Annotated in this window: 50 protein-coding genes (2 of these 50 cut by a window edge); 32 read left to right on the forward strand and 18 right to left on the reverse strand. The window is 70.8% G+C overall.

Features of this window, described 5'->3' with window-relative positions; translation table 11 throughout:
- Positions 1-1,187, reverse strand: partial view of a heparan-alpha-glucosaminide N-acetyltransferase domain-containing protein gene (locus ACFYXF_RS36045; protein WP_389356158.1) — the 5' portion only. 61 nt of this gene lie to the left of the window's left edge; 1,187 of the gene's 1,248 nt are visible here — the first part of the coding sequence; the start codon lies at positions 1,185-1,187; the stop codon falls past the left edge of the window.
- A gap of 156 nt (positions 1,188-1,343) precedes the next feature.
- Between ACFYXF_RS36045 and ACFYXF_RS36050 the strand changes: the two genes are divergently transcribed.
- Both ACFYXF_RS36050 and ACFYXF_RS36055 read left to right on the forward strand, forming a co-directional pair.
- The gene (locus ACFYXF_RS36050; protein ID WP_389356159.1) at positions 1,344-1,997 is read left to right on the forward strand and encodes a hypothetical protein; all 654 of its coding nucleotides are present in this window, start codon (positions 1,344-1,346) and stop codon (positions 1,995-1,997) included.
- A 348-nt stretch (positions 1,998-2,345) separates the two neighbouring features.
- A complete protein-coding gene (locus ACFYXF_RS36055; protein ID WP_389356160.1) occupies positions 2,346-3,026 on the forward strand; it encodes a sigma-70 family RNA polymerase sigma factor in 681 nt (226 codons plus the stop codon).
- 23 nt (positions 3,027-3,049) lie between these two features.
- Here ACFYXF_RS36055 and ACFYXF_RS36060 read toward each other — a convergent pair whose 3' ends face one another.
- Positions 3,050-3,547 (reverse strand): MarR family winged helix-turn-helix transcriptional regulator, encoded by a 498-nt coding sequence (locus ACFYXF_RS36060; protein WP_389356161.1) that lies wholly within the window; start codon positions 3,545-3,547, stop codon positions 3,050-3,052.
- A gap of 164 nt (positions 3,548-3,711) precedes the next feature.
- On the opposite strand from ACFYXF_RS36060, the gene ACFYXF_RS36065 reads away from it, so the two are divergent.
- Positions 3,712-4,230, forward strand: coding sequence for a YceI family protein (locus tag ACFYXF_RS36065; protein ID WP_389356162.1), 519 nt, complete (start codon positions 3,712-3,714; stop codon positions 4,228-4,230).
- A gap of 43 nt (positions 4,231-4,273) precedes the next feature.
- On the opposite strand, the gene ACFYXF_RS36070 is transcribed toward ACFYXF_RS36065, so the two are convergent.
- Together ACFYXF_RS36070 and ACFYXF_RS36075 are read right to left on the reverse strand one after the other, a co-directional pair.
- On the reverse strand, positions 4,274-6,019 hold the full coding sequence (locus ACFYXF_RS36070) for a hypothetical protein (protein ID WP_389356163.1): 1,746 nt from the start codon (positions 6,017-6,019) through the stop codon (positions 4,274-4,276).
- A 120-nt stretch (positions 6,020-6,139) separates the two neighbouring features.
- Positions 6,140-10,330 carry a molybdopterin-dependent oxidoreductase gene (locus ACFYXF_RS36075; RefSeq protein WP_389356164.1) on the reverse strand — a complete coding sequence of 1,397 codons (4,191 nt, stop codon included), beginning with the start codon at positions 10,328-10,330 and terminating at the stop codon, positions 6,140-6,142.
- 274 nt (positions 10,331-10,604) lie between these two features.
- On the opposite strand from ACFYXF_RS36075, the gene ACFYXF_RS36080 reads away from it, so the two are divergent.
- From ACFYXF_RS36080 to ACFYXF_RS36100, 5 genes are all read left to right on the forward strand, one after another.
- On the forward strand, positions 10,605-10,994 hold the full coding sequence (locus ACFYXF_RS36080; RefSeq protein ID WP_389356165.1) for a cell division protein SepF: 390 nt from the start codon (positions 10,605-10,607) through the stop codon (positions 10,992-10,994).
- A 108-nt stretch (positions 10,995-11,102) separates the two neighbouring features.
- Positions 11,103-12,272, forward strand: coding sequence for an ATP-binding protein (locus ACFYXF_RS36085; RefSeq protein ID WP_389356166.1), 1,170 nt, complete (start codon positions 11,103-11,105; stop codon positions 12,270-12,272).
- Positions 12,269-12,619 carry a nucleotide pyrophosphohydrolase gene (locus ACFYXF_RS36090; RefSeq protein WP_389356167.1) on the forward strand — a complete coding sequence of 117 codons (351 nt, stop codon included), beginning with the start codon at positions 12,269-12,271 and terminating at the stop codon, positions 12,617-12,619. Before ACFYXF_RS36085 ends, ACFYXF_RS36090 begins: the two co-directional genes overlap by 4 nt.
- Positions 12,620-12,776: 157 nt before the next feature.
- Positions 12,777-13,250: a DUF6099 family protein gene (locus ACFYXF_RS36095; RefSeq protein WP_389356168.1), complete on the forward strand. Its 474-nt coding sequence runs from the start codon at positions 12,777-12,779 to the stop codon at positions 13,248-13,250.
- A gap of 234 nt (positions 13,251-13,484) precedes the next feature.
- The gene (locus tag ACFYXF_RS36100; RefSeq protein ID WP_389356169.1) at positions 13,485-15,041 is read left to right on the forward strand and encodes a recombinase family protein; all 1,557 of its coding nucleotides are present in this window, start codon (positions 13,485-13,487) and stop codon (positions 15,039-15,041) included.
- Positions 15,042-15,317: 276 nt separating this feature from the next.
- On the opposite strand, the gene ACFYXF_RS36105 is transcribed toward ACFYXF_RS36100, so the two are convergent.
- On the reverse strand, positions 15,318-15,488 hold the full coding sequence (locus ACFYXF_RS36105) for a DUF6415 family natural product biosynthesis protein (protein ID WP_389356170.1): 171 nt from the start codon (positions 15,486-15,488) through the stop codon (positions 15,318-15,320).
- Positions 15,489-15,803: 315 nt separating this feature from the next.
- Between ACFYXF_RS36105 and ACFYXF_RS36110 the strand changes: the two genes are divergently transcribed.
- From ACFYXF_RS36110 to ACFYXF_RS36120, 3 genes are all read left to right on the forward strand, one after another.
- Positions 15,804-16,115 (forward strand): helix-turn-helix domain-containing protein, encoded by a 312-nt coding sequence (locus tag ACFYXF_RS36110; RefSeq protein WP_389356171.1) that lies wholly within the window; start codon positions 15,804-15,806, stop codon positions 16,113-16,115.
- A 64-nt stretch (positions 16,116-16,179) separates the two neighbouring features.
- Positions 16,180-17,052 (forward strand): XRE family transcriptional regulator, encoded by an 873-nt coding sequence (locus ACFYXF_RS36115; RefSeq protein WP_389356172.1) that lies wholly within the window; start codon positions 16,180-16,182, stop codon positions 17,050-17,052.
- Positions 17,053-17,444: 392 nt separating this feature from the next.
- Positions 17,445-19,208, forward strand: coding sequence for a hypothetical protein (locus ACFYXF_RS36120; protein WP_389356173.1), 1,764 nt, complete (start codon positions 17,445-17,447; stop codon positions 19,206-19,208).
- A 374-nt stretch (positions 19,209-19,582) separates the two neighbouring features.
- Here ACFYXF_RS36120 and ACFYXF_RS36125 read toward each other — a convergent pair whose 3' ends face one another.
- Complete coding sequence (locus ACFYXF_RS36125; protein ID WP_389356174.1) at positions 19,583-19,750, reverse strand: hypothetical protein; 168 nt, start codon at positions 19,748-19,750, stop codon at positions 19,583-19,585.
- A gap of 270 nt (positions 19,751-20,020) precedes the next feature.
- Here ACFYXF_RS36125 and ACFYXF_RS36130 point away from each other — a divergent pair, with 270 nt between their 5' ends.
- A complete protein-coding gene (locus ACFYXF_RS36130) occupies positions 20,021-20,944 on the forward strand; it encodes an LLM class F420-dependent oxidoreductase (RefSeq protein WP_389356175.1) in 924 nt (307 codons plus the stop codon).
- A 46-nt stretch (positions 20,945-20,990) separates the two neighbouring features.
- Here the strand turns inward: ACFYXF_RS36130 and ACFYXF_RS36135 are convergent, their stop codons facing one another.
- Positions 20,991-22,505, reverse strand: a complete 1,515-nt coding sequence (locus tag ACFYXF_RS36135) for an alpha/beta hydrolase (RefSeq protein WP_389356176.1) — start codon at positions 22,503-22,505, stop codon at positions 20,991-20,993.
- Between the two features lie 187 nt (positions 22,506-22,692).
- On the opposite strand from ACFYXF_RS36135, the gene ACFYXF_RS36140 reads away from it, so the two are divergent.
- From ACFYXF_RS36140 to ACFYXF_RS36185, 10 genes are read left to right on the forward strand one after another with little or no spacing between them, the layout of a single operon-like run.
- On the forward strand, positions 22,693-23,961 hold the full coding sequence (locus ACFYXF_RS36140) for an ATP-grasp domain-containing protein (protein WP_389356177.1): 1,269 nt from the start codon (positions 22,693-22,695) through the stop codon (positions 23,959-23,961).
- Entirely contained in the window at positions 23,958-24,806 is an 849-nt protein-coding gene (locus ACFYXF_RS36145) for a Rossmann-like domain-containing protein (RefSeq protein WP_389356178.1), read from the forward strand. The genes ACFYXF_RS36140 and ACFYXF_RS36145 overlap by 4 nt, the downstream gene beginning before the upstream one ends.
- Entirely contained in the window at positions 24,803-25,894 is a 1,092-nt protein-coding gene (locus ACFYXF_RS36150) for a PLP-dependent cysteine synthase family protein (RefSeq protein WP_389356179.1), read from the forward strand. Before ACFYXF_RS36145 ends, ACFYXF_RS36150 begins: the two co-directional genes overlap by 4 nt.
- A complete protein-coding gene (locus tag ACFYXF_RS36155) occupies positions 25,891-26,973 on the forward strand; it encodes a dipeptide epimerase (protein WP_389356180.1) in 1,083 nt (360 codons plus the stop codon). The genes ACFYXF_RS36150 and ACFYXF_RS36155 overlap by 4 nt, the downstream gene beginning before the upstream one ends.
- The gene (locus ACFYXF_RS36160) at positions 26,957-28,222 is read left to right on the forward strand and encodes an MFS transporter (RefSeq protein ID WP_389356181.1); all 1,266 of its coding nucleotides are present in this window, start codon (positions 26,957-26,959) and stop codon (positions 28,220-28,222) included. Before ACFYXF_RS36155 ends, ACFYXF_RS36160 begins: the two co-directional genes overlap by 17 nt.
- Positions 28,219-29,004, forward strand: coding sequence for a class I SAM-dependent methyltransferase (locus ACFYXF_RS36165; protein ID WP_389356182.1), 786 nt, complete (start codon positions 28,219-28,221; stop codon positions 29,002-29,004). The genes ACFYXF_RS36160 and ACFYXF_RS36165 overlap by 4 nt, the downstream gene beginning before the upstream one ends.
- A 54-nt stretch (positions 29,005-29,058) precedes the next feature.
- A complete protein-coding gene (locus tag ACFYXF_RS36170) occupies positions 29,059-30,642 on the forward strand; it encodes an ABC transporter substrate-binding protein (protein WP_389356183.1) in 1,584 nt (527 codons plus the stop codon).
- Positions 30,639-31,592, forward strand: coding sequence for an ABC transporter permease (locus ACFYXF_RS36175; protein ID WP_389356184.1), 954 nt, complete (start codon positions 30,639-30,641; stop codon positions 31,590-31,592). Before ACFYXF_RS36170 ends, ACFYXF_RS36175 begins: the two co-directional genes overlap by 4 nt.
- The gene (locus ACFYXF_RS36180; RefSeq protein WP_389356185.1) at positions 31,589-32,413 is read left to right on the forward strand and encodes an ABC transporter permease; all 825 of its coding nucleotides are present in this window, start codon (positions 31,589-31,591) and stop codon (positions 32,411-32,413) included. Before ACFYXF_RS36175 ends, ACFYXF_RS36180 begins: the two co-directional genes overlap by 4 nt.
- Positions 32,410-33,990 carry an ABC transporter ATP-binding protein gene (locus tag ACFYXF_RS36185; protein WP_389356186.1) on the forward strand — a complete coding sequence of 527 codons (1,581 nt, stop codon included), beginning with the start codon at positions 32,410-32,412 and terminating at the stop codon, positions 33,988-33,990. The genes ACFYXF_RS36180 and ACFYXF_RS36185 overlap by 4 nt, the downstream gene beginning before the upstream one ends.
- Positions 33,991-33,993: 3 nt before the next feature.
- On the opposite strand, the gene ACFYXF_RS36190 is transcribed toward ACFYXF_RS36185, so the two are convergent.
- Entirely contained in the window at positions 33,994-34,611 is a 618-nt protein-coding gene (locus ACFYXF_RS36190; RefSeq protein WP_389356187.1) for a TetR/AcrR family transcriptional regulator, read from the reverse strand.
- A gap of 135 nt (positions 34,612-34,746) precedes the next feature.
- On the opposite strand from ACFYXF_RS36190, the gene ACFYXF_RS36195 reads away from it, so the two are divergent.
- From ACFYXF_RS36195 to ACFYXF_RS36205, 3 genes are all read left to right on the forward strand, one after another.
- Positions 34,747-35,703 (forward strand): alpha/beta fold hydrolase, encoded by a 957-nt coding sequence (locus tag ACFYXF_RS36195; RefSeq protein WP_389356188.1) that lies wholly within the window; start codon positions 34,747-34,749, stop codon positions 35,701-35,703.
- A gap of 161 nt (positions 35,704-35,864) precedes the next feature.
- Positions 35,865-37,343 carry a 3' terminal RNA ribose 2'-O-methyltransferase Hen1 gene (locus ACFYXF_RS36200; RefSeq protein ID WP_389356189.1) on the forward strand — a complete coding sequence of 493 codons (1,479 nt, stop codon included), beginning with the start codon at positions 35,865-35,867 and terminating at the stop codon, positions 37,341-37,343.
- Entirely contained in the window at positions 37,340-39,907 is a 2,568-nt protein-coding gene (locus tag ACFYXF_RS36205; RefSeq protein ID WP_389356190.1) for a polynucleotide kinase-phosphatase, read from the forward strand. The genes ACFYXF_RS36200 and ACFYXF_RS36205 overlap by 4 nt, the downstream gene beginning before the upstream one ends.
- 124 nt (positions 39,908-40,031) lie before the next feature.
- Here ACFYXF_RS36205 and ACFYXF_RS36210 read toward each other — a convergent pair whose 3' ends face one another.
- The 3 genes from ACFYXF_RS36210 to ACFYXF_RS36220 all read right to left on the reverse strand — a co-directional run bounded on the left by ACFYXF_RS36210 (position 40,032) and on the right by ACFYXF_RS36220 (position 43,022).
- Positions 40,032-40,985: a prolyl oligopeptidase family serine peptidase gene (locus ACFYXF_RS36210; RefSeq protein ID WP_389356191.1), complete on the reverse strand. Its 954-nt coding sequence runs from the start codon at positions 40,983-40,985 to the stop codon at positions 40,032-40,034.
- 130 nt (positions 40,986-41,115) lie between these two features.
- A complete protein-coding gene (locus ACFYXF_RS36215; protein ID WP_389356192.1) occupies positions 41,116-42,018 on the reverse strand; it encodes a hypothetical protein in 903 nt (300 codons plus the stop codon).
- Complete coding sequence (locus ACFYXF_RS36220) at positions 42,015-43,022, reverse strand: SPFH domain-containing protein (protein WP_389356193.1); 1,008 nt, start codon at positions 43,020-43,022, stop codon at positions 42,015-42,017. The genes ACFYXF_RS36215 and ACFYXF_RS36220 overlap by 4 nt, the downstream gene beginning before the upstream one ends.
- A 182-nt stretch (positions 43,023-43,204) precedes the next feature.
- On the opposite strand from ACFYXF_RS36220, the gene ACFYXF_RS36225 reads away from it, so the two are divergent.
- Both ACFYXF_RS36225 and argF read left to right on the forward strand, forming a co-directional pair.
- A complete protein-coding gene (locus ACFYXF_RS36225) occupies positions 43,205-44,431 on the forward strand; it encodes an arginine deiminase (RefSeq protein WP_369029416.1) in 1,227 nt (408 codons plus the stop codon).
- Positions 44,432-44,532: 101 nt separating this feature from the next.
- Positions 44,533-45,543, forward strand: a complete 1,011-nt coding sequence (gene argF, locus ACFYXF_RS36230) for an ornithine carbamoyltransferase (RefSeq protein WP_389356194.1) — start codon at positions 44,533-44,535, stop codon at positions 45,541-45,543.
- Positions 45,544-45,727: 184 nt separating this feature from the next.
- On the opposite strand, the gene ACFYXF_RS36235 is transcribed toward argF, so the two are convergent.
- Positions 45,728-46,183, reverse strand: a complete 456-nt coding sequence (locus ACFYXF_RS36235; RefSeq protein ID WP_389356195.1) for an ATP-binding protein — start codon at positions 46,181-46,183, stop codon at positions 45,728-45,730.
- Positions 46,184-46,446: 263 nt separating this feature from the next.
- Here ACFYXF_RS36235 and ACFYXF_RS36240 point away from each other — a divergent pair, with 263 nt between their 5' ends.
- Both ACFYXF_RS36240 and ACFYXF_RS36245 read left to right on the forward strand, forming a co-directional pair.
- Positions 46,447-47,277 (forward strand): enoyl-CoA hydratase family protein, encoded by an 831-nt coding sequence (locus ACFYXF_RS36240; RefSeq protein WP_389356196.1) that lies wholly within the window; start codon positions 46,447-46,449, stop codon positions 47,275-47,277.
- Positions 47,262-49,649: a bifunctional salicylyl-CoA 5-hydroxylase/oxidoreductase gene (locus ACFYXF_RS36245; RefSeq protein WP_389356197.1), complete on the forward strand. Its 2,388-nt coding sequence runs from the start codon at positions 47,262-47,264 to the stop codon at positions 49,647-49,649. The genes ACFYXF_RS36240 and ACFYXF_RS36245 overlap by 16 nt, the downstream gene beginning before the upstream one ends.
- Here ACFYXF_RS36245 and ACFYXF_RS36250 read toward each other — a convergent pair.
- The 5 genes from ACFYXF_RS36250 to ACFYXF_RS36270 all read right to left on the reverse strand — a co-directional run bounded on the left by ACFYXF_RS36250 (position 49,633) and on the right by ACFYXF_RS36270 (position 55,084).
- Positions 49,633-50,907, reverse strand: a complete 1,275-nt coding sequence (locus ACFYXF_RS36250) for a sulfate adenylyltransferase subunit 1 (protein WP_389356198.1) — start codon at positions 50,905-50,907, stop codon at positions 49,633-49,635. The genes ACFYXF_RS36245 and ACFYXF_RS36250 overlap by 17 nt on opposite strands.
- A gap of 2 nt (positions 50,908-50,909) precedes the next feature.
- Positions 50,910-51,812: a sulfate adenylyltransferase subunit CysD gene (gene cysD, locus ACFYXF_RS36255; RefSeq protein ID WP_389356199.1), complete on the reverse strand. Its 903-nt coding sequence runs from the start codon at positions 51,810-51,812 to the stop codon at positions 50,910-50,912.
- Entirely contained in the window at positions 51,809-52,378 is a 570-nt protein-coding gene (gene cysC, locus ACFYXF_RS36260) for an adenylyl-sulfate kinase (RefSeq protein WP_389356200.1), read from the reverse strand. The genes cysD and cysC overlap by 4 nt, the downstream gene beginning before the upstream one ends.
- 145 nt (positions 52,379-52,523) lie before the next feature.
- Positions 52,524-53,339 (reverse strand): PaaX family transcriptional regulator C-terminal domain-containing protein, encoded by an 816-nt coding sequence (locus ACFYXF_RS36265; protein ID WP_389356201.1) that lies wholly within the window; start codon positions 53,337-53,339, stop codon positions 52,524-52,526.
- Positions 53,340-53,419: 80 nt separating this feature from the next.
- Positions 53,420-55,084 carry an AMP-binding protein gene (locus ACFYXF_RS36270; protein WP_389356202.1) on the reverse strand — a complete coding sequence of 555 codons (1,665 nt, stop codon included), beginning with the start codon at positions 55,082-55,084 and terminating at the stop codon, positions 53,420-53,422.
- A 186-nt stretch (positions 55,085-55,270) separates the two neighbouring features.
- Here ACFYXF_RS36270 and ACFYXF_RS36275 point away from each other — a divergent pair, with 186 nt between their 5' ends.
- A complete protein-coding gene (locus ACFYXF_RS36275; protein ID WP_389356203.1) occupies positions 55,271-56,410 on the forward strand; it encodes an acyl-CoA dehydrogenase family protein in 1,140 nt (379 codons plus the stop codon).
- A complete protein-coding gene (locus tag ACFYXF_RS36280) occupies positions 56,407-56,808 on the forward strand; it encodes a RidA family protein (RefSeq protein WP_389356204.1) in 402 nt (133 codons plus the stop codon). Before ACFYXF_RS36275 ends, ACFYXF_RS36280 begins: the two co-directional genes overlap by 4 nt.
- An 18-nt stretch (positions 56,809-56,826) precedes the next feature.
- Here ACFYXF_RS36280 and ACFYXF_RS36285 read toward each other — a convergent pair whose 3' ends face one another.
- Positions 56,827-57,015, reverse strand: a complete 189-nt coding sequence (locus tag ACFYXF_RS36285) for a DUF5999 family protein (RefSeq protein ID WP_105968663.1) — start codon at positions 57,013-57,015, stop codon at positions 56,827-56,829.
- Positions 57,016-57,318: 303 nt separating this feature from the next.
- On the opposite strand from ACFYXF_RS36285, the gene ACFYXF_RS36290 reads away from it, so the two are divergent.
- A protein-coding gene (locus tag ACFYXF_RS36290) for a DUF6299 family protein (protein ID WP_389356205.1) crosses the window boundary here: on the forward strand, positions 57,319-57,355 show its beginning. It continues 404 nt past the right edge of the window; 37 of the gene's 441 nt are visible here — the first part of the coding sequence; its start codon is at positions 57,319-57,321; its stop codon lies beyond the right edge, outside the window.

Below are 57,355 nucleotides of genomic sequence, written 5' to 3' on the forward strand. Positions count from 1 at the left end.
CGGAAGAAGCGCGACCAGGCGACGGCGAAGACGGTCACGGCCACGACGAACCCGAACAGCACGTGCAGCGCGGAGCCCGGGAGTTCCTCGATCCCGAGGGCCCAGATGCCGGCCAGGTGGAGGACGTACGCCGTCAGGGACATCGTGCCGACCGCGACGACCGGAGCCGCGAGGCGCCGGAAGCGGGGGAGGGCGTCGACGGCGGCCATGCAGCCGACGAGTACGGCGATCGCCACCCCCGTGTTGCCCACGACGGACAGCGTCGTCTCGCTGTGCGGGGAGGCCGCCCACAGCCAGGCCGCCGAGTCCCCGGTCGGATAGCCGGCCGTGTCCGACCACCAGGCCGACATGACCGAACCGGAGCCGTCCTCGCCGCCCGCCGCGAGGGCGGAGGACACGCCGGGCACGAAGTGCAGGGCCAGCCACGAGCCGCCGTAACCGAGCACGGCGAGCGCGATGCCGGTGATGGCGAGGCGGACGCGTACGGCCGTGGCAGCGAGGTCGAGACGGGCCACCGCCATGCCCGCGAAGAGGAACGGGACCCAGGCCAGGGCCGGGTAGCTCCCGGTGAACATCAGCTCGACGAAGCCGTCGGTGCCGCTGATCCGGGCGAGCGGATCGTTGTGTGTGACCGTCTCCGCCCAGGAGCCGTCGTCGACGGACCGCTGGACGACGTACAGGAGTTGGGGCAGGACGAGTGCCGTCCCGGCGGCGATGGCCGCCAGCGAGGCGGCGCGGAGTCGGTGGAAGGGCAGGACCAGGGCGAAGCAGAGGCCGTAGTAGGCGAGGATGACCTCGACCGGGGTGCCGGTGGAGGTCAGCCAGGTGCCGAGGGCGACCAGCAGCACCGCCCTGATCAGCACCTTGGCCACGGCCTGGCGGCCCTCGCGGCCGGTCTTCGGGGCCCGGCGGCCCGTCATCAGGATGATCGAGAAGCCCGCTAGGAACGCGAAGAGCGCGGAGGCGCGGCCGTGGAACAGCTCCATGACATGGCCGGTCACCCCGCCCGAGGAGGGGTCGGGGCCGACATGGGCGGCGTACATCCCGAAGACGGCGAGACCGCGCGCGAGGTCCACGCCGACCAGCCGGCCGACCTGTGCGGGGCGGGTGCGGGCGGGGCTGACAGGAACTGTGGGTTCGATCTGAGTCCCGGCGGCGAAATTCGGCAAAGAGGCGTTTTGCGTCATGCCACCAGAGTGGAAACCCGCAGGTCGGACCAGGTATCCGCCGAACGTCCGGCCAACCCCCGCCGACCGGCCGGGGGTACCCCGCCGAACGGTTGATCAGTAATTTACGTACCCACCACTGACGAACGAGTGCCGGATGGGAAGATGAGCGCCGTCATGACTGCCGGATGGGGTGCACGCACGCTGCGGGCCGCGGTGTTCGCGGCCGTCTGTGTGCTGCTCGCCGCCCTCGGCCATGTGCTGATGTCCGGCTCCTCCGTCCCCTGGTGGACGCTCGTCGCCGGGACCGTGGTCATGGGCGGCGTGGGCTGGTGCCTGGCCGGCCGCGAGCGCGGACTCCCGCTGGTCGTGGGCGTGGTGGTCGTCGCCCAGGGCGCGCTCCACTCGGCGTTCTCGTTCACGCGGGGTACCGCCGGCGCGTCGGCGGACTCCATGGACATGACCCACACCGGCATGGATGCCGACATGGACATGGACACGGGGATGGTCATGGGCCTGGGGCACATGGCCCACGGCGGCCACGGCACGGACGCCCTGTCGTCCTCGTACGGCATGCTCGCCGCCCACACGCTCGCCGCGCTGCTGTGCGGTCTGTGGCTGGCGTACGGCGAGCGGGCCGCGTTCCGCATCCTGCGCGCGGTCGCCGGCCGGCTGGTCGCTCCGCTGCGGCTGGCGCTCGCGCGGCCCGTGACACCGGACCGCCCCCGCCTCCGCCCGCGACGCGGCAGCTCGGACCGGGCGCCGCGACTGCTCCCGCTCGTCCACGCGATCACTTCTCGGGGCCCGCCGACGGGGATCGCTGTCGTCTGAGACAGCGAGGACCTGTCGTTCGGATCACGCCTGGGCCGCCGGGTGTGGCACACCCTCCTCCGCCTCCTTGCGGCCGCACGCACCACACACGGTGTCGCGGCCTGAGGCCGGCGTGATCAGAACGACAGGCCCTGGTTTCCCGGGGCCGTTCCAGGAAGCGCCGACGCACTCGACGTCGGCCTCCGCGGGCGCCCGGGCCCCGGCCGTACCCGCTCGGTGCGTACGGCCGTCCTCCCTCACCCGGTAGCGGCGTGCCCGCACGTCTCGCGCCTCGCAGCGCCTTCGCCCGCGTCGCGTCTCGTGTGTTGCCGCCCTGCCGGATTCCGGATGATCCGAGAAGGACCCCAGGTGATCACTCCTGTACTGCCCGCCTCGACCCGCCCGACCTCCACGGCCCGCCCGTTGGACGAGTCGATAACCGCCTGGGCGCTCGCCGCCCGTGGTGGCGACCCGGCCGCCGTCGAACGGTTCGTCGGCGCCCTGCACCGCGATGTGGTGCGGTACGTCGCCCATCTCTCCGCCGATCCGCAGGCCGCCGACGACCTCGCCCAGGACACCTTCCTGCGGGCGCTCGGCAGTCTGCACCGGTTCGAGGGGCGCTCCTCGGCCCGTTCCTGGCTGATGTCCATCGCGCGGCGCGCGGTGATCGACAGCTTCCGGCACGCCGCCGCCCGGCCCCGGCTGTGCGACACCGACGACTGGCGGCTGACCGCCGAACTGGCCCAGCCGCGAGGCCTGCCAGGCTTCGACGACGGGATCGCGCTCCTCGACCTGCTGGCCGCGCTGCCCGACGAGCGGCGCGAGGCGTTCATCCTCACGCAGCTCATGGGGCTGCCCTACGCGGAGGCGGCCGAGGTCAGCGACTGCCCCGTGGGGACGGTGCGTTCGCGTGTGGCACGGGCCCGCGCGACCCTCGTCGACCTGCTCACCGAGGCCGAGACGGAGGCGGTGACGAAGACGGAGGCCCCGACAGAGGTGACGGAGTCAGGGGCGGAGTCGCGGCCGGAGCCGGCGGTTCTGGCGGCCTGACGACCCGGCGGGCGCGAGGAGAGTCACACCGTCTCCCCGCCCGCCACCTCCGGCAGCAGCCCGTACATCGCCTCGCGCTCCTCGGCGCCGATCCGCGCCAGCCCCGAGTTGACCGTGTCGGCCAGGGCCGGCGAGGCCTCCGTGAACAGCCGGCGGCCCTTCTCGGTGAGGGCCACCTCGACGCCCCGCTTGTCACCGCAGACCGAGCGCCGGGTGACGAGCCCGGTGTGCTGGAGACAGGCGATCTGATAGGTGAGCCGGGTCTTGGGGCGGCCGAGCAGCTCCGCGATCCGGGTCATCCGCAGCCCGCCGTCGGCCCGGCCCGCCAGCAGGCACAGCACCAGGAACTCGTCGTGGGAGACCCCGAGCGTGTCCTTGAGGACGGGGCCGAGCCGCTGCTCGATCGACCCGGTCGTGGCCAGCAGGATCATCCAGGCCCGTAGCTCTGCCGGGAGCAGCGCGCTCTCGCTCGCGGAGGGGCAGGCGGGCAGGTCGGGGGCGCTCTCGGCAGGGTCGGCCATGGTTTCGATTCTACCGGTTGTCCAATTTTGCACGAAGGGTGCGCGAAGGGTTGTTCAGATTTGGATTACGGGCTAGCGTGGGCATCATCCAAATTTGGATGACCGGCGTCTTCGCCATCCCTCCGTCATCCTTTTCGTCCCCCTTTGCGCACGTGGAGACACTCATGACCGTCGCCGTAGAAACCGGACTGTGGCAGCTCGACCGGACCGCGACCACCGTCGCCGTCAGTCACAAGACGATGTGGGGCCTGGTCACGGTGAAGGGCGCCTTCGCCGTCGTCGGCGGCCAGGGCGAGGTCCTGTCCGACGGCTCCGCCACCGGCACCGTGACCCTGGACGCCACTTCCCTGGACACCAAGCACACCAAGCGCGACAAGCACCTGCGCTCCGCGGACTTCTTCGACGCCGACAACCACCCCGAGATCACCTTCGGGGTGCGCGGCGCCGAACTCCGCGGCGGCGACACCGTCCACGTCAACGGCCAGCTGACCGTGCGCGGCATCAGCCGCCCGGTGACCTTCACGGCCCGCCTCACCAAGGCGAACGCCGACGCGGTCGCCCTGGACGCGGAGTTCACCGTGGACCGGAACGAGTTCGGCATGGGCTGGAACCAGATGGGCATGATGAAGGGCCTCGCGACGGTCAACGCCACGCTCGCCTTCGTCCGTACGAAGACGGCCTGAGCGTCACGATTGACGGCGGCCGACCACTGCTGACCGCCGCCGACTAGCGCTCGCCCGGCAGCCGGACGTCCATGCTCGACAAGGTGTCCGGCGACGCCGTGAAGACACGCAGCCGGATCCGCGTCCCCGGGCGCCGGGGCACGTGGAACACCGGCCCGGGCGGCCGGAGCCGGTAGACGGCGCTCGCGTGGGCGGGCAGCGTGGCGGGCCCCCGGGCCACCTTCCACCAGTGGCTCATGCCCTGACCGGTGGTCAGCATGAAGTGGGGCGTGAGGGCGCTGTCGTCCGTGTTCGTGACCCGGACGTCCAGTTCCGACACGGCGGCCGGTCCGGCCGTACGCGTCCCCGTCACCCGCATCCGCAGTGGCGGCGACCCCGTCGCCGCCACGGCCGCACTCGCCAGCGCCGGTACTAGGAGCAGCGCCGCCGCCGCGACCAGTGCCGGACGCCTGCGCGAGCCCGACAGGAAGCGCGGCCGGGGCTGCCACGCGTCGGCGAAGGACGCGGCGGGCGTGGTGATCGCGGCCGCCAGCCACAGCGGGGTCATCAGCAGGTAGTAGCCGTCCTGCGAACGCGTCGCCAGGAAGAAGGCGCACCAGGGCAGCACCGTCGCCGCCGGACCGAGCCTCCGCACGAACAGGACGAGCAGCGCCAGCAGCGCCCCCGTCAGCAGCATGCTCGCGTGCGAGTACCAGGCCAGCCGGTCGCTGCCGTCGGTGTAGTAGAGCGCGAGGCCCACCAGGCCCTGCCCGTGGATCGTGGCGTTCTGAGTCAGCGGCAGGGCGACCCCGGCCGCCCAGGTGCGCGGCTCGCTCACGACGAAGTACGTGTTGATCAGCAGCCATACGGTGACCGCCGTGCCTGTGATCCGTAGCACCACCCCGGCGGCGGCCCGTGCGCCCAGCTCGCCCCGGCGCACGGCGTAGATCCCGGCCAGCAGGAACGGCACGAGGAACCACGGCAGTTGCTGCGCCGCACAGGCCGCGCCCAGACAGGCGGCCCGCGCGAGTCCGCCCCACCCCAGCCGCCCGCCCGCGCCGATCCGCGGCCAGCGCACCACCACCGGGATCAGCAGCGCGAGCCCGACGATCGCCGGGTAGCCGAGCCGCGCGTAACTCGGCAGGAAGCCGAAGCCCAGACACGCCATGGTCGCCGCCGACCGCCACGGCACCGGCAGCAGCCGCCACAGGGTCACCGCGCCGACGAGCAGCGCCCCGGTCGTCACCGCGGTCGCGGCCAGCGCGCCGTGCCCGAGCCACAGAAGGGGCGCGGTCAGCAGCAGGGCGAGGGGCGGGTAGCCGTATGTGAGGTCGTAGCCGCCGTTCATCGTCGGGGTCAGGGCGACGTCGGGGTTGTGCTGGAAGAGCCATGGCCAGGGCTGCCCGTACACGGGGTGTCCGGCGACCAGTTCCCGGGCGGCCTGTGCGGTGAGGACGCCCTCGTCGCCGCCGGCGTGGTTCAGGGCGAACGTGCAGAGGGTCAGCGTCATGGCGGTGACCAGGACGCACAGGTCGAGCCGGGCGAGCGAACGCGTCCGGCGTACGGTCAGCGCCAGCACCCCGCTGACCAGGATCGACAGATAGCAGAGCGAGATGACGGCGGCGACGACCAGCCGGTGACTGGCGGCCTGCGTCCACACCGCGCGCGTCCCGATGAACAGGCTGACGGTCGCGAGCAGGGTCAGAACTCGATGCCACTGCGCCGGGGCATCGGCCTCCGGCACGGCCACCCAGGTCGGGCGGGGGATGTTCTTCGCCTTGGTGTCAGGCGCTGTTTCTGCCAAGTGCACGACAGTGGAACGTAATCGTGCCTGGTGTGCCGCGTGCGGGTGGAGGTGAAGGGTCCGGTGTGAGGCCGGTAAGAATGTCCGCCAGTAGGTAATTGTGATGGAATGCCGGGGTCTGTCTGCTCAGTAGACATCCCGTACGTAACGCTTCGCCGCCGCGAGCTGCTTCACGTACACACCCGACTCGTCCTCGCTCAATCCGCCGTGCGCCACCGCGATGTCCCGCAGCGCCCGGTCCACGTCCTTGGCCATGCGGGACGCGTCGCCGCAGACGTAGAAGTGGGCGCCCTCCTGGAGCCAGTGCCACAGCTCGGGCCCGTGCTCGCGCATCCGGTCCTGGACGTACACCTTGTTGCGCTGGTCGCGCGAGAACGCCGTGTCCAGGCGGCTGAGCGTGCCCTCGGCCACCAGTTCGGCCAGCTCGTCCTCGTAGTAGAAGTCGGTGGCGCGGTGCTGCTCACCGAAGAACAGCCAGTTCGGCGCCGCGTGCCCGAGCGCCCGCCGCTCCTCCAGGAACCCCACGAACGGCGCCACCCCGGTCCCCGGCCCGACCATCACCATCGGCGTCGAGCCGTCCGCCGGGGGCCGGAAGTGCGGCGAGCGCTGGACGTAGACGGGCACCGCCGTGTCCGGCCCGGCGTCGGCCAGGAAGGGCGAGCAGACTCCACCGCGCGGCACGCCCCGCAGGTTCTCGTACCGCACCACGGACACCGTCAGCGAGACCCGCGCCGGGTCGACGAGCGGGCTCGACGAGATGGAGTACAGCCGGGGCTGAAGCCTCCGCAGCACCCCCACCCACTCCTGCGCGGACGCCCGCACCCCGTACTCGGCGACCACGTCGACGGCCTGCCGCCCCCAGGACCAGCGGGCCAGCCCGTCCTTGTTGTCGGATCGCATCAGCTTCTTCAACTCCCGGTTGTCCCGGGCCCGTTCGGAGACGAAACGCAGCAGGTCCGAAGTGATCCGGGTGATGTCGAGCTGCCCGTGCAGCGCCTCGGAGAGCGAGAACTCACCAACTCCGTCCACCGTCACGCCGGTTGACGCGTCCAGCCCGGTCACGGCCAGCCATTCCGCCACCAGGGACGCGGAGTTGACGGGCCGCACGCCCAGCGCGTCACCCGCCTCGTACGCCAGTCCCGTACCGCTCGTGTCGAACGTGAACCGCCGCACCTCCTTGGTCGCCCCGGGAAGGCTGAGCAGCCGGTTGCCGACGAGCAGGGCGGGGGAGGGGGCGGGCTTGGCGGACCGGACGAGGGGAGTGGGAGCCGGAACAGAAGCAGGAGCGGGAGCGGAAACCGTCTTTGTGCCGTCTGTCTTTGTGTCGTCCGTCTTGGTGCTCTCCGCGCCGCCCGTTTCCCTCGTGTCCAGACCGTCGAGCACCTGGTCGAGCCACGCGTCCGCCGACGGCTCGAAGTCGGGCTCGCAGTCGGTGCGCGGCGCGATCCGTACCGCCCCCAACTCGTCGAGCCGCGCGTCCAGTCGGCGCCCGTGCCCGCAGAAGTCGTCGTACGAGGAGTCGCCCAGCGCGAGGACGGCATACCGCACGCCGTCCAGCCGTGGCGCCTGCTCCCCGGAGAGCGTGTCCCAGAGGCCCGAGCCGTTGTCGGGGGCGTCGCCGTCGCCGAACGTGCTGGTGATGAAGAGGAGATCGGCACCGCGCGCGAGGGCGGCCACATCGGCCTCGTCCATGCCGACGAGCCTCGCCCGGTGCCCGCCGGCGTTCAGCCGTTCAGCAGCCGCGCCCGCCAGTTCCTCGGCGTTGCCGGTCTGGGAGGCCCACAGCACGACGACCTCGCGCCCGGCCAACTCGACCCCGACACCGACCTGTTGCTGCGGCGGGGCCTCCACGGCCCGGGAGTACATGCCGGCGAGCATCCCGTTCACCCAGTCCGCGTGCTCGGCGCTGAAGGGCGCGGAGGCGGGCAGCACGGGGATCCCCACGGCACCGGTGGGCAGCCCGGCGAGGAAGCCCGAGAGGTACTGGCGTTCCTGGGCGCTGAGGACGGGCGGGGGAGCGGGCGTGAACGCCAACTGCGGTACGGCGACCGGCACTTGAGGGAGTTCTGCGGGAGGGACTTCGGGGCGCGCCACCTGGCCCTCGGACTTGTCCACCGGGCCCTCGGACTTGTCCACCGGGCCCTCGGACCTGTTCACCTGGCCCTCGGGCTTGTGCACCTTCACCAGGGACACCGCGCAGACCTTGAACTCCGGCTGCAGGGACAGCGGATCGACCGCGTCGCTCGTCACCGCGTTGATGCTCAGGTATTCACCGAAGAGGTCGTTCCAGTGGAAGGGCGCGAAGACGCACCCCGGCCGTACCCGGTCCGTGACGACGGCCGGCAGCACGGCCCGCCCGCGCCGCGAGGCGACCTCGACGGAATCGCCGTCGACGACCCCCAACTCCCGCGCGTCCTCGGGATGTACCTCCACGAACGGCCCGGAGTTCAGCTTGTTGAGCTTGGCGACCTTGCCCGTCTTCGTCAGGGTGTGCCACTGGTGCTGCACCCGCCCGGTGTTGAGGACGAACGGGAAGTCGTCGTCGGGCAGTTCGGCGGCGGGCAGATGCGGCCGGGCGAAGAAGACGCCACGCCCACTTGCGGTGGGGAACCGCAGTCCCGCGTCCCCCTGGTAGCGGATGGGGTTGCGCGCGGGCCCGTCCACCGAGGCAGCGGGCCACTGCACGGGAGTCTCCCGCAGCCGCTCGTACGTCACGCCCCGGAGATCCCACCCGGTCTTCGGGTTCCAGGCCCGCTTCAGCTCCTCGAAGACGTCCGCCGCGCTCTCGTACGCGAACCCCTCGAACCCCATCGCGCGGGCGACGGCCGCGATGATCCGCCAGTCGGCCATGGCGTCGCCGGGCGGGTCGACGGCGGCCTGGGCGAGGGTGAGGCTGCGCTCGCTGTTGACGAGGACGCCCTCCGCCTCGGTCCACATCGCGCCGGGCAGGACGACATCGGCGTACGCGTTGGTCTCGGTCTCGGCGAAGACGTCCTGGGTGACGACGAACTCGGCGGCCTCCAGCCCCTCGATGACCGTACGGCGGTTGGCGACCGAGGCGACCGGGTTGGTGCAGATGATCCAGCAGGCCTTGATGTGCCCCTCGGCCATCCGCCGGAACATCTCGATCGTGCCGTGCCCGGCGCCGTCCTTGCGGAGTGTGCCGGCCGGCAGCTCCCACAGGTCCTCGACGAACGCCCGCTCCTCGTCCACCAGCACCGACCGCTGCCCGGGCAGCCCCGGCCCCATGTACCCCATCTCGCGGCCGCCCATGGCGTTGGGCTGCCCGGTGAGGGAGAAGGGCCCGCTGCCGGGCCGGCAGATCGCACCCGTCGCGAGATGCAGATTGACCAGGGCGTTCGTGTTCCAGGTGCCGTGCGTGGACTGGTTGAGCCCCATGGTCCAGCAGCTCATCCAGTCGTCGGCCGCCCCGATGATCCGCGCCGCTTCCCGGATGTCGTCCTCGGGGATGCCGGTGATCGCGGCGACGGCGTCCGGCGGATAGTCGGCGAGGAAGCCGGGCATGGCTTCCCAGCCCTCGGTGTGGGCGGCGATGAACTCCGGGTCGGTGTGCCCGCCGACGTGCAGAAGATGAAGCAGACCGTTGAGGAAGGCGAGATCGGTCCCAGGCTTGATCTGCAGGAAGAGATCGGCCTTGGCGGCGGTGGCGGTACGCCGCGGATCGACCACGACCAGCTTGGCCCCCGCCTTCACCCGCTCCATCATCCGCAGATACAGGATCGGATGGCAGTCGGCCATGTTCGACCCGATGACGAGAAAGGCGTCGGCATGATCGAAGTCGTCGTACGAGCCGGGCGGCCCGTCGGCGCCCAGCGACAGCTTGTATCCGGTGCCCGCGCTCGCCATGCACAGCCGCGAGTTGGACTCGATCTGGTTGGTCCCCACGAAGCCCTTGGCCAGCTTGTTCGCCAGGTACTGGGCCTCAAGGCCCATCTGCCCGGAGACATAGAAGGCGACGGCGTCCGGCCCGTGCTCGTCGACGATCGCGCGCAGCCGCCGCGCGGTCTCCGCGATCGCGTCCGCGACGGGCGCGGGCACCAGCTCATCGCCCCGGTCGTCCGAGCCGTCCCGGACCAGCGCGGTGGTCAGTCGGCCGGGCGCGCTCAGCATGTCGGCGGTGGTCGCGCCCTTGGTGCACAGCCGCCCGGCGTTCGCGGGGTGCGCCTTGTCCCCGGACGCCTTGAAGACCGTACGCCGTCCGTCGGGCCCGAGCCCGACGTCCAGCACGATTCCGCAGCCCACACCGCAGTACGAGCACACGGTCCGCACCTGCGTCGTCGTGGGGGGAGTGGTCACGTGCTGCCTTCCTCTGTACCGCGCTGTCCTTCTGCGTACCGGGCCTGCTGCCGACGAGCGTACGAATTGCCCGTTACGTCGATGTCACATGACCTGATCATCAGCGGTTACACCCGCTGCACAGCCAGAGTGTCAGTGCTGTGAGGTACGTATAGGTGTTCGGATTTATCTCACATAGGGGGTCGCTGAGCGTGTCGTATTGGGCCGATCGGGTGACCATGCGTAAGAATTGGCTGATGCAGACAGCCAGTGCGAGCCAGGGCGGAGTGGGTCGATGAACAGCCACGATGTCACCGACGAACAGTGGGAGGGGCTCGCCCAGGTCGTACCGCTGAGAGGCCGGGACGCCTGGCCGTCCGCGGTGGGCCACCGGTCGATACCCGAGGCGGAGACCGAGGCCAGGCGGCGTTTCGTCGTCCTGCGCGTCAATGTCTTCGCGGACGCGCGCGAGGTCGCGGAGACGCTGATGGCGGGCATCCCGGTGCTCCTCGACCTGACCGGCGCCGAGACGGACACCGCCAAGCGGGTCCTCGACTTCAGCACGGGCGTCGTCTTCGGGCTGGCGAGCGGGATGCACCGGGTCGACCGGAACGTGTTCCTTCTCACCCCGCCCGGCACGGAGGTCGGGGGCCTCATGGGCGGAGCGGGGGTCCCCGGACACTGAGAGCGGCCTCGGCGCAAGATCCGCTGATCCCCCGTTCGTAGGAAGGTGCGGCGGACGGAACGGTTCGCCGCGAGGCCGGAGCCCTACGGTCCGGTTATGAGCCTGTCGATGGACTTACCGTCCGCCGTAGTACAGACACAGACACAGACACAGACGGCGCCGCGTCCCGAGCGGCCGAGCGTCACCGAACTGCGGCTTTCCGCGTACGCGGGACACCGCCGGGTGAGCCTGCCGCTCGGGCGGCTCACCCTTCTCGCCGGGCCGAGCGGCAGCGGCAAGACGACAGCGCTCAGGGCGTACGAGTCACTGGCCCGCCTCGGTTCCGGCGCCGCCGTCGGAGAGGCCTTCCCGGACCCGGCCGCCTGCGTACCGGAACGCGCCCGCCCCGACGCCCAACGCCGCCGCGGCTTCCGCATCGGCTGTACGGCGGACGGTCCCGAGGGTCCCGTACAACTCGACGTCGCCGTCCAGGCGGAACCCGAACTGCGCATCGTGGGCGAGCGGTTGAGCGCGGGCGGGGTGGTCCTGCTGGAGACGGCGCTGCGCGATCCCGGCCGCCGTTTCGTCCAGGCCGCCTGGCACACCGCCGGTTCGGAACCGGTCACGCGCGTCTCGATGCCCGACGACCGGCTCGGTACGGCCCTGCTGCCGCTGAAGGTGGCCGGCAGGACCGACGGAGAGCGCAGGGTCATCGCCGCCGCCGAGCAGATGGTGGTCGCACTGCGATCCGTCTTCGCCTGCGATCCACGCCCCGACCGGATGCGCGCGGCGGTCCCGGTGAGCAGCGGACGCCTCCTCCCCGGCTGCGACAACCTGGCGGAGGTCCTCTGGCGCACCGGCACCGAATGCGCCATCCGCCATGGCCTGTTGACCGCCGCCGTCCGCGAGGGCTGCGCGGGCCCGGTCACGGACGTACGCGCCGACCGGGTCACCGACGGCCGCGTCAGGGCCGTACTCGACCGGGGCGACGGCCTGCTCACCCACTTCGGCAGGCTGGGCGACGGCGAGTTGAGATACACGGGCCTGGCGCTGGTCCTGCTGACCGGCCCCGGCGTCCTGACGGTCGACCGCCCCGGCGAGGTCCCCGACGCCCTCCAGACCCTCACGGTCCTGGCCGACGGTTTCGACCGCGCCCTGGACGTACGTCAGCGAGAGCAACTCCTGGGCCTGGCGGCGCGGATGTGCGACCGCGGGCACATCCGCCTGCTCGGGGCGGTGAGCGACGCGTCGTGGGCGCGGGGAGTGGCAGGGGTGACGGTGGTAGACCTGAAGCCGTGACTGATCAGGAACACCCCGAACGGCAGCAGGATCTGGACGTGGCGAAACTCCAGCGCAGGCTGGCCGAGTTCGCGGCGGCACGGAACTGGCAGCCGTTCCACACCCCCAAGAACCTCGCCGCCGCGCTCAGTGTGGAGGCGTCCGAACTGGTCGAGATCTTCCAGTGGTTGACGCCCGAGGAGTCGGCGCGGGTGATGGACGACCCGGACACCGCCCACCGCGTGACGGACGAGGTCGCGGACGTGCTCGCCTACCTCCTCCAGCTGTGCGAGGTGCTCGGGATCGACGCGCTCGCGGCCCTCGACGCGAAGATCGACCGCAACGAGCGGAGGTTCCCGCCAAAATAGTCACTCTCCGGAGTCAATATGCGGCCCGTTCCCCATTTGTTGTCCGCAGATTTCCGCCTTCCTCTGGCTTTTCGTCCCACAGCACTTCACTCTGGGTAGTGGACGGTGGAATATGGGCGGACGTGCGAGAGCGCGTCGGGACAGACGGGGGCAGCGCATGGACGCGGTGCGGCTCATCCTGACGAGCAGACGTGCCCTCGCGAGCAGCGACGGTGTACCGGAGACCCTGACGGAGGTGTGGCAGGCCCAGGCCCTCGCGCAGGCGATAGGCAGCCGCCTCGCGGTCACCGGACCACCCGAACTGCGGGGCGAGGCACTGGGGTTGACCGAACTGGCGGGCCGGGGCTGCGGAGTGCTCGATGAACCGCGCCTCGCCGCCGGCGCGTTACGCGCGGCCCAGCTGACCGAGCTGGGCGACGCCCGCCAGGCCCTCCTCTGGCTCGGCAACCTCCTCGGCGAGGCGGGCATCGCCCTGGTCGGCATCGCGAGTGCGGCACGCGACGAGACGACGTACTGGCAGTGCATGGAGTCGATCGACGCGGCGGACGAATCCCGGGACCGGGTCCTGGAGATGCTCCGGAAGCTGGCGGCGCGGGAGGCGGCGGGGGGAGCGGAGCGGGTCGCTGGGTAGGGGGTTCGTTGTCCGGCGCGGGCCGGTGGGGGCTGGTCGCGCAGTTCCCCGCGCTCCTGTCGGGGCGCTTCCGCACCCGAGTCCCAGTTGGGCCGAGCCTTTCAGCTCGGCCCGGGCATCTCAGCTCGTCCGGCGATTGAGGACGAGGCCGTTCAGGCCGAAGCGGGGGCCTCTGAATACAGGCATCCAGTACGGACCATCTCCAACCTTGTGATCGGGGCGTATTATTGAGGCATGGTCAGGAATGAGCGCACGCCGCTTCGCGCAGTGATCTACACCCGCATCTCCCACGACTCGACCGGCAAGGCCGAAGGGGTTACCCGGCAGGAGGAAGCCTGCCGTAAGCTCGCCGCCGACCTTGGTTGGTCCGTCGTGGCGGTGAAGGTCGACGACGACCGCACCGCCGTCGGTAAGAGTGGTCGGCGCGCCCGCCGCCCCGCGTACGCGGAACTGCTGGACATGCTGGCTGCCGGTGAGGCCGAGGCCGTGATCGTTTGGCATGCGGACCGCTTGTACCGGCAGGCCCGGGACCTTGAGCCGCTCATCGAGATCGTGGAGCGCAGGCACGTCCTTATCCGCCCGGTCAAGCAGGGGGAGCTGGACCTGGCCACCGCGTCCGGCCGGATGGTCGCCCGGATCCTCGCCAGCGTGAGCACCCACGAGGTTGAGCACTCCATCGAGCGGATGAAGGCCAAGAAGGAGGCGAACCGTCGGGCGGGCGTCCACCATGGTGGCCCCCGCACCTTCGGGTTCGAGGCTGTTACGCCCACGGTCAAGGGCCAGACTCCCCAGGTGCCGCGTGTCGACCCCCGTGAAGCGAAGCTGATTCGCGAGGCCGCCGGCGCGGTGCTGGCCCGCGCCGCCGACCCGGAGACCGGTGCGACGCTGACGGGCATCTGCCGGGCGTGGAACGCTCGGGGGATCACCAGCCCACGTGGCAAGCCTTGGGTCATCCAGACGTTGCGCTCCGTGCTTCTCTCGCCCCGGATCGCCGGACGCGTCGCGCACAAGGGCGAGGATGTGGGCCCTGCGCAGTGGGACGCGATCATCGAGCACGACACGTGGCTCGCACTGCGTACCGTGCTGACTGACCCGGCCCGCAGTGCGCACCTCGCCAGTGTCGACGCTCGGGCACCCAAGTACCTGGGCGCGGGACTGTACCGGTGCGGCCGTCCTGGCTGCGGCGCTGTGGTCCGCCCCGGCGGCGCCAGGGCCGGACAGCGGCAGCAGTACAGGTGCACCGCCAGCGCGCACCTGGTCCGGACCGCTGCCCCGGTGGACGACTTCGTTGAAGGCGTGATAATCGCTCGGCTGTGCCGCCCAGAGCGCGCCCGGGAGGTCATTTCGAACCCTGGACCGCCCGGAGGCGACGGCCCGGACCTAGACGCCCTGACCGCTCGTCACGCGACCCTGAACGCTCGGCTGAACGCTTTGGCTGAGGTGTTCGCGGACAGCGAGGACGCCGACCCGTTGGAGTACCGCGAGGCGGCCCGGCTCATCAGGGGGAAGATTGCAGCCGTCGAGACGCAGGTCGCAGATGCGGTGTCGGCGGCGGCCAGTGAGCCGGGTCCGCTGGACGGCGTCGACCTGCCGGAACTGGTTCGGCGGCAGGACGTTGACCCCGATGATGCCCTTGAGTGGTGGCGCGCCACGTACCCGCTGGAGCGGCGGCGGAAGATCCTCACCGCCCTGGCGGTGGTCACGCTGCGACCCGGGCGGCGAGGCCGCCCGCTCGGAGTCCTGCCGGGTGTCGTCGATCCGGACAGCGTGAACATTGACTGGACGCCTTGACTTACGTGCGAACGACAAGTCCGGCCGGCCCTGTCACCGGCCGGGCTTCGTGTTGAGGAGGCTTCTACGGCTCTCTTCCTCTGACCGCGCGCCACAAGCTCCGCGCCTCGGGGCACACACCGGTCCTGCACTCCGGGCACGACTGCCCGTGATCGAGCATCCTGCGGTACGCCACCACGTCGTACGACGCCTCCTGGATCTGGATGAACTCCCCACTCCCCGCAACGGCTTGCATGTGCCCGGCGCCCCCGGATCCGTCCTCCCACCGCCACTCGGTCACGACAGAGCCTCCATGTGGTCGCACAGTGCGTTGACCGAGCGCGCCATCTGCCGGGCGCCTACGAGCCCCGTAGGCAGGTTGAGCCGCTGCCGGGCCTCACCGGCGCACGCCAGTGCGCACGCCCTCGGTACGTCGTCCTCGGGCAGCTTGCGAGCGACTGCCTCCACCTCGGGGCCAGCAACCTGAGATGCCCCCGCAGGGCCAGCGTCAGCGTCTTCAACTCGGCGGCGCAATTGGGTACTTGGGCCTCCGGTCCCATCAGGCGGAGTGCGCTGGAACGCATGGTCTCGATGTCCAGCGGGGGATCCTCTCCCGGACCGCTAGTGGGGGTTGTAGCTTGCGACATGTTGACCTGCTTCCTCAGGTTGGCCACGTCCCGGGGCCCTCCCAGGCTGCCGAGGTTCTTGCGTGTCAACCCTCGTGTGCTGCCTCATCCGTCACAATTGGGCGGTCCTATATGGAGGCCCTATATCGTTGAATCCATGGGGGATTCCGGACCGGACCTGTGGGCACATCCGCAGCTCATCGCCGCTGTCACCGCCGAGGACTGGGGCGCCGTCTTCCGTACGTACCGGAAGCTCACCGGCCTCAGCCAGACCAAGCTGGGTGAGCGCGTCGGCCTGGTCCAGCCGGACGTCTCCGCCATCGAGCGGGGCCACCGGCGCGTGACCTCGGTGGAGGTACAGCAGCGCATCCGCTCCGGCCTGGACATCCCGGCAGACCTCAGCCGGACGGGGGCCCTTGCCCCGGCTCAGCAGGTTGCCCAGCTGGCGCTCCCGGGCCCCCGGGCCTGATGACGACCTACTGACCCGGGTCACGAGCGTGATCGACAACGGGCACAGGGCCGATGCCCCCACATTGGACTGGCTTGACCGGCTGTTGGCCGAGCACCGCCGGGCCGAGGACCAGATCGGTTCCCGCCCTCTGGCGGACGTGCTGCGTCAGCAACTCCGCACCGTCGTGGACCTCTACGCCAGCGCCCGTGTCCCGTTGGCCGACCGTGTGGTCCGTCTCGCGTCCGAACACGCTCAGTTCCTCGTATGGATGGCCCAGGACCAGGGGCAGACGGCCGCCGCGCTGGCCTGGTACGACCGGAGCCACGAATGGGCGCTGGAGGCCGGAGACCCCAACATGGCTGCCACCACGCTGTCCATGAAGGCCCACATGGCGTGGTCCGGCGGCCGTGGAGACCGGGCCGTCCGGCTCGCTGAAGCGGCACGTTGGTCGGCCCCGGGGACGTCGCTCGGAGTGCAGGGCATGGCGGCGCAGATGGCCGCCCGGGGTCACGCCCTCAACGGCGACGGCGACGACGCCACCCGGTTCCTGGACGAGGCACAGAACCTCATCGGCAGGGCAGCCGAGCACCCCGAGGACGAACCGGTCTGGATGTACTTCTACGGCGAGACCTGGTTCACGCTCCAGCGGGGCATGGCCGCGCTGCACCTGCGGGACTGGCGCGCTGCCGTGGACCACCTGACCGTGGGCCTGGCCGCGCTGTCGGCCGAGTTCCGCCGCGACAAGACCTGGTATCGCACCTGCCTCGCCCACGCCTACGCTGGGGTCGGCGAGGCCGCACAGGCGCTCACCGTGGCCCTGGAGGCCGTGCCCCGATGCCTCCGCCCTCGGCCGCCCACACTCCTGGAACGAACTCCACACCACGGCCGCTCTCCTGCTGCGCCGGGGCGCTGCCGAGGGCGCCAACTCGTCACAGCGTTGCGCGAGTTCGACTGACCCGCTCCAGGCTGGTGCAGTCTGCTGAATCAGGATCCGGAACCGTCAAAGACCGGGTTCGGTCGCTGCGTGAGTCCGGCACCATCGAACCGGCGCTGTTGTCCAAGCACTGCCGGACGCCGACCCCCAGATCGTCAGGACCCTGGTCCGGTTAGTACTCCAGCCTTACTTCGCGATCTGCTTCGATAGCCAGCAGAGGAGCTGGTCTGAGCTGAATCACGGGGTGGGTGGATGGACGAGCGCACGGTCAGGCTGAACGAGCTCGCGCAGGGACTGCGGCCGCTCGTGCGGGGGAGAGCGGAGTGCCTTGCACCGGACGAGCAGCTCGAGGTCCTACGGGGACCTGGGCGGGTTCTGCATCCAGGCCCGCGCGACGGGGGAAGGAGAAACGCATGAAGGACCCTTTGGACTTGACGGAGATCGCCGATTCTGAGGAGAACGGCCAGAGCAATAGCGCCGATTCACCTGTTGCGGATGATCCGACACTCGACTCGGACATCGACTCGACGACGGTATCGACGGTCCTGGCGGAGGTGCTCCCAGGAGTTGCCGTCGTCTTCGGTGAGGTCCCGGCGGAACTCAAGCCCGATCTGCTCGACTTCGGGCTCGTGTCGGCCGCGGACCGCAGACAGATCTCCACAGTCCTCGCTTCGATCGGGAACACGGCGACCGTGGCCGGCAACCTCGGAAACGCATTCGCCGGCGTGCAGGGGTTCTACAGAATCAGTGGTGCGACACAGGCCCTGCTGAAGGCAGGTGGAACGCTCGCCATCAAGGATGGCGCGAACCTCGGAACGGTGATGCTCCGGGGCCGCATCATTGCTCAGGCCCGATTCATCCCCATGACTGCGGTGAGCGCGGCGCAGACCGCGGCGATGCTCGGGCCGGCGCTGGCCATGGTCGGCCTTCAGATGCAGTTGAGTGAGGTCACTGGTCTCGTCAAAACGAACATCGCTCTGACGAGCCAGGTACTCACGACTGTTCGCCGTGGGCAGTGGGCCGAGCTGACGGCGCTTGTCGCCACTGTCGATCACATAGTTGACCAGGCCCGAGAGGTCGGGTCGGTCCCGACGTCTCTGTGGGAAACTGTTGCGGGCAAAAGGGCGGATCTGCGAAAGCAGTTGGACCTGTACCGATTGAACGTCGGCAGTCACATCCAGCAGATCCACCAGCTCGACACGCATGGCCGCCGTGAGTATCTCGAGACGAACGCCGAGGCGATCGTCTTTGACGCACATGCCCTCCTGTCTTCCGTCAAGGCATGGATCGGATATCAGGCGCTCCATGCCACACGGGCGAGAGCCGCTGGACCAGAAGACGCCGGCGAGGCCCGGCTCGTCGACGCGATCGCGCGCGACACTCGTACGGAGCTTGACTCCGCTCTCGCCGAGTCGACGAGCCTCGTCGACTCCCTGACGCGGGAGCTACGAATCATCGCCGAACTCCCCGGACGCGACACACTGCCGCTGCCTGGGAAGCGGAGAGACTCGATCGCAGCCCGTCAGACCTCCGCCCGTCTTCTGGAGACGATCGAGCCTCTGGCCGATGCTCTCCATCCGCCAGCCCCTCCGCTCGAGGCTCCGGGCGTCGTATGCGCACCCAAATCGCGGGATCTCGAGCCGTACCTTCGCATCCTGCGATGGTTCCTCGATGACGGCGAGACCCTCCGCGTCCTCGGCTTCCCCCAGCAGCTGGATGCTCTCGGTCCTATTTCTGCGATCTTCAGCGAGGCGAAGGAGAAGTTGGCGGCAGCGAGGGACAAGGCGACGGTAAAGACACTGGTCGCTGTCACGGATCGCCGCATTATCACGGCCAGGACGAACGCATTCCTTGAGCAAGGCGAGATCCATCCGGACATCCCGATCGACCGGGTGCGATATGTCCGAGCGGCGACCACACAGGACAGGAACGGGCGCCTGGCGATCGACCTCATCACGCGCGACGAGAACATCCGGTGGCTCTTTCCTGCTGACATCGACAACAGTGGAGTAGATGCGCTCGCCGCTGTGCTTGCCGAGGCGATGACGATCCCGGACGTTGAACGCGATGAGCTTCAACGGCGGCGCTACGTCTCCATCGCGGCGGGGAGGAAGGGCGATGCCGAGGAGGCCTCGAGCCAGTTGCCCTTGGACATTAAGCCGACCGAGCCTTTCTGATGCAGAGTTAGAGGAAGGTGCCACACTCTGGCAGCTCTCGACAGTGCACGCTGAAGCGGATCGCGAAGGCCCGGGTCAGGGTCCGCCGCCACGTGTGGCAGATCTCCGACTCCAGCCAGGCGAACAGCGCGGGCGCCATCCATGACTTGCTTGAACACCGCGAAGCGTTGAACACTGCCCGTCGCATGGTGCGTTAATTGGCCGGCTGGACGATCACTGAGAGCGACGAGGCTGCGACCGTCAAACTCCCGGTCAAAGCTTGGGCGGACTCCCCTCGCTTGGCCATCAGGGATTCGCTGGCGATCACTTTGGCTCGCCAGCGATTCCCTGGCAGGCCGACGGGTCACTTCGGCGTCTGCCACAAAAGTATGTGGCTACTCAGACCTGGGGTGATCCGCCTTGGATTCCATGGGCGAAAAACCCGCCTCAACCTGAAGGTCGGACAGATCGGCGTTCAGCGCCGCCATCAGCTCCTCCATCTGCTGCAGCAACCCCTTCGGCTGTGCGGGCCCCGCCTGCTGCGGCACGACTTCTTCGGACAATGACGGCCTCCTCGGCCACTGGCCCCCGAAGGAGCCGACGCGGGTGCGCCCCGGAAACGGGCGAGCCGACAATCGAACTGGCTGCCCGGTTGGTACCGGTGCGGGCGCCGGTCGGGCCGGCTCCGCCCGAGCCAACGATCATTGCCGGGGCGGGTCACTGGCGCGGAGCCGCACCTCACGCGCGGTTGACGGTTTTTCACCCGACCGGGGAGGCGTGGGGCAGGGGGGACCGGTGGGGTTGACCCGTGTTCGACCGTGCAGGATGGAAGCATGGATCTTCGCATCTTCACCGAACCCCAGCAAGGCGCGACCTACGACACCCTGCTCGCCGTGGCGAAGGCCACGGAGGACCTCGGTTTCGACGCCTTTTTCCGTTCCGATCACTACCTCCACATGGGCGATGTGGACGGCCTCCCCGGCCCCACCGACGCCTGGATCACCCTCGCCGGACTCGCCCGTGAGACCAAGCGCATCCGCCTCGGCACCCTGATGACGGCCGCCACCTTCCGTCTCCCCGGCGTCCTCGCGATCCAGGTCGCGCAGGTCGACCAGATGTCCGGCGGCCGGGTCGAACTCGGCCTGGGCGCGGGCTGGTTCGAGCAGGAGCACAAGGCGTACGGCATTCCGTTCCCGCAGGAGAAGTTCGCCCGCCTCGAAGAGCAGCTGGCGATCGTCACCGGCCTGTGGGGCACCAAGACCGGTGAAACGTTCAGCCATCACGGCACGCACTACGACCTCACCGACTCGCCGGCCCTGCCCAAGCCCGCGCAGGACAAGATCCCCGTACTCATCGGCGGCCACGGCGCGACCCGTACTCCGAGGCTGACCGCGCAGTACGCCGACGAGTTCAACATGCCGTTCGCCTCGATCGAGGACAGCGAGCGCCAGTTCGGCCGGGTGCGTGCGGCGGCCGAGCAGGCGGGTCGCAAGGCCGACGAGCTGACGTACTCGAACGCGCTCGTCGTCTGCGTCGGCAAGGACGACCAGGAAGTGGCCCGCCGCGCCGCCGCGATCGGCCGCGAGGTGGACGAGCTGAAGGCCAACGGCCTGGCGGGCTCCCCGGCCGAGGTCGTGGACCGGATCGGCCGGTTCGCGGAGATCGGCTCCCAGCGCGTCTACCTCCAGATCCTCGACCTCGACGACCTGGACCACCTGGAGCTGATCTCCTCGCAGGTGCAGTCGCAGCTGGCGTAACGCTTCGGCGCACGGCCGGTGCGTACAGGGGTACGCGCCGGCCACGCTACGAATCGGCCGTCACCACCGGCAGCCCCGGCCCCGCGCACCGCACATCCCCCGCCGGCACCCGTCCGTCGACCAGATACGCGGCGGCCGTCGAGTCCACGCACGCGTTGCCCCGGCTCGCGAACACGCCGTGGGAGTAGTCGTCGTCGAGGGTGACCAGGCGGGAGCCGGGCAGCAGTCGGCGCAGTTCGCGGGCGCCCTCGATCGGGGTCACCGGGTCGTGGGCGGAGGCGATCAGCAGGACGGGCGGGGCGGCGGGGCTGCCCAGGGCCGTACGGCGGGCGGGCCGGTGGTGCCAGAAGGCGCAGGCCGACGCCTCCATGCCGGTCAGTACCGGCTGAGGGTCGAGGCGGTGGGTGCGGCGGAGGTCGGCCAGGATCCGGCCGGGCGTCGGACCTGGCCCGTCGGCGCACTTCACCGTCCGGTTCGCCGCCTCGAAGGTGCGTGAGTCCGGCGAGCCGAGGGCGGTCGCGGGCCGCAGCGTGCCAGGCGTACCGTCCCGCAGATACGTACGCAGTCCGTCGGCCAGGCCCGCCCAGCGTTCGGTGCGGCCGAGGGCGCGGTAGACGGCCCGGTCGAAGGCCACCGCTCCGAACCCGTCCACGGGCCGCGCTCGGAGCCCGTCCCTCACTCGTAGATACGCGTCGCGCACGGCCTCGATGTCGTCGCCGAGGCCGAAGCGGTCCGGGTGCTGTGCGGTCCAGCCGAAGAAGGTGTCGCGCTGGCGCAGCAGTGCCCGGCTCTGCACGACGTCGAAGTCGTACCAGTCCCATGGCCCGACGACACTGTCCAGCACCATCTTCCCTACCCGGTACGGGAATTGGGTCGCGTAGGCGGCGCCCAGATAACTTCCGTACGAGACACCGAGGAAGCTCGTCCGGCGCTCGCCGAGGGCGGCACGGATCGCGTCCATGTCTCGCGCTGTCTGTTCCGTGGACAGGTACGGCAGCGACTTGTCGCCTACGCCCGTCGCGCAGTCGTCCGCGAGTGCACGCAGTGAGCGGAGGTACGCCGACTCGGCGCGGGGGTCCACGGGTACGGGGTCCGCGTCCGGCCGGTCACTGTCGAACAGGCCGCCCATCGCACCGCAGTCGACGGGTGAACTCAGGCCGGTGCCACGGGGATCGAAGCCGATCACGTCGTAGGCCCGCCGCACGCTCTCGGGCAGCTTGGCCCGCTTCGTGACGGCGTACGGCAGCCCGGAGCCGCCCGGCCCGCCCGGGTTCACCAGCAGAATGCCGCGCCGCTCGGCGGCCGTACCGGAGGCACGGACCCGGGAGACGGCGATCCGCAGCCGTGGGCCGTTCGGTGCCGGATCGTCCCAGTTCAGGGGCACGTCGAGCCGGCCGCACTCGACCGTCTCGGGCGCCGCCGGTCTCGGTACGGAGTCGGGGCAGGCACCGAAGTGGATGCGGGTGGGGGTGGGGGCCGCCTGGGCCGGGAGGGGGAGAAGAACGGCGGTGCCCGCCGCGAAGGCGCACAGCAGGGCCGTGCGGCGTGGGGGATGGGACACGGGTCTCGCAATCTCGGCAACGGCAACGGCAACGGCAACGGTGGTGGTGACGGCAATGATCGAGTCATCAGATGACAATGAAAACGATTATCGATAACGTGTCCACGGTCAAGTCCGGAGCCCTCCCTGACGGGGGCGCCTTCGCGCTGCCCCGACGGCTGTAACCGCCGGGGTGGAAAGGGGAGTTGTGGCTCATTTGCTGGTGGTCGAGAGCTGGGTCGGATCGATGAGCAGACTGCTGCCACGGGCGATCCGGGAGAGCGGGCACGAGTTCACCTTCCTCACCCGCGACCTGCACCACTACCTGCGCGGCGCGCCCGAGGGGGCCGCGCATCCGCTGCTCGGCGCCCGCAACGTGCTCACCGCCGACACCAACGACCTCGGTGAACTCCTGCCGTACGTCGAGAAGTTGCACCGGGTGCTCGGCTTCGACGGGGTGATCACCTCGTGCGACTACTACCTGCCCACGGTCGCCCGGATCGCCGGACACCTCGGGCTGCCGGGCTCCGGCCCCGAGGCCGTGGAGAACGCCTGCCGCAAGGACGCCACCCGCCGCGTACTGGCGGACGCCGGGGTGCCCGGGCCGCGCTTCGCCGTGTGCGAGGAGTGGGCCGACATCGTGCGCGAGGCGGCCGGCATCGGCTATCCGCTGGTCGTCAAACCGGTCGACCTGTGCGCGGGGATGTACGTCCGCCGCGTCGACGACGAGACCCAACTGGCCGAGGCCTGCCGGGCGTTGAACGCGTTCCCGGTCAACGCGCGGGGACAGCGGCGGCCACCCGTCGTACTCCTCGAAGAGCTGCTGGACGGGCCCGAGGTGAGCGTCGAGACGGTGTCGTACGCGGGCGCGGTCCAGGTGGTCGGGGTGACCGACAAGAGCATCGGCGGAGCGCCCGCCTTCGTCGAGACCGGCCATATGTTCCCGGCCGCGCTCACGGCCGCCGACACCGAGGCCGCCGAGCAGACCGCGCTGGGCGCCCTGAAGGCGCTCGGCCTGGTGGACGGTGTCGTGGCGCACACGGAGATCAAACTGACCTCCGTGGGGCCGCGTGTCGTCGAGGTGAACCCCCGCCCGGCCGGCAACCGCATCACCGAGCTGGTCCGCCATGTCACCGGCATCGACCTCGCCGCCGCCTTCGTGGACGTCTCCCTCGGCCACACACCCGACCTGCGCCGCACGGACACGGGTCTGCGCAGCGCGGCCATCGGCTTCCTCGTCCCGGAGACGGAGGGCACCTTGGAGACGCTGGAGTCGCTGCCCGACGCCGACCAACTCCGAGCCCAGGAAGGCGTGTTGGAGGTGCAGCTCGCCGAACCGGGAACCACCGTCAAGGCGGCGGGCAGCAACAACGAATACCTGGGCCATGTCATGGCGGCCGACCCGGACGGCCTCGGCGCGCGCGACCGTGTGGACGTCCTGCTGGATGCGCTGCGGGCCGGGCTGGTGATCCGGTGAACGCCGGACTGCGTACGCCCGCAGCTACCGACGACGTGACCTACGAGGAACTCGCCACCCGTGCCCTCGCCGGTGAACTCGGCCCCGATCCGCGTACGGAACGCATCGCCGTGGCCTTCGCCACCCGGCAGGCCGTACGGCACGACGGTCGGGGGAGCGGCTACCGCAACGAGGTGCTCAGCCTGCGGTTGGGCGCGGCCGTCGGGTCGTGTGCCGTCGAACCCGGGGAGCTGCCGGACGGCGCCATCGACGACTGTGTCGGCGCGGACGTCGCCCGGCTCCTCCAACACCCCCTGCTCCCCGTGCGCGTGGCCGCTCTCGACGCCTACCTCATGCACCTCACCCCGCACACCCCGGAGCACGGTGCCCGGACGGTACGGCTCCCGGCGGGGTCCTCGCTGGCGAAGTCGCGGGCGCGGGCGAAGACCGTCGTGGAGCTGCTCGACCTGCCGGCCGGGGCGACCGTCCTTGTCGTCGGTGTCGTCAACTCCCTGCTGGAGGCGCTGCGTTCACGCGGACTGGGATACGTGCCGTGCGATCTCAAGGGCGGCACGACGGAGTGGGGCGAGCCGGTGGTCAAGGATGCCCTGGCCGAGGTGGAGAGCGGGCGCTGTGACGCCGTACTCGCCTCCGGGATGACCCTCGGCAACGGGACGTTCGAGCCGTTGCGACGCCACGCGCTCGCGCACGGACGGCAGTTGGTGATGTTCGCCCAGACCGGCAGCGCGATCCTGCCCCGCTTCCTCGGGCACGGCGTGAGCGCGGTGTGCGCCGAGCCGTACCCCTTCTTCTGGCTCGACGGCGGCCCCGGCGCCATCCACTGTTACGGCGGCGGTGTCCGATGACTACCACTACGACCGCCGTACGGTCCGTCCCCACCGCCCGCCACGAGTTGCTTGCGCTCCTCGGTCGCACCCCGCTGGCCAGGATCACCGCTGAACTCCCGGGCCCGCACCCGGGGTTCTGGGCCAAGCTCGAAGGGCTCGGAGCGGGCGGCATGAAGGCACGCGCCGCCGTCTCCATGCTGCTCGGCGCCCGTGAACGGGACGAACTACGCCCAGGCGCACCGGTGGTGGAGTCCACCTCGGGCACCCTCGGGATCGGGCTCGCCTTCGCCGGGCAGGCCCTCGGGCACCCTGTCGTGCTGGTCGGTGACAGCGAACTGGAGCCGTCCATGCGGCAGTTGCTGCGCTCGCACGGAGTACGGCTGGAGATCGTCGATCGTCCGGCGGCCCAGGGCGGCTGGCAGGCGGCCCGTCTCACCCGCCTCCGTGAACTCCTCGCCGCACTGCCCGACGCCTACTGGCCCGACCAGTACAACAACCCCGACAACATCGCCGGGTACGCCTCCCTGGCCGCCGAACTCACCGCCCAGCTCGACCACTTGGACATCCTGGTGTGCAGTGTCGGCACCGGCGGACACAGCGCCGGAATCACCGGCCCCCTGCGCCGACGTTGGCCCGCGCTTCGGCTCATCGGGGTCGACGCGACCGGCTCCACCATCTTCGGCCAGCCCGCCAGGCCCCGTCTGATGCGCGGCCTCGGCAGCAGCATCCACCCGCGCAACGTCGCGTACGAGGCCTTCGACGAGGTCCACTGGGTCGGCCCCGCCGAAGCCGTGGACAGCTGCCGCAGGCTCGCCCGCGAGAGCTTCGTCAGCGGCGGCTGGAGCACCGGCGCCGTGGCCCGCGTCGCCGCATGGGCGGCCCGCGTCCATCCCGGCGCCGTCGTCGCGACCGTCTTTCCCGACGGCCCCCACCGCTACCTCGGCACCGTCTACGACGACGACTTCGCCCTCGCCCACGGCCTCGACCCGAGCGCGGCGGCCACCCGCCCGGTCGAGATACCGCACCCCCGTGCCGCCGAGGCCACCGGCTGGGTGCGCTGTACCCGCGTCACCGATCCGCTCTCCCCGCAGGAAAGGAACCAGTGAAGGCCAGCCTGCGCACCGTCCGCCTCGAACTCACCGAGCCACTGCGCATCTCCCGCTCCACCATGGCCGCCCGTGACGCCGTCTGGCTCGGCATCGAGCACGAGGGGCTGCGCGGCCACGGCGAGGCCGTCACCAGCGTGTACTACGGCCTCGACGCAGACACACTCCAACGGCACTTCGGCGGTGTGGAGTTGAGTCGGTTCGCCGTCCCCGAGGACGCCCTTGAGGCCCTGCGGGAAGGGAAGTTGGCGGCCGACGACGACACGCCCGCCGCTGTCACGGCCACCGTCGAGGCCGCGCTTCTCGACCTCGTCGGCAAGCGCGCCGGGGTGCCCGTGCACCGGCTGCTGGGGGCGTCGGCGGCGCCCGTCGCTGCGACCGCCCGGACGATCGGCATCACTTCGGCACGGCAGGCCGCCGACGAGGCCCGACGGCTCGCCGCGCGTGGCTTCCGGATCGTCAAGGTCAAGGCGGGGACACCGGACCCGGAGGACGACATTGAGCGCGTACGCGTCATCCGCGACGCCGCCCCCGGCGCACGGCTGCTCCTCGACCCCAACGGGGCCTGGACCGCCGTACAGGCAAGGGAGTTGCTGCCCCGGTTCGCCGAACTCGGCGTCGAGGCCGTGGAACAGCCCGTCGCCCCCGGTGACCCGGAGGCCTTCGGGACGCTGGCCGAGTGGTCGCCGGTGCCGCTCATCGCCGACGAGGACGCGGTGGACCTGGAGGACGCGCGACGGCTCGCCGGGCGCGTCCACGGCATCAACGTCAAGCTTGCCAAGTGCGGCGGGGTACACGCCGCCCTGCGTATCGCCGGGCTTCTCGCGGGCAGCGGTACGGAGTTGATGCTCGGCTGTCTCACCGCCAGCACTCTCGGCATCGCCCCCGCCGTCCACCTCGCCGACCGCGCCCGCTGGATCGACCTGGACGGCCATCTGCTGCTGGCCCGGGACCCGTGGTCCGGAGTCGGCGGCGCCGACGGCGTCGTACGGACAAGTGGCAGACCTGGACTCGGAGTTGAGGAGATCGCGGCTGGAGAGAGCGGAGCCGGGGAGGTGGCCCATGAGAACGTGGCGTGAGATGCGGCGCTTCCCGGTCGCCATCCAACTGCTCCTCGTCAACCAGCTCGGTGTCAACACCGGCTTCTACCTCCTCATCCCCTACCTCGCGACCCATCTCGGCGAGGACCTGGGGATGTCGGCGGCGGTCGTCGGCATCGTCCTGGGCGTGCGCAACCTCAGTCAGCAGGGCCTGTTCATCATCGGCGGTTCCGCCGCCGACCGGCTCGGCGCGCGCGGGGTGATCATCGCCGGGTGCGCGCTGCGGACGGTCGGGTTCGGGATGTTCGCGCTCGGCGACGGACTGCCGGTACTGCTGGCCGCGTCCGTGCTGAGCGGGCTGGCCGGGGCGCTGTTCAACCCGGCCGTCCGCGCCTATCTCGCGCAGGAGGCCGGGGACCGGAAGGCGGAGGCGTTCGCGCTGTTCAACGTGTTCGCCACCACCGGTGCGCTGGTCGGGCCGCTGCTCGGCAGCGTGCTGCTCCTGGTCGACTTCCGGGCGTCCGCGCTCACGGCGGCAGGTATCTTCGCGGTCCTCACGGTCGCCCAGGCTCTTGTTCTGCCGGCGCGGGAGGTCGAACCCGCGAAGAGCGGGGTTCTCGCCGACTGGCGCGAGGTGGTGGGCAACCGTGCCTTCGTGGCGTTCGCGCTCGCCATGGTCGGCATGTTCACCCTGGAGAACCAGCTCTACCTGCTCCTCCCGGACGGTGCCCGCCGGGCGACCGGCTGGGACGGCGCGGCCGGCCTGGTCTTCGTCGTCGGCACTCTCGCCAACCTCGCCCTCCAGCTACGGATCACGCGTTCCCTCAAGTCCCGTGGCGTGAGGGCCCGTTGGATCTCGGCGGGGCTGGCACTGATGGGGCTGGCGTTCGTCCCACCGATGCTGGCGGCGGGGTCATGGTCAGGGTCGGGGTCGGGGGAGACGTCGTGGCCGGCCGCCGTACCTGTGCTGCTGGGGGCGCTGGTCCTCTACCTCGGCGTGATGGTGGCCGGGCCGTTCGTCATGGAGCTGATCCCCGGCTTCGGCCGACCCGAACTGACCGGCACCTACTTCGGCATCTTCTACGTCGTCTCCGGCATCGCCGCCGCCGTCGGCAACACGGTCGTCGGCTGGGCGATGGACACCGGCGACCGGGGCGACGCCGAGTGGCTGCCGTGGGCGTGCTGCGCGGTGTTCGGCCTGATGTCGGCGGGCGGCGTGGCCTGGCTGCAGCGGTTGGGGGCGCTGCCGGGGAGACCGGTGGCTGTGGGGGAGAGGAGCGCGGTGTGAACAGCCGCAACCTGCTCACCGACAACCCCGAGCTGTACGAGGCCCGCTTCCCCGACCCCGACCGGCTCGCCGGGCGCTGGGCCGAGGACTGTCTGCGGCGGCAGGGCGCCGGGCCTCGGGTGCTCGACCTCGGGTGCGGTACGGGGCGGGACGCCGAGTATCTGCAGCGGGCCGGGCGTACCGTCACCGGGGCCGATCTGTCCGGGGCGATGCTCGCGTACGCCCGGGAGCGGTATCCGGGGCCCGAGTACGTCCGTGCCGATCTCACCGGGTTCGAACTGGGCGTCGGTGCCTTCGACGCCGTCGTCTGTCTCGACAGCGCGCTGCTGTACTGCCACACCAACGACCAGCTCGACGGGTTCCTCGCCTCCTGCCGACGCGCCCTCGCCCCCGGTGGACTCCTCGTCGCCGAGATGCGCAACGGGGCCTACTTCCTCGGCCGTACCGACCTGCTCGACACCCCGGTCGTCGGAGGGTTCACCTGGCAGGGCACCGCCTATCGGTCCGTCACCACGCTCACCGTCGACCGGACCGCCCAACTCCTGTGCCGGGTAAGGGACTGGACCGCAGACGACGGTACGGCGCCCGTCCAACAGCGGTCCGCCTGGCGGCTGTTGTTCCCGCAGGAGCTGCGGCACGTACTCGCCGCGCACGGCTTCGACGTACTCGAACTGCACGACGGGCCGGGGCCGCGTACCGAACCGCCCTGGCAGGAGGGCGAGTTGCCCGGCGAGGCCGTCGACGCGGACCGGCTGCACCTCGTCGCACGCCGACGGTACTGACACCCATCACTCACCACCCCCCACTCACCGCTCCCCTGACCCCCGAAGGACACCATGTACGACTTCCCTGCCCTGCGCCGACGCGGTTTCCTCGCTGCCGTGGGCGGTACCGCCGCGCTCGGTGCGCTCGGCCTCGCGGGCTGCGCCGACTCCACGGACGACACCTCCGACGACAGCGGCTCCGACAGCGGTACGCCCAGACGGGGTGGACGGCTGCGTGCCGCCTTCGCCGGTGGGGGTGCCAGCGAGACCCTCGACCCGCATCTGGCCAGCCTGTTCGCCGACGCGGCCCGTGCCAAGGCGCTCTACGACAAGCTCGCCGACTACGGCGCCGACCTCTCCGCGCAGCCCCGTCTTGCCGAGAAGTGGGAGGCCAACAAGACCCTGGACCGCTGGCAGGTCACCCTGCGGCAGGCCACCTTCCACAACGGCAAGGCGGTCACCGCCGAGGACGTGCTGTACAGCTACCGGCGGATCGCCGACCCCGACCAGGCGTTCCGGGCGAAGGCGTCCCTGGAGCCGATCGACCTCGACGCCAGCCGGGCCACGGGCACGCACGGGATCGAGTTCGTGCTGAAGCGGCCGACGGCCGAATTCCCCAACATCCTGGCCGCGTTCGGCGCCTACATCGTGCCCGACGGAGCGACCGGCACCGACTTCGACAAGAAGCCCGTCGGGTCCGGACCCTTCCGGTTCGTGTCCTTCGCGCCCGGCCGTTCCGCGCTCTTCCGCCGCTACGACGACTACTGGGAGGGCGCCCCGCACCTCGACGAGATCGAGTTCGTCGTCGCCAACGAGGAGTCGGCGCGCGTCAACGCGCTGCTCGGCGGCCAGGTCGAGTACGCCCACGAACTCAACCCGACCACCGCGCGGGCCCATGAGGGCAAGGGGCAGATCGAGATCGTGCGGCTGCGCAACAGCGCCATGCAGGGCTTCGCGATGAAGACCGACCGCGCGCCCTTCGACGACAAGCGGGTCCGCGAGGCCTTCTTCCTCATCGCCGACCGGCAGGAACTCGTCGACGGCGCACTGTCCGGCGCGGGCGTCGTCGGGAACGACCTGTTCGGGAAGGGGTACGAGTACTACGCCGCCGACCTTCCGCAGCGCACCCAGGATCTCGACCGGGCCAAGGCCCTGCTGAAGCAGGCCGGAGCCGAGAACCTCAAGGTCACGCTGGACACCTCCGCCGTCGCCGCCGGTTTCACCGAGGCCGCCGGGATCTTCCGCGACCAGGCGGCCAAGGCGGGTGTCACGATCGACGTCAAGATGGGCAGCAAGGACTCGTACTGGAGCGACATCCTCGACTCCGGCACGATCTGCTGCTACCGCTCCGGCGCCATGCCCATCGAGGCCCACATCTCGCAGCGGCTGCTCACCGACTCCACCACCAACGCGACGAAGTGGCACCACAAGGACTTCGACGCGCTCTACCAGCAGGCCCAGTCGACGAAGGACAAGACCGGGCGGACCGCCGTGTACGAGCGGATGCAGCGTCGGCTGTACGCCGAGGGCGGGTTCCTGGTGTGGGGGTTCGCCGACTGGATCCTCGGAACCGCCAGGAACGTCAAGGGGGTTGAGGAGAAGGCGCCCGCCAACTCGCTCGACTGGGCGCGGTTCGACAAGGTCTGGCTGGCGTGAGCGGACTGCGCTCCTTCGTTGTCAGGCGGCTGCTTCTCGGCGGCGCGCAGACCGTGGCAGTCGTGCTGCTGGTCTTCGCGCTCACCGAGGCGCTGCCGGGCGACGCGGCCGTCGCACTCGCCGGGGACCAGCCCGACCCGGCGCGTATCGCGGCCATCCGCGAGGCCATGCACCTCGACCGGCCAGCGTACGAACGGCTGTTGGACTGGGCGGCGGGGCTGACGCACGGGGACTTCGGTACCTCGCTGACGTCCGGGCGGCCGGTCGGCACGTACATCGAGGACGGGCTCGGGCCGACGCTGCTGCTCGCGACGATCACGGTAACGCTCCTGGTTCCGCTGGGAGTCGGGCTCGGTGTGCTCGCCGCCCGCTACGAGGGGCGGCTCGTGGACCGGCTTGTCAGCTCCGTCACCCTCGGGGTGTACGCCGTACCGGAGTTCGCCTTCGGCGTGCTCCTGGTGACCGTCTTCGCGCTCCAGTTGGGCTGGCTGCCGCCGACCGCCGTCGGCTACGGCACCGACCTGCTCGGCCATCCCGCCGCACTGGTCCTGCCCGTCCTGGTCCTGCTGTCCCGGCCGGTGTGCTCGCTGTCCCGGCTGGTGCGCGCCGGCATGGTCGACGCGCTGAACTCGCCGTACGTCGCCCAGGCACGCCGGTACGGCATCCCGGGCGTCCGCGTCCGGTACGCCCACGCCCTGCCCAACGCCGTCGCCCCGGCGGCGCAGCAACTCGCCCGCACTGTCGACTGGTTGCTGTGCGGGGTCATCGTCGTGGAGGCGCTGTTCGTGATCCCGGGTCTGGGGACCGTGCTCATGAACGCCGTCGCCGAACGCGATGTGCCGGTGGTGCAGGGGCTGGCGGTGGTGTTCGGGGTGCTGACGGTCCTCTTCAACCTGGGTGCCGATCTCGTCGCCCACCGGTTCGCGCCGAGGGCGGGGGTGGCCGCGTGAAGGGCCGTTCGCGCTTCGTGTTCGAGGCTGCCGTCATCGGCGTACCCCTCGTACTCGCCCTGCTGGGACCGCTGTTCGCGGGTGAACCGGGGCCCCGGGCCGTCTCGTTCACGCTCGGGGACGGGCACTGGCTCGGCACCGACTTCGTGGGCCGGGACGTGTGGCAGCAGGTGCTGCACGGTGGCCGGCCGGTGGTGCTGACCGCGCTCGCGGCGACCGCCCTCGCCTATCTCGTGGCGCTGCCGCTCGGCCTCATCAGCGCGCTCACACACCGGAGTTGGCTGGAGGAGCTGCTGATGCGGCCCCTGGACGTACTGCTCGCCGTGCCCTCGCTCCTCCTCATCCTGCTCGTGGCCTCGGTGTTCGAGCCGGGCGCGGTCGGGCTCGCCCTGCTCGTCGCGCTGGCCAACATCCCGGACGCGGCCCGGATCGTCCGCGCGGCGGCAGCGGAGGCCGCCGCCCGCCCGGCCGTCGAGGCGCTGCGCATGCAGGGCGAGACCTGGTGGCGCATGGCCGTCGGCCATGTCGGCCGCTCCATCCTGCGCACCCTCGCCGCCGACGCGGGCATCCGGCTCACCGGCGTGCTCTACCTGGTGGCCACGGCCGCCTTCCTCGGCGTCGGGGTCGCGCCGGACGCCGCCGACTGGGCCGTCATGGTGGACCGCAACCGCACGGGGCTGTTCGTCCAGCCCTGGGCCGTGGTCGTGCCCGCGCTGCTGATCGTCGCGCTGACGACGGGCAGCAACCTGCTCTTCGACGCGGCACTGGACCGGCGTGCCGGCAGCAATCGACCTACTGCTGAGAAGGGACGACAGGCATGAACGCCCCCGTCAACGCGTCAGCCAACGTGCCCGTCGACGCCCCTGCCGCCGAGATCGAGAACCTCCGCGTCGAGATCGATGGCAGGCCCCTGGTCGACGACGTCAGCCTCCGTCTCCTCCCCGGCCGGGTGACCGCCCTGGTCGGCGCCTCCGGCAGCGGCAAGACCACCACCGGCCTGGCCCTGCTCGGCGAACACCCGCCAGGCGCCCGGGTGTCGGGCGAGGTGCGGGTGTCCGGCGGGGGCCCCGTCGGATACGTCCCCCAGCACCCCGCCGCCGTCCTCAACCCCGCCCGCCGGGTAGGCGCCCTCCTCGACGACATCGCCCGCGAACAGGTACGGAACCTGCCCAGGTCGGCCCGCCGGACGGAGGCCCGCACGCGCGTGCTGCGCGCCCTGGCCGACGCCCAACTGCCGGAGGCGGATGCCCTGTTGCGCCGCTACCCACACCAGCTCTCCGGCGGCCAGCAGCAACGCGTGGTCCTGGCCCAGGCGCTGCTGCTGGGCGCCCGGGTCGTCGTCGCGGACGAACCCACCACGGGTCAGGACGCGTTGACCAAGAGCCGCATCGTCGACGAGCTGACGGCCGTCGCCGCCAAGGGCATCGCCGTGCTCCTGCTTAGCCATGACCTCGACGTCGTCCGCGCACTGGCCGACGAGGTGCTGGTGATGCGGGAGGGCAAGGTCGTCGAGTCGGGCCCGACGGAGCGCGTATGGCTCGCACCGCGCCATGAATGGACCCGTGAACTCCTTTCCCAGCACACACAGTTGACGGAGACGGACAGCGGCACCGCCGACCCGACCGGCGCCCCCGCCCTCCACGTCCAAGACCTCACCGCCCGCCACCACCGCACCCAGATCCTCCGCATCCCCGAACTGGCCCTCCACGCAGGCGAATGCCTGGCCCTCGTCGGCCGTTCGGGCAGTGGCAAGACCACCCTCGCCCGTTGTCTGGCCGGCCTCCACCGGGACCACGACGGCCGGGTGACCCTCGACGGCAGTCTCCTCCCACGCAGCCTGCGCGACCGCGACAAGGCCCAACTCGCCGCCGTGCAGTACGTGTTCCAGGACGCGCGGGCCGCCTTCGACGAGTACCGGCCCGTCGTCGAGCAGGTCGCGCGTACGGCCGTACGGCTGCGTGGAGCCGATGCTCCGGCCGCCGCAGCGGAGGCCCTCGCCGTCCTCGCCGAGCTGGGGCTCACCGAGGATCAGGCCCACCGGCTCCCGGGCGGACTCTCCGGCGGCGAACTCCAACGCGCCGCCCTCGCACGGGCGTTGCTGGCCCGACCCCGTGTCCTCATCTGCGACGAGATCACCTCGGGCCTGGACGCGGTCACCCGGCGGGGTCTCCTCGACGTTCTCGCCGGGCTCCGGCGCGAGCGGGGAGACCTGTCCGTCGTACTCATCACGCACGACCTGGACACGGCGTCGCTCGCCGACCGGATCGCCGTACTCGACGCGGGGGAGGTGGTCGAACAGGGGCCGGTGGCACGGGTGTTGAGCGAGCCCGCGCACCCGTTCACGCGGCGGCTGCTGGCGGCGACGAACAGGGCCACCAGCAAGGCCCAAGCGCACTAGCCATCAAGCATGCGGACCGGACTTCCGGAAAATCCGGTCCAGTTGATGAAGAAGAACCGCGACGGCGTCCTCCGCCGACCGCTGGCCCACCAGGACACTGGTCCCGAGTCCCGCGGACAGGGCGAGCAACATGACCGCCTCCTTGCGTACGTCGATGTCGGGTGCCGTCAGGCCGGCGGCCCGTGCCTGCTGGAGCAGTACCGCGAGACTCTCCTCGGCGGCGTCGGGGCTCTTGAGGAAGGGCTGGGCGGCGAGCGCCTCGTCGGTCATGGCGAGCACGGCGTACGAGGTGTAGACGAGGTGCAGTGCCCGGCTCTCCTCGTCGGTCGGGAGCGCCGCCAGCAGCAGGGCCTCGATCATCGCGCGCGGCCCGGGATCGTTCCCGGCGGCCCGCACCCGGGCGGCGACACGCTCGCCGAACCCCTCGGCGAGCTGCCGCAAGCCGTAGAGGAGCAGGTTCTCCTTGGTCTCGAAGTAGTACTGCACCAGCCGCAGCGACACCCCCGCCTCCGCCGCCACCTCCCGCATCCCCACGGCGTGCAGCCCGCGCCGCCCCGCCACCCGCACCAGGGCCCGCGCGATCTCGGTGCGTCGTTCGTCATGGTCCACGCGCTTGGGCATCCGGCACTCCGTTGATCGGCGGCTTCTGGGTGATGATACCGCTGTACCATAAACGTGATACGTTCGTATCACGAAACCGCGCAATCCCTGCACTCTCCCCGCAACCATCGGAACTCCTCAGGAGGTGGCCCCGCCGTGTCCAAAACCGCGACCAGCACCCCGGCGACCCGTGTCCCGGCCGACGTCGGCCGGTACGTGAACGACGCCCGCCGCGACCGGTACTTCGCGGCCTGCGACGCGCTGTACGCGATGGGCGCGCCCATCGACGAGGAACTGGACGTCGAGACGAGCTTCGGCACCACGCACGTCTACCGCTACGGCCCGGCCCCCTCCGTCACCTCCCGCACTCCGATCGTGCTGGTCCACGGAGCGGGCAGCTGTTCCGCGATGTGGTATCCGAACACCGCCGGACTGAGCGCCGACCGGCCCGTGTACGCGCTCGACACGCCCGGCGACCCGGGCCGCAGCGTCCAGCGCGAGGCCATCCACCAGCCGGAACGGGCCGCCCAGTGGCTGGACGAGGCGCTCGCCGCGCTCGGCCTCGACCGTGTCCACCTGGTGGGCTCGTCGTACGGCGGCTGGCTCGTCCTGAACCAGGCCCACCGCGCACCCGGGCGCCTCGCCTCCGTGACCCTCCTCGACCCGGGCGGCCTGGAGAAGGTGGGCCTGCGGTTCTTCGTCTGGATCTTCGTGAGCCTCTTCGCGACCGCCGCGCCCAAGGCGCTGCGCCCGCGCCTGGCGGCCTGGCTGGAGCAGCCTGTGCTCGTCGTGCCGGAGCTGCGCGCCATGATCCAGACCTCCGTCCGCGCCTTCCGCATCCGCCGCCCGGCCCCACTCCCGCTCACCGACGCCGAACTGCGCACCATCCGCACCCCGCTCTACCTGATCCTCGGCAAGCGCAGCCTGCTGCTCCACCCGCGACGGCAACTGGAACGCGTCCCGCGCCTGATCCCGGGCGCCCGCGCCGAAATCGTCCAGGGCACCGGCCACGCCCCCCAGATCGACCAGGCCGAACAGACCAACGAAGGCATAAGGGACTTCACGGCCGCGGTGGACACCTCGGTGGACGCCGGGGGCAGCGAAAATCCCTGAGTGTGTTCTGGGCGTTCGCTGTACGTTGTGGAAACGCGCCGAAGCAGGTCAGAGGCCCCTGAGCACCTTCAGGGGCCATGGCCGCCGAGGCGCGCTCATCCACTGCCGTGGCGGCCCCGCGCCGTCCGGCGGTACAGACGCCGTTTCGAGGTACAACCACCGTGTTCCTGACGATCAGCACCACCGGCACCCCCGAACGCCCCGCGACCGACCTCGGGTACCTGCTGCACAAGCATCCCGACAACGCGCAGACGTTCTCCACCTCCTACGGCACCGCGCACGTCCTCTACCCAGAGGCGTCCGCCGAGCGCTGCACGGCCGCGCTGCTGCTGGAGGTCGACGCGGTGGCACTGGTCCGGCGCGGCAAGGGCAAGGGGCGCGGCGGCGCACCCGACGCGGCACTCGCGCAGTACGTCAACGACCGCCCGTACGCGGCCTCCTCGCTGCTCGCGGTCGCGCTCAGCGCCGTGTTCAGCAGCGCGATGAAGGGCCAGTGCCGGGCGAAGCCCGAACTCCCTGACCAGGCACGTCCGTTGCGTATCGAGGTGCCCGCGGTCCCGGCCCGGGGCGGCGTGGACCTCGTACGCAGCCTCTTCGAGCCGCTCGGCTGGACGGTGACGGCCGAACCGGTCGCGCTGGACCCGGAGTTCCCGGAGTGGGGCGACTCGCGGTACGTGCGTCTCGTTCTCGAATCGGAGAGGCTGACCCTCGCCGAGGCGCTGCGCCACCTGTACGTCCTGCTGCCGGTCCTCGACGACGCCAAGCACTACTGGGTCGCGCCCGACGAGGTCGACAAACTGCTGCGGGCCGGCGAGGGCTGGCTGCCCGAGCACCCGGAGCAGAAGCTGATCACCAGCCGCTATCTGTCCCGCCGTTGGTCGCTCACCCGGCAGGCGATGGAGCGGCTGGAGCTGGTCCGGCTGGCCGAGACCGACGACAGCGAGGTCGAGGAGATCGACAACGCGGTCGAGGACGAGACGGAGGTGGAGGAGAGGCCCACCCCGCTCGCCGTACAGCGCCGGGACGCGATCGTCGCCGCGCTGAAGGGCTCCGGGGCCGCCCGGGTCCTCGATCTCGGGTGCGGACAGGGCCAGTTGGTGCAGGCGCTGCTCAAGGACACCGCGTTCACCGAGATCGTCGGTGTCGATGTGTCGATGCGCGCGCTCACCATCGCCTCGCGGCGGCTGAAGCTGGACCGGATGGGCGAACGGCAGGCGGCGCGCGTCCAGTTGCTCCAGGGCTCGCTCGCCTACACCGACAAGCGGCTCAAGGGGTACGACGCCGCCGTACTGTGCGAGGTCGTCGAACACCTCGACCTGCCTCGCCTGCCCGCCCTGGAGTACGCGGTGTTCGGCGCGGCCCGTCCTCGCACGGTCCTCGTGACGACGCCGAACGTCGAGTACAACGTCCGCTGGGAGACCCTCCCGGCCGGCCACAGCCGCCACAGCGACCACCGCTTCGAGTGGACGCGGGAGGAGTTCCGGGCGTGGGCGGCCACGGTGGCCGAACGGCACGGCTACGAGGCGGAGTTCGTGCCGGTCGGCCCGGACGACCCGGAGGTCGGCCCGCCCACGCAGATGGCCGTATTCACGATGAAGACCGAGACCGCCAACAAGGAGAAGGAGGCGAACGCAGCATGAGCAACGTCGAGAGCGCCGAGAACGTCGAGAACAAGGGACGTGTGCTGCCCGTCACCGACCTCTCCCTCGTCGTCCTGATCGGGGCGTCCGGCTCGGGCAAGTCCACTTTCGCCCGGCGGCACTTCAAGCCGACCGAGGTCATCTCCTCGGACTTCTGCCGAGGCCTGGTCGCCGACGACGAGAACGACCAGAGCGCCAGCGGGGACGCCTTCGACGTCCTGCACTACATCGCGGGCAAGCGGCTCGCGGCGGGCCGCCGTACGGTCGTCGACGCGACCAACGTCCAGGAGGGCAGCCGGAAGCAGCTGATCGAGCTGGCCCGGCAGTACGACGTCCTGCCCATCGCCATCGTGCTCGACGTGCCCGACGACGTGTGCGCCGAACGCAACGCCTCCCGCACCGACCGGGCCGACATGCCCCGCCGGGTCATCCACCGGCACATCCGCGAACTCCGCCGCTCCCTGCGCCACTTGGAGCGCGAGGGGTTCCGGAAGGTGCACGTCCTGCGTGGAGTGGAGGAGATCGAGGGCGCCGAGATCCGCACCGAGAAGCGCTACAACGACCTGACCCACCTCACCGGCCCCTTCGACATCATCGGCGACATCCACGGCTGCGCGGCCGAACTGGAGTCCCTGCTCGGCAAGTTGGGCTACGAGGACGGCGTGCACCGGGCCGGCCGTACGGCCGTCTTCGTGGGCGACCTCGTCGACCGGGGCCCGGACAGCCCGGGCGTGCTGCGCCGTGTGATGTCCATGGTCGGCACGGGCAACGCGCTGTGCGTGCCCGGCAACCACGAGAACAAGTACGGCCGCTTCCTCAAGGGCCGCAAGGTCCAGCACACGCACGGCCTCGCCGAGACCATCGGGCAGATGGAGGAGGAGAGCGACGAATTCCGGTCCCAGGTACGGGAGTTCATCGACGGACTGGTCAGCCACTACGTCCTCGACGGCGGCCGGCTGGTGGTCTGCCACGCCGGACTGCCCGAGAAGTACCACGGCCGTACGTCCGGCCGGGTGCGCTCGCACGCGCTGTACGGCGAAACGACCGGGGAGACCGACGAGTTCGGCCTGCCGGTGCGCTACCCCTGGGCGGAGGACTACCGGGGCCGGGCGGCCGTCGTATACGGCCACACACCCGTGCCCGAGGCGAGCTGGCTGAACAACACCATCTGCCTCGACACCGGTGCCGTCTTCGGCGGCAAGCTGACCGCGCTGCGTTGGCCGGAGCGGGAGTTGGTCGACGTACCGGCGGAGCAGGTCTGGTACGAGCCGGTCAGGCCGCTGCGTGCGGAGGCGCCGGGCGGGCACGACGGCCGGCCGCTGGACCTGGCGGACGTGCACGGCCGCCGGGTCGTCGAGACGCGCCACGCGGGCCGGATCACGGTCCGCGAGGAGAACGCGGCGGCTGCCCTGGAGGTCATGAGCCGTTTCGCGGTGGACCCGCGGCTGCTGCCGTACCTGCCGCCGACGATGGCTCCGACGGCGACCTCGCACGAGGACGGCTACCTGGAGCACCCGGCGGAGGCGTTCGAGCAGTACCGGGCGGACGGGGTCGAGCGGGTCGTGTGCGAGGAGAAGCACATGGGGTCGCGGGCGGTGGTGCTGGTGTGCCGTGACGGGGAAGTGGCTCGGAAGCGGTTCGGTGTGGATGCCGAGGGTGTGACGGGTGCGCTGTACACCCGTACCGGGCGGCCGTTCGTCGACGACCCGACGACGACCGAGGAGATCCTCGGGCGGGTGCGGGCGGCGGCTGACACGGCGGGTCTTTGGGAGGAGCTGGGCACCGACTGGCTGCTGCTGGACGCCGAGTTGATGCCGTGGTCGCTGAAGGCGTCCGGGCTGCTGCGGTCGCAGTACGCGGCGGTGGGCGCCGCGTCGGGGGCGGTGTTCCCGGGAGCACTGGCTGCCCTGGAGGGCGCTGCGGCTCGGGGCGTCGACGTGGGTGACCTGCTGACCCGTCAGCGCGAACGGGCGTCGGACGCCTCGGCGTTCACGGCGGCCTACCGGCGCTACTGCTGGCCGACGGAGGGGCTGGACGGGGTCCGGCTGGCCCCCTTCCAGATCCTGGCGACCGAGGGCCGCAGCCTGGCCGGGCTGCCGCACGACGAGCAACTCGCCCTGCTGGACCGGCTGGTGGAGCACGACGGTACGGGGCTGCTGCAGACGACGCGTCGGCTGTACGTCGACACGGGGGACGCGGAGTCCGTGCGGGCAGGCGTGGACTGGTGGCTGGAGATGACCGGGCGCGGTGGTGAGGGCATGGTCGTGAAGCCGCTGGGTGGTGTCGTGCGCGACGGCAAGGGGCGGCTTGTGCAGCCCGGCATCAAGTGCCGGGGGCGGGAGTACCTGCGGATCATCTACGGGCCGGAGTACACGCGGCCCGAGAACCTTGCCCGGCTGCGGGGGCGGTTCCTGAACCACAAGCGGTCGCTGGCGATCAGGGAGTACGCGCTGGGGTTGGAGGCGCTGGACCGGCTGGCGGAGGGGGAGCCGCTGTGGCGGGTGCACGAGGCGGTGTTCGGGGTGTTGGCGCTGGAGTCCGAGCCGGTGGACCCGCGGCTGTAGCGGGTACGTCCGGCAGGGTCCTGCCCGGGGCATGTACCGCCTGTGCCCCGCACCGCCCGCACCGCCCGCGACTCGCGCCACGTCGCGGGCGGTGCGGGCGGTGCGGGCGGTGCGGGCGGTGCGTCTAAGACCCGAGCGCTCGGGAGAGAAAGGCCAGAGCCGGGGCTTCCGCGGTACGCATGAACGCCGGGTCCTCGTGGCCGGCGCCGGGGAGGATGGTCAGCGTCGCGACCGCGCCGGCCTTCGTCAGCGAGTCGTGGAGGTCGCGTGAGTGCTGCGGCAGTACAACACAGTCGGCGGCTCCGTGTGCGATCAGGAAGGGAGGCAGTGTCCGCCCACTCGCGATGTAGGTGCCGGGATCCTTCGCCCGGTCGGGCTTCCCCGGCAGATCCGACAACTCCGCGGCTCCGAACCAGTCGACGACGGCCTGCACGGCGCTGGACACGTCGGCGTGGCCCAGCGCCGGGTCGTCGAACACTGTGTGTTGGCCCGCCGTGAGGGCGAGCATGATGGCCGAGTAGCCCCCGGCGGAGTTGCCCCAGGCCGCGAACCGGTCCGGGTCGAGGTGGTAGCGGGCCGCGTTGGCCCGCAGGAAGCGCACGGCGGCCTTGGCGTCCTGGACCGCCGTGACGGGATTTCGGGTGAGCCGGTAGTTGATGGCGGCCACCGCGTAGCCCTTGGCGTTCAGCGCCGCGACATCGGGCACCTGCACCTGGACGATGTCACGGCAGTCGGCGGGCTGCGGCAGACTCGCGGACGGGTCGGGGAAGGTGGCGGCGGAATTCTTGTCGCCGACCCGCCAGCCGCCGCCGTGGATCCAGATGACCAACGGCGCCGGGCGGGCCGTGGATTCCGGCAGGTACAGGTCGAGCCGTTCCTGGGGCGACGCTTCGGCGTACGCCAGATCGGAGATCGTCGACGCCGGGGACGCACTGTCGGCAGGCGAGCTATTGGCAGGCGAATTGTCGTCCGCCGGTGAGGCGGGGGCTGTGCACGCACCGAGCGCCAGGACCGCCGCGGCGGCGGGGAGAAGGACGGGCCACCGACGAGCCGGAGCGGCGAGAGCCAGAAGCTTCATGTCGTCATCATCGGGGCTCGAACAGGCGTTGGGTAGCTGTAACCGGACGCAGCGTCAGAAGTCGCAAGTCGGAAACGGGACCCGATGCGCTTCGGCACCCGGGAAGGGCGGCGGAGACGAGGCCTCCGCGTCAGCCCACCAACCGCAGCCTCTGCCCACCCACCCCCACCCGAACCGTCTGCCCCCACGTCAACTCCACCGCGTCGCTCTCGATCCCGTCCCCGAAAGCGATCAGCCGTTCGGACTCCACCGTGAGGGTCAGCCGGCCCCCAGCCCCCAGCTCGCCCGCGACCAACGACGTCCCGGTCGCCGGAGACGGCCACGCCTCCCGTACGAACCACACCAGCCGGTCCTCCGTCGGACCCGGCAGGCGCGGCCCGGCGCTGCCCCGTTCCTGCCACACCGACCGCAACCACCCACTCGCTCCGGTCCCCGTCCCCACCAGCACCCCGGACGAGGCCTGGGCCTCGACGACACCCCTGTCGTCGTCGAGGCTCAGGCGGTAGCGGGCGGTCTGGTGACCGGCGGCGCCGAGGTAGATCTCGTTGAGGGCCAGCAGCCGTTGGGTGTCGTCGGCGACCGCCTCGACCATGGTCAGTTCGGAGACACCTGTTGCCGTCGCGAGTGCCGACGGGAGGAGCACCCGAGCATCCGCCGGGCGGTGGCGTACCAGGACGCCCGGATTGCGGCCGGGGTCCGTGTCGATGCCCACCACCGGCTGCCCGGCCAGGTACTTGGCGACGTTCGCCACCAGCCCGTCCTGCCCGACCACGACGACCACGTCCTCGGGCGCGAAGAGGAAGCGGTCCAAGTCGGCCCGTTCCACCTGTGTCTGACGCCATGTCAGGGGAATCGCCGCCGTCACCTCCGCCATGGACCGGCGAGTGCGGTGGTGGCGCTCGGCCACCTCCTCGATGTCCCGTCCCCGGGAGCGGAGAAAGAAGGCGGCCTGGCCGTGCGTGCCGTGCCGGGCCACCAACTCCTCGTACTCCGTGGTGCGATGGACCAGGACGGCCCGCGGCGCCAGACTCACTCCTGAACTCCCTGAACTCCCAGCCTGGCGAGCAGGCCGGTCAGTACGTCAGGCGACACCGTCACGCTGTCGATCCGGGGCAGGTTCTCCGCGAGCCGCGTGCCCGTCAGGGCGTGCAGCAGCGCCACATCCGCGTCGGCGTGGGCACGCAGCCACGCCGCCTGGGCCTCTGCCCGTGCCTCGCCCACGCCCCGCACGCTCGCGGCCTCCGCCTCCGCCAGCCGTACCACTCGCGCAGCCTCCGCGTCCGCCCGTACGGCGTCGGCCGCCGCGTACTCCTCGGCCTCCCGGCGGGCGTTCGTACCCCGCTGGTCGACCAACTGCTCCTCCCTCCGGGCGAGTTCGATCTGGCTGGCCAGTTCGTTCTCGGCGATGGTCCGCTCGCGTTCCACGGCCACCGCTCGGCGTTCGTACGTCGCCCGGTCGGCCTCCTGCTGGATCTGCTCGCGGGCGGGGGTGCGCAACGCCCGCTCCACCTCGGGTTCCGGGCGCAGCGCCACCACGCGTACGGCCACCACCTCGATGCCCGTGGCCGGCAGGCGCGGCTCGGCGCCCAGCCCCGCCGCGACCCGTTCCCGTACCGACGCCACCCCGTCGACCAGCGCGGCCGACAACGGCGTACGGGCCAGGACGTCCAGGGCGTGCTGCTGGGCCGTCTCCGTCAGCAGCGTCGCCAGTTGCTCCAGGGGCGCGCCCCGCCACACGCCCGTGTCCGGGTCGACGGAGAAGTCGAGGCGGGCGGCGGCGAGGGCGGGGTCGCTGACGCGGTAGGTGACGGTCGCCTGGACCGCCACGTCCTGGAAGTCGGACGTACGGGCATGGAAGGTCATCGCCAACTCCCGGTCGTCGACCGGGACTTCGGACAGCGTGGCGGTCAGTGCGCGGAACCAGAAGCTGAGCCCGGGACCGTCGTGCGCCAGCCGGCCGGAGCGTTGGTGGCGGATGTGGGCCGTGGGCGTGCCCCGCAGATGGCGCCAGCCGAGGCGCCGGGTGATGTCGGCCATGTGTCTGTCGTCCCTCCGCAGCACTTTTCGTCAAGTAGACGATATTTGATCCATCCGCTTATCGTCAAGAGGACGAGATGGGGGAGTGGTGGGCGAGCGGTGTGGCGAGGGTTATCCCGCACATCCGCCGTATATGTGCCGACCAGTGGGTGAACGCGATGCGGAGTGGTCAGGATGGGGGTATGGGATTCCATGTCGACTCCGAGGCCGGGCGGCTGCGCCGCGTCATCCTGCACCGGCCGGACCTAGAGCTCAAAAGGCTCACCCCCAGCAACAAGGACGCCCTTCTCTTCGACGACCTCCTGTGGGTGCGCCGGGCGCGTGCCGAGCACGACGGTTTCGCCGACGTCCTGCGCGACCGGGGCGTCGCCGTCCACCTCTTCGGCGACCTGCTCACCGAGGCCCTGGCGATCCCGGTGGCCCGGACGCTCGTACTGGACCGGGTCTTCGACGAGAAGGAGTACGGTCCGCTCGCCACCGACCATCTCCGGGCCGCCTTCGAGAACCTGCCCGCCGCCGAGCTGGCCGAGCTGCTCATCGGCGGCATCACCAAGCGCGAGTTCCTCGCCGCGCACGCGGAGCCGACCTCCGTCCGCTTCCATGTCATGGAGCTGGACGACTTCCTCCTCGGCCCCCTCCCCAACCACCTCTTCACCCGCGACACGTCCGCCTGGATCTACGACGGCGTCTCCATCAACGCGATGCGCTGGCCGGCCCGGCAGCGGGAGACCGTGCACTTCGAGGCGATCTACCGGCACCACCCCCTCTTCCGTGACGAAACCTTCCGCCTCTGGTCGGAGGGGCAGGCGGACTACCCCTCCACCATCGAGGGCGGGGACGTGCTCGTCATCGGCAACGGCGCCGTACTGATCGGCATGAGCGAGCGCACCACGCCCCAGGCGGTCGAGATGCTCGCGCACAAGCTCTTCGCCGCCGGGTCCGCCGAGACGATCGTGGCGCTCGACATGCCCAAGCGACGCGCGTTCATGCACCTCGACACCGTGATGACGATGGTCGACGGGGACACCTTCACCCAGTACGCAGGGCTAGGCATGCTCCGTTCGTACACGATCGAACCGGGCGTCGGGGACAAGGAGTTGAAGGTCACCGACCATCCGCCGGAGCACATGCATCGGGCGATCGCCGCCGCGCTCGGGCTGAGCGAGATCCGCGTCCTGACCGCGACCCAGGACGTGCACGCGGCCGAGCGCGAGCAGTGGGACGACGGCTGCAACGTCCTCGCGGTCGAGCCGGGTGTGGTCGTCGCGTACGAGCGCAACGCGACCACGAACACGCATCTGCGGAAGCAGGGCATTGAAGTGATAGAGATCCCGGGCAGTGAGCTGGGGCGGGGGAGGGGCGGGCCGCGGTGCATGAGCTGCCCGGTGCAGCGGGACGCGGTGACCTAGGAGACCCAGGAGAAATCTGGCCGTATATAAATGTAAGGAGTCGTATAGACTTCCAGTCGTCTGTGTCATGTACGTACTGCCGGATCACTTGGAGCGCCCCCATGGCGACTGTCCCGACCGCCCTCGCCGGGCGCCACTTCCTCAAGGAGCTGGACTTCACCGAGGAGGAGTTCCGTGGGCTGCTCGATCTCGCCGCGGAGCTGAAGGCGGCGAAGCGGGCCGGGACCGAGACGCGGTATCTGGCGGGCAGGAACATCGCGCTGATCTTCGAGAAGACCTCGACGCGTACGCGCTGCGCGTTCGAGGTCGCCGCGGCGGATCAGGGGGCCTCGACGACGTACCTCGACCCGTCGGGCTCGCAGATGGGGCACAAGGAGTCGGTGAAGGACACGGCCCGGGTGCTCGGGCGGATGTACGACGGGATCGAGTTCCGGGGGGACAGTCAGGCGGCGGTCGAGGAACTGGCGGCGTACGCGGGCGTGCCTGTGTTCAACGGCCTGACGGACTCCTGGCACCCCACCCAGATGCTGGCCGACGTACTGACGATGATCGAGCACGGCGGCGGCAAGCCGTTGCGGGAGATCGCCTTCGCCTACCTCGGCGACGCCCGCTTCAACATGGGGAACTCGTATCTGATCACCGGTGCGCTGCTCGGCATGGACGTACGGATCGTCGCGCCGCGGGCGTACTGGCCCGCCGAGGAGGTCGTCGCCGACGCGCGGAAGCTGGCGGAGGCGAGCGGGGCACGGGTGACGTTGACGGAGTCGGTGCCGGAGGGTGTGCTCGGTGTCGACTTCGTCGCGACCGACGTGTGGGTGTCGATGGGGGAGCCGAAGGATGTGTGGGCGGAGCGGATCGCTGCGCTGGCTTCGTATGCGGTGACGATGGATGTGCTGCGGGCGACGGGGAACGCGGATGTGAAGTTCCTGCACTGTCTGCCGGCGTTCCATGACCTCGGTACGAAGGTCGGGCGCGAGATATTCGAGACGTACGGTCTGGAGTCGCTGGAGGTCACGGACGAGGTGTTCGAGTCGGCACACTCCGTCGTCTTCGACGAGGCGGAGAACCGGCTGCACACGATCAAGGCGGTACTGGTCGCGACGCTGGCGTGAGGGGTTTCTTCGCCCCCGCCGCCCCTACCCGTCCCATCCTCGGGGGCGCTGCCCCCGAACCCCCGCTCCTCAAACGCCGGAGGGGCTGGACAGTCAGCCCGTCCGGCGTTTGAGGACAAAGGGGGGTCTGGGGGCGCAGCCCCCAGAAGGATGGGACGGGTAGGGGCGGCAGGGGCGAAGAAAGCTACGACCGGCCATGCCACTGTGCCGGCACCACCGGCACCCTGAACCACACCGCCTTGCCCGACTCCGTGGCCCGGTGGCCGCAGGACGAGCTGAGTGTGCGGATCAGCAGCAGGCCCCGGCCATGCTCCTGCCAGGGATCCGGCTCCTCCGACACCGGCCGCGTCAGATTCCCCGGCGGCGCCGGATCGGGATCGTGCACCTCAACCTGGCAGCTGGTCGGCATCAGCTCCACCACCAGCTCTATCGGCGCATCCCCCGCCGTGTGCTCCACAGCGTTCGCCACCAGCTCCGCGGTGAGCAGCTCCGCCGTGTCGCAGTCCGCCGCCGCGTGTTCCAGCTCGGCCAGGGCCGTACGGACCAGCGCACGGGCGACGGGCACCGCCGCGGCGGTGTGCGGCAGTGCGATACGCCAGGAGGCGGGGGCGGAGGGTTCTTGCAAGGCGGTTCCGTTCATGGAGCAGGCTGTCCTGCTTTCAACAATAGGAATGGTACGGCGAGGTCGGTCAGAGGCTTTTGTCGGGTTGCCGCGCGGGACCTTCGGCCCCGCTCACCGTTCGGCTTACCCAGACCAACGGCCCGTCTCCCACAACCCCTCCCACTGTTACCGCCTTATTGACACCTCGTGACGGGACAGGGTCACCGAAACAGACCGCGTGACCCCACCATCTCTATCGCGCACTCATGACGACAGTCATGGATGAGTGATAACTTCGAATGGTGAGTCCTTTCACCGGCTCGACCCCCCGCACCTCCACCTGGCACCACCTCCGCCTCGACCTCGCCCCCACCGGCGTGGCCACCGTCACCCTCGCCCGCCCCGAGAAACTCAACGCCCTCACCTTCGGCGCCTACGCCGACCTCCGCGACCTGCTCGCCGAGCTGTCCCGGGAGCGGTCCGTACGGGCGCTGGTGCTGGCCGGAGAGGGCCGCGGCTTCTGCTCGGGCGGCGACGTCGACGAGATCATCGGCGCGACCCTGTCCATGGACACCGCCCAGCTGCTCGACTTCAACCGGATGACTGGCCAGGTCGTGCGGGCCGTACGGGAGTGCCCGTTCCCGGTGATCGCGGCGGTGCACGGCGTGGCGGCGGGCGCCGGCGCGGTCCTCGCCCTGGCCGCCGACTTCCGCGTCGCCGACCCCTCCGCCCGCTTCGCCTTCCTCTTCACCCGGGTCGGCCTCTCCGGCGGCGACATGGGCGCCGCCTATCTGCTGCCCCGCGTCGTCGGACTCGGCCACGCGACCCGCCTCCTGATGCTCGGCGAACCGGTACGCGCCCCCGAGGCCGAGCGCATCGGCCTGATCAGCGAACTGACGGACGAGGGCCGCGCCGACGAGGCCGCCCAGACCCTGGCCCACCGCCTGGCAGAGGGCCCGGCCCTGGCATACGCCCAGACCAAAGCCCTCCTCACCGCCGAACTGGACATGCCCCTGGCAGCAGCGGTGGAACTGGACGCCGCGACTCAGGCTCTGCTGATGACGGGCGAGGACTACAGGGAGTTCCACGCCGCGTTCACAGAGAAACGCCGTCCCAAATGGAGCGGACGGTGACCGCGCCTACCCCAGGGGCGCGGGGAACTGCGCGACCAGCCACAGCGCTGCCGCACCCGCCAACGACGACCAGCCACCCCCAACGCATAGCGATCATCGGCGGCGGCCCCGGAGGCCTCTACGCCGCCGCCCTCCTCAAACGCCTCGACCCCACCCGCAAAATCACCCTCTGGGAACGCAACGCCCCAAACGACACCTTCGGCTTCGGAGTAGTCCTCTCCGACGAAACCCTCGGCGGCATAGAACACGCCGATCCCGCCGTATATGAAGCCCTGCAACAACACTTCACCCGCTGGGACGACATCCACATCGTCCACCGCAACACCCACCACACATCCGGAGGCCACGGCTTCGCCGCCCTAGGCAGACAACAACTCCTGGAGATCCTCCACACCCGCTGCCGCGAACTAGGCGTAGAGCTCCGCTTTCGCACCGAGGCCCCGTACCCCGCCTGGCTGGCGGAGACGTACGACCTGGTCATCGCAGCCGACGGAGTCCACAGCGCCACCCGAGAGGCCTACGCCCAGGAGTTCCGCCCCCGCCTGACCACCCACCGCTGCCGCTACCTCTGGCTCGCCGCCGACTTCGCCTTCGACGCCTTCCGCTTCGAGATCGCGGAGACGGAGCACGGCGTGATGCAGCTCCACGGATACCCGTACGCCCCCGACGCCTCGACCGTGATCGTCGAGATGCGGGAGGAGGTATGGCGGGCAGCAGGCTTCAACGAGAACGAGAACGAGAACGAACCGGACACAGCCGCCGCTTCCATCGACCGCTGCGCGAAAATCTTCGCCGACGCCCTCGGCGGACGCCCCCTGCGCGCGAACAAGTCCACCTGGACCACCTTCCGCACGGTCGTCAACGACCGCTGGTCCCACGGCAACGTCGTCCTCCTCGGCGACGCCGCCCACACCGCCCACTTCTCCATCGGCTCCGGCACCAAGCTCGCCGTCGAGGACGCCCTCGCGCTCGCCGCCTGTCTGGAGGAGCGGCCGACGCTCGCCGAGGCGCTGGCGGCGTACGAGGAGGAGCGGCGGCCTGTCGTCGCCTCCACGCAGCGGGCGGCCCGCGCCAGTCTGGAGTGGTTCGAGAACCTGCCCCTCTACCTCGACCAGCCGCCCCGGCAGTTCGCTTTCAACCTCCTCACCCGCAGCCGCCGTGTCACCCACGACAACCTGCGGCTGCGCGATCCGCACTTCACCGCCGCCGTGGAACGGGAGTTCGGCTGCCCGCCCGCCACCCCACCGATGTTCACGCCCTTCCGGCTGCGCGAACTGACCCTCCGCAACCGCGTCGTCGTGTCCCCCATGGACATGTACTCGGCCACCGACGGCGTCCCCGGCGACTTCCACCTGGTCCACCTGGGCGCGAGAGCGCTGGGCGGCGCCGGGCTTGTGATGACAGAGATGGTGTGCGTGAGCCCCGAGGGGCGTATCACCCCGGGCTGCGCCGGCCTTTACACCGACCAACAGGCGGAAGCCTGGCAGCGAATAGCCACGTTCATCCACTCCCAGGCCCCCGGCACCGCACTTGGCGTCCAGCTCGGCCACTCGGGCCGCAAGGGCTCGACGAAGCTGATGTGGGAGGGCATGGACGAGCCGCTGGCGGGCGACGGCAACTGGCCGCTCGTCGCCGCCTCCCCGATCCCGTACCGACCCGACAGCCAGACCCCGCACGAACTCACCCGCACCCAACTCACCGCCATCCGCGAGGAGTTCGCCGCAGCCGCTCGTCGAGCCGCCGACGCGGACTTCGATCTCCTCGAACTCCACTGTGCCCACGGCTACTTGCTCTCCGGCTTCCTCTCCCCGCTCACCAACCAGCGCACGGACGCGTACGGCGGCCCGCTCGCCGCCCGGCTCCGCTTCCCCCTCGAAGTCTTCGACGCCGTACGGGAGGTGTGGCCGGAGGACCGCCCCATGACCGTCCGTATCTCGGCCACCGACTGGGCCAGCGGCGGTACGACGGCCGAGGACGCCGTCGCGATCGCGCGCGCCTTCGTCGCCCACGGCGCCGATGCCATCGACGTCTCGACCGGGCAGGTGGTGGCCGACGAGCGCCCGGAGTACGGCCGTTCGTACCAGACCCCGTTCGCCGACCGGATCCGCCACGAGACCGGCGCCCCGGTGATCGCGGTCGGCGCGATCTCCTCCTGGGACGACGTCAACTCCCTGATCCTGGCGGGCCGTACGGACCTGTGCGCGCTGGCCCGCCCCCATGTCTACGACCCGAACTGGACCCTGCACGCGGCGGCCGAGCAGGAGTACGAGGGTCCGGGCGTCGTCTGGCCGGCGCCGTACCGCGCGGGCAGCCGACGCCCCCGCACCGGACGCACCGACGCCCCCAAACCCCGGCTCACACTGGGAAGTTGACCCCTGTCCCCACAGTTGCCTCGGCCATCCCTGCCGTCAGCGTCGAGCCGTCCGCCGGGTCGACCAGCAGGAACGCACCCGTTCGGCGGGACACCGCGTAGTCGTCGAGGGCGAGCGGCTCGGCGGTGCGCAGGATGACGCGGCCCAGGTCGTTCGCCGCCAACTCGGCCGCCCCGCCAAGGTCCTTGACCACGGCCTTGACCGTACGGGTCGTGTGCTTCACCAGGACCCGGTCGCCGACGCGCAGCGGGCGGTCGGTGAGATGGCAGACGGATGCGCGGACGTCCTGCGTGAGCGCGGGCGCGTCCACACCGGCGGTGAGCATGTCCCCGCGCGAGACGTCCCGTTGGTCGGCCAGGCGGATGCTGATCGACTGGGGTGCGTACGCGGCCGGGGCCGCCGTACCCAGCACGTCGATGCCGGTGATCTCGGAGGTCTCCCCGGACGGATGGACGGTCACCCGGTCGCCGACCCGCAGCGAGCCGGACACCAACTGCCCGGCGTAGTGGCGGACTTCGGCATGCCGGATCACGTACTGGACGGGGAAGCGGGCCGGGGCGTCGGCCGGGTCGCCGCCCACCGGGACGTTCTCCAGGTGGTCGAGGAGCGCCGGGCCGCCGTACCAGTCCATGTGGGTGGAGGGGTCCACGACGTTGTCCCCGGCGAGCGCCGAGACAGGGATCGGGGTGAAGCCGCCCACGCCCAACTCACCTCCCAACTCATCCGCGTACGCGGCGAATTCGGCGACGATCCGGTCGAACCGCTCCTCCTCGTACCCCACCAGGTCCATCTTGTTGACGGCCAGCACGATGTGCGGGACCCGCAGCAGGGCCGCCACGGCCGCGTGCCGGCGGGTCTGCTCGACCACGCCGTTGCGGGCGTCGACGAGGATGATCGCCAGGTCGGCCGTCGACGCTCCGGTGACCATGTTGCGGGTGTACTGCACGTGGCCTGGCGTGTCGGCGAGGATGAACCGGCGCTTCGGGGTGGCGAAGTAGCGGTACGCCACGTCGATGGTGATGCCCTGTTCGCGCTCGGCGCGCAGGCCGTCCGTCAGCAGGGCCAGGTCGGGAGCGTCCTGCCCACGGCTCGCCGAGACCCGCTCCACGGCCTCCAACTGGTCGGCGAGCACCGACTTGGAGTCGTGCAGCAGCCGGCCGACCAGGGTGGACTTGCCGTCGTCGACGGAACCGGCCGTCGCGAACCGCAGCGTGTCGATCGTGACAGCCGTATCGATGGTGTCGATGGTGCTGCTCATGGCTAGAAGTACCCCTCGCGCTTGCGGTCTTCCATCGCGGCCTCGGACATCTTGTCGTCGGCGCGGGTGGCACCCCGCTCGGTGAGCCGGGACGCGGAGATCTCCGCGATCACGGCGTCGAGCGTGCCCGCGTCGGAGTCGACGGCACCCGTGCAGGACATGTCGCCGACGGTCCGGTACCGCACCCGGCGCTTCTCGACGGCCTCGCCCACCCGTGGCCCGCCCCACTCACCGGCGGTCAGCCACATGCCGCCCCGCCGGAACACCTCGCGGTAGTGGGCGAAGTAGATCTCGGGCAGCTCGATGTCCTCGCGGGCGATGTACTGCCAGACGTCCAGCTCGGTCCAGTTGCTGAGCGGGAAGACCCGTACGTGCTCGCCTGGCGCGTGGCGCCCGTTGTACAGGTTCCACAACTCCGGGCGCTGCCTGCGCGGGTCCCACTGCGAGAACTCGTCCCGCAGCGAGAAGACGCGCTCCTTGGCCCGGGCCTTCTCCTCGTCCCGGCGACCGCCACCGAAGACCGCGTCGAACCGCTCGCTCTGGATCCTCTCCGTCAACGGCACGGTCTGGAGCGGATTCCGCGTCCCGTCCGGCCGCTCCCGCAGCACACCCCGGTCGATGTAGTCCTGCACGGAGGCCACATGCAGCCGCAGACCGTGAGCCGCCACCACCCGGTCGCGATACGCGAGCACCTCGGTGAAGTTGTGCCCGGTGTCCACATGCAGCAGCGGGAACGGGACCGGGGCCGGAGTGAACGCCTTGAGCGCCAGATGCAGCATGACGATCGAGTCCTTGCCGCCGGAGAAGAGAATCACCGGCCGCTCGAACTCCCCCGCCACCTCACGGAAGATGTGCACCGCCTCGGACTCCAGCGCGTCCAAATGAGACAGCCCGAACTCGCTCACACGAGCCCCCGCTCCGCCAGCACCGCGTACACCGCGTCCGCCGACTCCGCCGGGGTCTGGTCCTGCGTCCGCAGGGTCAGCGCCGGGTCCTCCGGCGGCTCGTACGGGTCGTCGACGCCGGTCAGACCGGTCAATCGGCCCGCCGCCTGCCGGGCGTACAGGCCCTTCACGTCCCGCTCGCTGCACACCTCGACCGGAGTCGCGACATGGACCTCGATGTACGGCGTCCCGCTCGCGTCGTGCCGTTTGTGGACGGCCTCACGGCTGTCGGCGTACGGGGCGATCACCGGGACGACCGACAGGACGCCGTTGCGGGCGAGCACCTCGGAGACCAGGCCGATGCGCTGGACGTTGGTGTTGCGGTCCTCGCGGGAGAAGCCGAGGCCGGCGGAGAGGAAGCGGCGGATCTCGTCGCCGTCGAGGACCTCCACCCGGTGCCCCTCGGCGCGCAGCCGGTCGCCGAGCAGCTGGGCGATCGTCGTCTTGCCCGCGCTCGGCAGCCCGGTGAGCCAGACAGTGGCTCCCTGAGCCCTGGTCGGTCCTGTGGGCCTGGCCGTGGTGGTCATACGCAACAGTCCTCGTCTCTCTCCCGGCGTGCGGCCCCACGGACGCTAGGTAAGAAACTTGAGAAGAGGCGAAGAGGAAGCTGAGGGTTCCGTTAGTGACACCTGATGTGGCTGAGGTCACACGCGGCTGAACACGTCCCTCGCATCACAGCCCCACGAACCCCGCCCCCGCGTCCCGCAGCCGGGCGTGCAGCGCCTGGAAGACGGCCGCCGAGCGGACGCCCGGCCAGTCCGCCGGGAGGAGGTGGGCGGGCAGGCCCGGGTCGGTGTACGGCAGATGGCGCCAGGAGTCCAGGGCCAGCAGATAGTCGCGGTACGCCTCCTCGGGCGGGGTGTCCTCGCGCTTGTCCCAGTTGTGCAGCACGGGCGCGTGGCGGTCGAGGAACGCCTCGTGCTCCTTGGCGATCGCGGCCAGGTCCCACCAGCGGGACACCGCCTCGACCGTCGCCGCGAAGCCCAGGTGCTCACCGCGGAAGAAGTCGACGTACGGGTCGAGGCGCAGTCGCTCCAGGGTGTGCCGGGTCTCCTCGTAGAGGCGCGCCGGGGCGATCCACACGCCCGGGGTCGCCGTGCCGAAGCCCAGTCCGGCCAGGCGGGAACGGAGGACATGGCGCTTCTGGCGCTCCGACTCGGGGACGGAGAAGACGGCCAGTACCCAGCCCTCGTCGTGCGGCGGGGGAGCGGCGGCGTACACGCGGCGGTCGCCGTCGTCGAGCAACTGGCGGGCGTCCGGCGAGAGTTCGTAGCCGGCCGCGCCCTGTGCCGTTCGGGCGGGCAGGAGCAGGCCGCGCCGCTTCAGCCGGGACACGGAGGACCGTACGGAGGGCGCGTCGACGCCGACTGCGGCGAGGAGCCGGATCAGCTCGGCGACGGGTACCGGGCCGGGCATGAAACGGCCGTACGCGCCGTAGAGCGTGACGATGAGGGACCGAGGGGCGTGCTGTTCGGACACGTTGATCATTTTAGGCCGCCGGGATCACTGGTTGTCGCCATTTCCGCTGGTCAACTACCTCCGGTGGTTGATTTCTGGTCAAGATCACTTCATGTGCGGGGCTGTGCCGGGTCGGTGCGCAGCCGGAAGCGCTGGAGCTTGCCGGTCGCCGTCCGGGGCAGCGCGTCCAGGAAGACGATCTCGCGCGGACACTTGTACGGCGCCAGCTCCTCCTTGACGTACGCGCGCAGCGCCTCCGCGTCCCGCCGCGCACCCTCCCTGAGCACCGCGTACGCCACCACGACCTGCCCGCGCGCCTCGTCGGCCCGCCCCACCACCGCCGTCTCCACGACGTCCGGATGGCGCAGCAGTGCCTCCTCGACCTCCGGGCCCGCGATGTTGTACCCGGCCGAGATGATCATGTCGTCCGCCCGTGCCACGTACCGGAAGTACCCGTCGCCCTCCCGGACATACGTGTCCCCGGTGATGTTCCACCCGTCCCGCACATATGTGCCCTGGCGCGGATCGGCGAGATAGCGGCAGCCGACCGGACCGCGCACCGCGAGCAGCCCGGGCGTGCCGTCGGGCACCGGATCGCCGTTCTCGTCCTGCACGCGCGCGTGCCACCCGGGCACCGGCACCCCGGTCGTGCCGGGCCTGATGTCCTGGTCGGCCGCCGAGATGAAGATGTGCAGCAGCTCGGTCGCGCCGATGCCGTTGATCAGCCGCAGCCCGGTGCGCTCGTACCAGGCCTGCCAGGTGGCGGCGGGCAGGTTCTCGCCCGCCGACACACACCGGCGCAGCGAGCCGGTGTCGTGCGCGTCCAGCCCGTCGAGCATCGCCCGGTACGCCGTCGGGGCCGTGAACAGCACCGAGACGCCGTGCTCGGCGATGGCCGGCAACAGCTGTTTGGGGCTCGCCTGTTCGAGGAGGAGCGTGCTGGCCCCGGCCCGCATCGGGAAGACCACGAGACCGCCGAGCCCGAAGGTGAAACCGAGCGGTGGACTGCCCGCGAACACGTCGTCCGCGCGCGGTTTCAGTACGTGCCGCGAGAACGTGTCGGCGATGGCGAGCACATCCCGGTGGAAGTGCATACACCCTTTCGGGCGACCGGTGGTGCCGGACGTGAAGGCGATCAGCGCCACGTCGTCGGCCGCGGTGTCTACGGCGGGGTACGGGGTGCCGGGCACCGGACGGTTCAGCAGGTCGTCGAGGCCGTCACCGCCGTACGGCACGATCCGCAGCCCCGGTATCCCGGCCTTGGCGAGGTCGTCGAGGGCCCGGATGTCGCACAGGGCGTGCCCTATCCGGGCCATCTGGCACATCGTGCTCAGTTCCTGCGGACGCTGCTGGGCCAATACGGTGACCGCGACCGCGCCCGCCTTCAGCACCGCCAGCCAGCAGGCCGCGAGCCATGGTGTGGTCGGGCCGCGCAGGAGGACCCGGTTGCCGGGTACCACCCCGAGGTCCCGGGTGAGGACGTGCGCGACCCGGTCGACCCGGGTGCGCAGCTCGCCGTACGTCCACACCTCGCCGGCGGCGGTACGGAACACCGGGCGTCCGGGGGCGGAGCCGGCGCCGTCCAGCAGCTCGGCCGCGCAGTTCAGCCGGTCGGGGTAGCGCAGCTCGGGCAGGTCGAAGCGGAGGCCGGGCCACTGGTCCGGGGGCGGGAGGCTGTCGCGCGCGAAGGTGTCGACGTGGGCCGAGGGAACCCGCCGCGCGGGATCGGCGCGGTCCTCGGGAACCCTGCCGTACCCGGGGTGCCTGGGACGCATGGGGTGCATGGGATCCATGGCGGTTCGCCCCCTTGCCGTGGTGGGCGTAGTGGTGGGCCGGGGCCTGTCCTGCGCTGTTCTGCACTGTCCTGCACAAGGAGCGTATCGTGTTGGTGACGGCAGTCAACGGTGCGCGATACCGTCGGGAAGGGGTCGTGGACGACGGCCTCGGAGGGAGGACCGGCGATGCCCGCATTCTCACTCGAACCGGGACAGGCCGCCTGGTGTGCCGAGCTGCGCACGCTGGCCGCCGACCGGCTGCGCCCGATCGCCGAGAAGGGCGAACCAGGCCACGTCAACCGTCCCCTTGTCGCCGAACTCGGCCAACTCGGGCTGCTCTCCCGGCTGTTCACCTCCGGCGCGCTCGACCTGTGCCTGATGCGGGAGTCCCTCGCCCACTCCTGCACCGAGGCGGAGACCGCCCTCGCCCTCCAGGGCCTCGGCGCCCATCCGGTCCACGCCCACGGCACCCCGGCCCAGCGCGCACGCTGGCTGCCCCGGGTGAGCGAGGGCAGCGCGGTGGCCGCCTTCGCGCTGAGCGAGCCGGGCGCGGGCTCCGACGCGGCGGCCCTGTCCCTCACGGCCGCCCCCGACGGCCCCTCCGGCTGGCGCCTGACCGGCGAGAAGTGCTGGATCTCCAACGCCCCCGAGGCCGACTTCTACACCGTCTTCGCCCGTACGACAGCGGGCGCCGGGGCCCGTGGAGTGACGGCCTTCCTCCTCCCCGCCGACCGGCCCGGCCTCACCGGCACCGCCCTCGACATGCTCTCCCCGCACCCCATCGGCGCCCTCGCCCTCGACGCCGTACCGGTGACCGTGGACGACGTCATCGGCGAACCCGACCGCGGCTTCCGGGTCGCCATGGGCACACTCAACCTGTTCCGGCCGAGCGTCGGCGCCTTCGCGGTCGGCATGGCCCAGGCCGCCCTGGACGCGACCCTCGCCCACACCGCCCAACGGGACGCGTTCGGCGGCAAGTTGAAGGATCTCCAGGCCGTCGCCCACCAGGTCGCCGAGATGGCCCTGCGCACGGAGGCGGCCCGGCTGATGGTCTACGCGGCAGCGGCGGCGTACGACGAAGGCGCCCAAGGTGTCCCCGGGCGCGCCGCGATGGCGAAGCTGCTGGCCACCGAGACCGCGCAGTATGTCGTCGACGCGGCCGTCCAACTGCACGGCGCGCGGGCGCTGCGGCGCGGCCATCTCCTCGAACACCTCTACCGGGAGGTACGGGCACCGCGTATCTACGAGGGGGCGAGCGAGGTCCAACGGACGGTCATCGCCAAGGAGTTGTACAAGGAGTTGGACGAGGAGGTGCATGCCGGATGAGTGGTGCCGAGCGCGTCAACCCGGCCGGGCTGTCCCCGCCCGCCGGCTTCTCGCACGCCGTCGTCGCCACCGGCTCCCGGCTGGTGTTCCTCGCGGGACAGACCGCGCTCGACGCCGACGGGAAGGTCGTAGGGGACACGCTGGTCGAGCAGTTCGAGCGGGCCCTCGGGAATCTGCTCGCCGCACTGCACGCGGCCGGCGGTGCGCCCGCCGACCTGGCCCGGGTCACGGTGTACGCCACGGACGTCGCCGACTATCGCGCCCAGGCCCCTCAACTCGGCCGTGTCTGGAGGAGGTTGGCGGGGCGCGACTATCCGGCGATGGCGGTCGTCGGGATCGTACGGCTGTGGGACGAAGAGGCCCTGGTGGAGCTGGACGGCTTCGCGGTGCTGCCGTAGGAAGCCGTCAGAGGTTCCTCAGGCCGCGGTCGTCAGGCGGTGCGGGGAGACCACGCTGCCGTCGGGCAGCAGCTCGCCGGTGTCGTCGAAGACGATCGCGCCGTTGCACAGGAGGTTCCAGCCCTGCTCGGGGTGGAAGGCGACGATGTGCGCGGCGTCCCGGTCGGGGCGGTCGGCCGAGGGGCACGCGGGCTGGTGTGAACACATGGTGTGCCTCCGGATCGGATGCTGGTGCTCGGGTGCGGTGCTGCCTTGAGTCCTTGCGTCTTTGCGGCCTTGCTTCCTTGCCGGTTCTGACGATGCCCGTGCCGGGGGCCCGGCGCCAAGTCGTGGCGGGGAAGCGTGACAGCACGCGGACGTGCTGTGACACCACTCTGACAATTCCGCCGTTCCGAGAAGATCCGAAAAGCGGGGCAGTCGGCGTGCACGACTCGCCGACGAAGGGGTGATGATCACGCGCGCGGGCGCGTGGGGCCAGTACCTGTGGAGTCCCCCCAAGGAGGTTTCCCCATGTCTGTTTCCTTCCGGTCCCTCTCCCGTGCCGCCG

It is taken from the genome of Streptomyces sp. NPDC002680, assembly GCF_042889145.1.
GTDB lineage: Bacteria > Actinomycetota > Actinomycetes > Streptomycetales > Streptomycetaceae > Streptomyces > Streptomyces adonidis.

Coding starts and splice junctions, on each gene's coding strand:
- ACFYXF_RS36050 (WP_389356159.1), top strand. CDS start 1,344: ATGACTGCCGGATGGGGTGCACGCACGCTGCGGGCCGCGGTGTTCGCG.
- ACFYXF_RS36060 (WP_389356161.1), bottom strand. CDS start 3,547: ATGGCCGACCCTGCCGAGAGCGCCCCCGACCTGCCCGCCTGCCCCTCC.
- ACFYXF_RS36065 (WP_389356162.1), top strand. CDS start 3,712: ATGACCGTCGCCGTAGAAACCGGACTGTGGCAGCTCGACCGGACCGCG.
- ACFYXF_RS36080 (WP_389356165.1), top strand. CDS start 10,605: ATGAACAGCCACGATGTCACCGACGAACAGTGGGAGGGGCTCGCCCAG.
- ACFYXF_RS36085 (WP_389356166.1), top strand. CDS start 11,103: ATGGACTTACCGTCCGCCGTAGTACAGACACAGACACAGACACAGACG.
- ACFYXF_RS36095 (WP_389356168.1), top strand. CDS start 12,777: ATGGACGCGGTGCGGCTCATCCTGACGAGCAGACGTGCCCTCGCGAGC.
- ACFYXF_RS36100 (WP_389356169.1), top strand. CDS start 13,485: ATGGTCAGGAATGAGCGCACGCCGCTTCGCGCAGTGATCTACACCCGC.
- ACFYXF_RS36110 (WP_389356171.1), top strand. CDS start 15,804: ATGGGGGATTCCGGACCGGACCTGTGGGCACATCCGCAGCTCATCGCC.
- ACFYXF_RS36120 (WP_389356173.1), top strand. CDS start 17,445: ATGAAGGACCCTTTGGACTTGACGGAGATCGCCGATTCTGAGGAGAAC.
- ACFYXF_RS36130 (WP_389356175.1), top strand. CDS start 20,021: ATGGATCTTCGCATCTTCACCGAACCCCAGCAAGGCGCGACCTACGAC.
- ACFYXF_RS36150 (WP_389356179.1), top strand. CDS start 24,803: ATGACTACCACTACGACCGCCGTACGGTCCGTCCCCACCGCCCGCCAC.
- ACFYXF_RS36160 (WP_389356181.1), top strand. CDS start 26,957: ATGAGAACGTGGCGTGAGATGCGGCGCTTCCCGGTCGCCATCCAACTG.
- ACFYXF_RS36170 (WP_389356183.1), top strand. CDS start 29,059: ATGTACGACTTCCCTGCCCTGCGCCGACGCGGTTTCCTCGCTGCCGTG.
- ACFYXF_RS36185 (WP_389356186.1), top strand. CDS start 32,410: ATGAACGCCCCCGTCAACGCGTCAGCCAACGTGCCCGTCGACGCCCCT.
- ACFYXF_RS36190 (WP_389356187.1), bottom strand. CDS start 34,611: ATGCCCAAGCGCGTGGACCATGACGAACGACGCACCGAGATCGCGCGG.
- ACFYXF_RS36205 (WP_389356190.1), top strand. CDS start 37,340: ATGAGCAACGTCGAGAGCGCCGAGAACGTCGAGAACAAGGGACGTGTG.
- ACFYXF_RS36210 (WP_389356191.1), bottom strand. CDS start 40,985: ATGAAGCTTCTGGCTCTCGCCGCTCCGGCTCGTCGGTGGCCCGTCCTT.
- ACFYXF_RS36220 (WP_389356193.1), bottom strand. CDS start 43,022: ATGGCCGACATCACCCGGCGCCTCGGCTGGCGCCATCTGCGGGGCACG.
- ACFYXF_RS36225 (WP_369029416.1), top strand. CDS start 43,205: ATGGGATTCCATGTCGACTCCGAGGCCGGGCGGCTGCGCCGCGTCATC.
- argF (WP_389356194.1), top strand. CDS start 44,533: ATGGCGACTGTCCCGACCGCCCTCGCCGGGCGCCACTTCCTCAAGGAG.
- ACFYXF_RS36235 (WP_389356195.1), bottom strand. CDS start 46,183: ATGAACGGAACCGCCTTGCAAGAACCCTCCGCCCCCGCCTCCTGGCGT.
- ACFYXF_RS36245 (WP_389356197.1), top strand. CDS start 47,262: ATGGAGCGGACGGTGACCGCGCCTACCCCAGGGGCGCGGGGAACTGCG.
- ACFYXF_RS36250 (WP_389356198.1), bottom strand. CDS start 50,907: ATGAGCAGCACCATCGACACCATCGATACGGCTGTCACGATCGACACG.
- cysC (WP_389356200.1), bottom strand. CDS start 52,378: ATGACCACCACGGCCAGGCCCACAGGACCGACCAGGGCTCAGGGAGCC.
- ACFYXF_RS36265 (WP_389356201.1), bottom strand. CDS start 53,339: ATGATCAACGTGTCCGAACAGCACGCCCCTCGGTCCCTCATCGTCACG.
- ACFYXF_RS36270 (WP_389356202.1), bottom strand. CDS start 55,084: ATGCGTCCCAGGCACCCCGGGTACGGCAGGGTTCCCGAGGACCGCGCC.
- ACFYXF_RS36275 (WP_389356203.1), top strand. CDS start 55,271: ATGCCCGCATTCTCACTCGAACCGGGACAGGCCGCCTGGTGTGCCGAG.
- ACFYXF_RS36280 (WP_389356204.1), top strand. CDS start 56,407: ATGAGTGGTGCCGAGCGCGTCAACCCGGCCGGGCTGTCCCCGCCCGCC.
- ACFYXF_RS36285 (WP_105968663.1), bottom strand. CDS start 57,015: ATGTGTTCACACCAGCCCGCGTGCCCCTCGGCCGACCGCCCCGACCGG.